This is a genomic window from Janthinobacterium sp. 1L-D-8-B-C4, from assembly GCF_057291295.1.
This window is the reverse complement of the sequence record NZ_JBXAVX010000004.1, coordinates 339,948-393,234: the sequence shown is the minus strand read 5'-3', so window position 1 is coordinate 393,234 and position 53,287 is coordinate 339,948. Positions and strand designations below refer to the sequence as shown.

51 protein-coding genes (1 of these 51 running past the window's edge) are annotated in these 53,287 nt (G+C 62.8%); 27 read left to right on the top strand and 24 right to left on the bottom strand.

The window, feature by feature from the left end; translation table 11 throughout:
* Positions 1–115: 115 nt before the first annotated feature.
* The 8 genes from AC0Z42_RS10530 to AC0Z42_RS10495 form a co-directional block, all read right to left on the bottom strand.
* Positions 116–1,330 carry a 6-phosphofructokinase gene (locus AC0Z42_RS10530; protein ID WP_485468164.1) on the bottom strand — a complete coding sequence of 405 codons (1,215 nt, stop codon included), beginning with the start codon at positions 1,328–1,330 and terminating at the stop codon, positions 116–118.
* Positions 1,331–1,363: 33 nt separating this feature from the next.
* Entirely contained in the window at positions 1,364–3,379 is a 2,016-nt protein-coding gene (locus AC0Z42_RS10525; RefSeq protein ID WP_485468163.1) for an alpha/beta hydrolase family protein, read from the bottom strand.
* A 7-nt stretch (positions 3,380–3,386) separates the two neighbouring features.
* Positions 3,387–5,417, bottom strand: coding sequence for an alpha/beta hydrolase family protein (locus AC0Z42_RS10520; RefSeq protein ID WP_485468162.1), 2,031 nt, complete (start codon positions 5,415–5,417; stop codon positions 3,387–3,389).
* A 72-nt stretch (positions 5,418–5,489) separates the two neighbouring features.
* Positions 5,490–7,523 carry a S9 family peptidase gene (locus AC0Z42_RS10515; RefSeq protein WP_485468161.1) on the bottom strand — a complete coding sequence of 678 codons (2,034 nt, stop codon included), beginning with the start codon at positions 7,521–7,523 and terminating at the stop codon, positions 5,490–5,492.
* Positions 7,524–7,622: 99 nt separating this feature from the next.
* The gene (locus AC0Z42_RS10510; RefSeq protein WP_485468160.1) at positions 7,623–9,671 is read right to left on the bottom strand and encodes a VC_2705 family sodium/solute symporter; all 2,049 of its coding nucleotides are present in this window, start codon (positions 9,669–9,671) and stop codon (positions 7,623–7,625) included.
* Complete coding sequence (locus AC0Z42_RS10505) at positions 9,668–9,967, bottom strand: DUF4212 domain-containing protein (protein WP_485468159.1); 300 nt, start codon at positions 9,965–9,967, stop codon at positions 9,668–9,670. The genes AC0Z42_RS10510 and AC0Z42_RS10505 overlap by 4 nt, the downstream gene beginning before the upstream one ends.
* Entirely contained in the window at positions 9,960–11,495 is a 1,536-nt protein-coding gene (locus tag AC0Z42_RS10500; RefSeq protein ID WP_485468158.1) for a sensor histidine kinase N-terminal domain-containing protein, read from the bottom strand. The genes AC0Z42_RS10505 and AC0Z42_RS10500 overlap by 8 nt, the downstream gene beginning before the upstream one ends.
* Positions 11,492–12,199, bottom strand: a complete 708-nt coding sequence (locus AC0Z42_RS10495) for a response regulator (RefSeq protein WP_485468157.1) — start codon at positions 12,197–12,199, stop codon at positions 11,492–11,494. Before AC0Z42_RS10495 ends, AC0Z42_RS10500 begins: the two co-directional genes overlap by 4 nt.
* A 218-nt stretch (positions 12,200–12,417) precedes the next feature.
* On the opposite strand from AC0Z42_RS10495, the gene recA reads away from it, so the two are divergent.
* The 7 genes from recA (at position 12,418) to AC0Z42_RS10460 (ending at position 19,386) form a co-directional block, all read left to right on the top strand.
* Positions 12,418–13,524: a recombinase RecA gene (gene recA, locus AC0Z42_RS10490; RefSeq protein WP_485468156.1), complete on the top strand. Its 1,107-nt coding sequence runs from the start codon at positions 12,418–12,420 to the stop codon at positions 13,522–13,524.
* Between the two features lie 114 nt (positions 13,525–13,638).
* A complete protein-coding gene (recX, locus tag AC0Z42_RS10485; protein WP_485468155.1) occupies positions 13,639–14,097 on the top strand; it encodes a recombination regulator RecX in 459 nt (152 codons plus the stop codon).
* Positions 14,098–14,187: 90 nt separating this feature from the next.
* Positions 14,188–15,726, top strand: a complete 1,539-nt coding sequence (locus tag AC0Z42_RS10480) for a methyltransferase regulatory domain-containing protein (protein ID WP_485468154.1) — start codon at positions 14,188–14,190, stop codon at positions 15,724–15,726.
* A gap of 280 nt (positions 15,727–16,006) precedes the next feature.
* Positions 16,007–16,567 (top strand): DUF2889 domain-containing protein, encoded by a 561-nt coding sequence (locus tag AC0Z42_RS10475; protein WP_485468153.1) that lies wholly within the window; start codon positions 16,007–16,009, stop codon positions 16,565–16,567.
* A gap of 72 nt (positions 16,568–16,639) precedes the next feature.
* A complete protein-coding gene (gene sucC / locus AC0Z42_RS10470) occupies positions 16,640–17,809 on the top strand; it encodes an ADP-forming succinate--CoA ligase subunit beta (protein ID WP_485468152.1) in 1,170 nt (389 codons plus the stop codon).
* 13 nt (positions 17,810–17,822) lie between these two features.
* Positions 17,823–18,704 (top strand): succinate--CoA ligase subunit alpha, encoded by an 882-nt coding sequence (gene sucD, locus AC0Z42_RS10465; protein ID WP_065306949.1) that lies wholly within the window; start codon positions 17,823–17,825, stop codon positions 18,702–18,704.
* Positions 18,705–18,921: 217 nt separating this feature from the next.
* Positions 18,922–19,386: a pilin gene (locus tag AC0Z42_RS10460; RefSeq protein ID WP_485468151.1), complete on the top strand. Its 465-nt coding sequence runs from the start codon at positions 18,922–18,924 to the stop codon at positions 19,384–19,386.
* Between the two features lie 12 nt (positions 19,387–19,398).
* On the opposite strand, the gene AC0Z42_RS10455 is transcribed toward AC0Z42_RS10460, so the two are convergent.
* Entirely contained in the window at positions 19,399–20,145 is a 747-nt protein-coding gene (locus AC0Z42_RS10455) for a flagellar brake protein (protein ID WP_485468150.1), read from the bottom strand.
* Between the two features lie 122 nt (positions 20,146–20,267).
* Between AC0Z42_RS10455 and AC0Z42_RS10450 the strand changes: the two genes are divergently transcribed.
* Positions 20,268–20,651, top strand: a complete 384-nt coding sequence (locus AC0Z42_RS10450; RefSeq protein WP_485468149.1) for a DUF6713 family protein — start codon at positions 20,268–20,270, stop codon at positions 20,649–20,651.
* On the opposite strand, the gene moaC is transcribed toward AC0Z42_RS10450, so the two are convergent.
* Positions 20,625–21,131, bottom strand: a complete 507-nt coding sequence (moaC, locus tag AC0Z42_RS10445) for a cyclic pyranopterin monophosphate synthase MoaC (protein WP_485468148.1) — start codon at positions 21,129–21,131, stop codon at positions 20,625–20,627. The two genes, AC0Z42_RS10450 and moaC, sit on opposite strands and share 27 nt — an antisense overlap.
* 85 nt (positions 21,132–21,216) lie before the next feature.
* Between moaC and AC0Z42_RS10440 the strand changes: the two genes are divergently transcribed.
* Positions 21,217–22,872 (top strand): beta-barrel assembly-enhancing protease, encoded by a 1,656-nt coding sequence (locus AC0Z42_RS10440; protein WP_485468147.1) that lies wholly within the window; start codon positions 21,217–21,219, stop codon positions 22,870–22,872.
* On the opposite strand, the gene AC0Z42_RS10435 is transcribed toward AC0Z42_RS10440, so the two are convergent.
* The 4 genes from AC0Z42_RS10435 to AC0Z42_RS10420 are packed head-to-tail and all read right to left on the bottom strand — an operon-like array spanning position 22,873 to position 25,112.
* Complete coding sequence (locus AC0Z42_RS10435) at positions 22,873–23,463, bottom strand: DUF2946 family protein (RefSeq protein WP_485468146.1); 591 nt, start codon at positions 23,461–23,463, stop codon at positions 22,873–22,875.
* Positions 23,456–24,457: a YheT family hydrolase gene (locus AC0Z42_RS10430; protein ID WP_485468145.1), complete on the bottom strand. Its 1,002-nt coding sequence runs from the start codon at positions 24,455–24,457 to the stop codon at positions 23,456–23,458. The genes AC0Z42_RS10435 and AC0Z42_RS10430 overlap by 8 nt, the downstream gene beginning before the upstream one ends.
* 6 nt (positions 24,458–24,463) lie before the next feature.
* Positions 24,464–24,889 (bottom strand): YybH family protein, encoded by a 426-nt coding sequence (locus tag AC0Z42_RS10425; protein ID WP_485468144.1) that lies wholly within the window; start codon positions 24,887–24,889, stop codon positions 24,464–24,466.
* A gap of 28 nt (positions 24,890–24,917) precedes the next feature.
* A complete protein-coding gene (locus AC0Z42_RS10420) occupies positions 24,918–25,112 on the bottom strand; it encodes a zinc-finger domain-containing protein (RefSeq protein ID WP_065306941.1) in 195 nt (64 codons plus the stop codon).
* 258 nt (positions 25,113–25,370) lie between these two features.
* On the opposite strand from AC0Z42_RS10420, the gene AC0Z42_RS10415 reads away from it, so the two are divergent.
* The 11 genes from AC0Z42_RS10415 (at position 25,371) to AC0Z42_RS10365 (ending at position 36,549) form a co-directional block, all read left to right on the top strand.
* Positions 25,371–26,084 (top strand): AzlC family ABC transporter permease, encoded by a 714-nt coding sequence (locus AC0Z42_RS10415; protein ID WP_485468143.1) that lies wholly within the window; start codon positions 25,371–25,373, stop codon positions 26,082–26,084.
* Positions 26,077–26,427 (top strand): AzlD domain-containing protein, encoded by a 351-nt coding sequence (locus AC0Z42_RS10410; protein WP_485468142.1) that lies wholly within the window; start codon positions 26,077–26,079, stop codon positions 26,425–26,427. Before AC0Z42_RS10415 ends, AC0Z42_RS10410 begins: the two co-directional genes overlap by 8 nt.
* Positions 26,428–26,504: 77 nt before the next feature.
* Positions 26,505–27,716 carry a phosphoglycerate kinase gene (locus tag AC0Z42_RS10405; RefSeq protein WP_485468141.1) on the top strand — a complete coding sequence of 404 codons (1,212 nt, stop codon included), beginning with the start codon at positions 26,505–26,507 and terminating at the stop codon, positions 27,714–27,716.
* A gap of 124 nt (positions 27,717–27,840) precedes the next feature.
* Positions 27,841–29,289 (top strand): pyruvate kinase, encoded by a 1,449-nt coding sequence (pyk, locus tag AC0Z42_RS10400; protein ID WP_485468140.1) that lies wholly within the window; start codon positions 27,841–27,843, stop codon positions 29,287–29,289.
* A gap of 83 nt (positions 29,290–29,372) precedes the next feature.
* Positions 29,373–30,437 carry a class II fructose-bisphosphate aldolase gene (gene fba / locus AC0Z42_RS10395; RefSeq protein WP_485468139.1) on the top strand — a complete coding sequence of 355 codons (1,065 nt, stop codon included), beginning with the start codon at positions 29,373–29,375 and terminating at the stop codon, positions 30,435–30,437.
* Positions 30,438–30,554: 117 nt separating this feature from the next.
* Positions 30,555–31,448, top strand: coding sequence for a phosphoribosylaminoimidazolesuccinocarboxamide synthase (locus tag AC0Z42_RS10390; RefSeq protein WP_485468138.1), 894 nt, complete (start codon positions 30,555–30,557; stop codon positions 31,446–31,448).
* Position 31,449: 1 nt separating this feature from the next.
* On the top strand, positions 31,450–31,950 hold the full coding sequence (purE, locus tag AC0Z42_RS10385) for a 5-(carboxyamino)imidazole ribonucleotide mutase (RefSeq protein WP_485468137.1): 501 nt from the start codon (positions 31,450–31,452) through the stop codon (positions 31,948–31,950).
* Positions 31,951–33,156: a 5-(carboxyamino)imidazole ribonucleotide synthase gene (locus AC0Z42_RS10380; protein WP_485468136.1), complete on the top strand. Its 1,206-nt coding sequence runs from the start codon at positions 31,951–31,953 to the stop codon at positions 33,154–33,156. It begins immediately after the preceding gene.
* Entirely contained in the window at positions 33,153–34,163 is a 1,011-nt protein-coding gene (locus AC0Z42_RS10375; protein WP_485468135.1) for an L-threonylcarbamoyladenylate synthase, read from the top strand. The genes AC0Z42_RS10380 and AC0Z42_RS10375 overlap by 4 nt, the downstream gene beginning before the upstream one ends.
* A gap of 244 nt (positions 34,164–34,407) precedes the next feature.
* Complete coding sequence (locus tag AC0Z42_RS10370) at positions 34,408–35,781, top strand: SGNH/GDSL hydrolase family protein (protein WP_485468134.1); 1,374 nt, start codon at positions 34,408–34,410, stop codon at positions 35,779–35,781.
* An 84-nt stretch (positions 35,782–35,865) separates the two neighbouring features.
* A complete protein-coding gene (locus AC0Z42_RS10365) occupies positions 35,866–36,549 on the top strand; it encodes an OmpW/AlkL family protein (RefSeq protein ID WP_485468133.1) in 684 nt (227 codons plus the stop codon).
* 52 nt (positions 36,550–36,601) lie between these two features.
* Here the strand turns inward: AC0Z42_RS10365 and AC0Z42_RS10360 are convergent, their stop codons facing one another.
* Positions 36,602–37,108 carry a flavin reductase family protein gene (locus tag AC0Z42_RS10360; RefSeq protein ID WP_485468132.1) on the bottom strand — a complete coding sequence of 169 codons (507 nt, stop codon included), beginning with the start codon at positions 37,106–37,108 and terminating at the stop codon, positions 36,602–36,604.
* A gap of 166 nt (positions 37,109–37,274) precedes the next feature.
* Here AC0Z42_RS10360 and msrA point away from each other — a divergent pair, with 166 nt between their 5' ends.
* The gene (msrA, locus tag AC0Z42_RS10355; RefSeq protein WP_485468131.1) at positions 37,275–37,814 is read left to right on the top strand and encodes a peptide-methionine (S)-S-oxide reductase MsrA; all 540 of its coding nucleotides are present in this window, start codon (positions 37,275–37,277) and stop codon (positions 37,812–37,814) included.
* On the opposite strand, the gene AC0Z42_RS10350 is transcribed toward msrA, so the two are convergent.
* The gene (locus AC0Z42_RS10350; RefSeq protein ID WP_485468130.1) at positions 37,811–39,058 is read right to left on the bottom strand and encodes a class I SAM-dependent methyltransferase; all 1,248 of its coding nucleotides are present in this window, start codon (positions 39,056–39,058) and stop codon (positions 37,811–37,813) included. The genes msrA and AC0Z42_RS10350 overlap by 4 nt on opposite strands.
* A gap of 112 nt (positions 39,059–39,170) precedes the next feature.
* Complete coding sequence (gene pdxH / locus AC0Z42_RS10345) at positions 39,171–40,370, bottom strand: pyridoxamine 5'-phosphate oxidase (RefSeq protein WP_485468129.1); 1,200 nt, start codon at positions 40,368–40,370, stop codon at positions 39,171–39,173.
* Positions 40,371–40,482: 112 nt separating this feature from the next.
* Here pdxH and AC0Z42_RS10340 point away from each other — a divergent pair, with 112 nt between their 5' ends.
* Positions 40,483–41,343 carry a tRNA threonylcarbamoyladenosine dehydratase gene (locus AC0Z42_RS10340; protein WP_485468128.1) on the top strand — a complete coding sequence of 287 codons (861 nt, stop codon included), beginning with the start codon at positions 40,483–40,485 and terminating at the stop codon, positions 41,341–41,343.
* On the opposite strand, the gene thpR is transcribed toward AC0Z42_RS10340, so the two are convergent.
* Positions 41,340–41,858 carry an RNA 2',3'-cyclic phosphodiesterase gene (gene thpR, locus AC0Z42_RS10335; RefSeq protein WP_485468127.1) on the bottom strand — a complete coding sequence of 173 codons (519 nt, stop codon included), beginning with the start codon at positions 41,856–41,858 and terminating at the stop codon, positions 41,340–41,342. The genes AC0Z42_RS10340 and thpR overlap by 4 nt on opposite strands.
* 88 nt (positions 41,859–41,946) lie before the next feature.
* Here thpR and AC0Z42_RS10330 point away from each other — a divergent pair, with 88 nt between their 5' ends.
* Together AC0Z42_RS10330 and cysK are read left to right on the top strand one after the other, a co-directional pair.
* Entirely contained in the window at positions 41,947–42,411 is a 465-nt protein-coding gene (locus AC0Z42_RS10330; RefSeq protein WP_485468126.1) for an FKBP-type peptidyl-prolyl cis-trans isomerase, read from the top strand.
* Between the two features lie 82 nt (positions 42,412–42,493).
* A complete protein-coding gene (cysK, locus tag AC0Z42_RS10325) occupies positions 42,494–43,426 on the top strand; it encodes a cysteine synthase A (protein WP_485468125.1) in 933 nt (310 codons plus the stop codon).
* On the opposite strand, the gene AC0Z42_RS10320 is transcribed toward cysK, so the two are convergent.
* Positions 43,423–44,667, bottom strand: coding sequence for an SGNH/GDSL hydrolase family protein (locus tag AC0Z42_RS10320; RefSeq protein WP_485468124.1), 1,245 nt, complete (start codon positions 44,665–44,667; stop codon positions 43,423–43,425). The two genes, cysK and AC0Z42_RS10320, sit on opposite strands and share 4 nt — an antisense overlap.
* 96 nt (positions 44,668–44,763) lie before the next feature.
* Here AC0Z42_RS10320 and AC0Z42_RS10315 point away from each other — a divergent pair, with 96 nt between their 5' ends.
* Both AC0Z42_RS10315 and AC0Z42_RS10310 read left to right on the top strand, forming a co-directional pair.
* A complete protein-coding gene (locus tag AC0Z42_RS10315) occupies positions 44,764–45,675 on the top strand; it encodes a LysR family transcriptional regulator (RefSeq protein WP_485468123.1) in 912 nt (303 codons plus the stop codon).
* Between the two features lie 80 nt (positions 45,676–45,755).
* Positions 45,756–46,157 carry a ribosomal maturation YjgA family protein gene (locus tag AC0Z42_RS10310; RefSeq protein WP_485468122.1) on the top strand — a complete coding sequence of 134 codons (402 nt, stop codon included), beginning with the start codon at positions 45,756–45,758 and terminating at the stop codon, positions 46,155–46,157.
* Positions 46,158–46,160: 3 nt separating this feature from the next.
* Here the strand turns inward: AC0Z42_RS10310 and AC0Z42_RS10305 are convergent, their stop codons facing one another.
* Genes AC0Z42_RS10305 through AC0Z42_RS10290 form a run of 4 tightly spaced genes read right to left on the bottom strand, consistent with a single transcriptional unit; the run spans position 46,161 to position 51,063 of the window.
* Positions 46,161–48,986, bottom strand: coding sequence for a M16 family metallopeptidase (locus AC0Z42_RS10305; protein WP_485468121.1), 2,826 nt, complete (start codon positions 48,984–48,986; stop codon positions 46,161–46,163).
* 36 nt (positions 48,987–49,022) lie between these two features.
* Positions 49,023–49,361 (bottom strand): hypothetical protein, encoded by a 339-nt coding sequence (locus AC0Z42_RS10300; RefSeq protein WP_485468120.1) that lies wholly within the window; start codon positions 49,359–49,361, stop codon positions 49,023–49,025.
* Positions 49,361–50,089: a P-loop NTPase family protein gene (locus tag AC0Z42_RS10295; RefSeq protein ID WP_485468119.1), complete on the bottom strand. Its 729-nt coding sequence runs from the start codon at positions 50,087–50,089 to the stop codon at positions 49,361–49,363. The genes AC0Z42_RS10300 and AC0Z42_RS10295 overlap by 1 nt, the downstream gene beginning before the upstream one ends.
* A gap of 53 nt (positions 50,090–50,142) precedes the next feature.
* Positions 50,143–51,063 (bottom strand): metallophosphoesterase family protein, encoded by a 921-nt coding sequence (locus tag AC0Z42_RS10290; protein WP_485468118.1) that lies wholly within the window; start codon positions 51,061–51,063, stop codon positions 50,143–50,145.
* A 224-nt stretch (positions 51,064–51,287) separates the two neighbouring features.
* Here AC0Z42_RS10290 and AC0Z42_RS10285 point away from each other — a divergent pair, with 224 nt between their 5' ends.
* Positions 51,288–53,060 (top strand): GGDEF domain-containing protein, encoded by a 1,773-nt coding sequence (locus AC0Z42_RS10285; protein WP_485468117.1) that lies wholly within the window; start codon positions 51,288–51,290, stop codon positions 53,058–53,060.
* On the opposite strand, the gene AC0Z42_RS10280 is transcribed toward AC0Z42_RS10285, so the two are convergent.
* Positions 53,050–53,287 carry the 3' portion of a CinA family protein gene (locus AC0Z42_RS10280; RefSeq protein ID WP_485468116.1) on the bottom strand. The gene runs 245 nt beyond the window's last position, so the window shows 238 of its 483 coding nt (coding positions 246–483); its start codon lies beyond the right edge, outside the window; its stop codon occupies positions 53,050–53,052. The genes AC0Z42_RS10285 and AC0Z42_RS10280 overlap by 11 nt on opposite strands.

The following is a 53,287-nucleotide window of genomic DNA, read 5'->3' as shown; positions in this document are numbered from 1 at the left end:
TAGACATTGCTGGATAACGTCCAGTTTGAATTGCATACTGTACTTTGCCATAAAAAACCCCGAAAGTTTGTGTCCAACTTTCGGGGGGCAGTTCACTTGCGCGCGCCTGCTTTTTTTACGGCTTGAGAATCTTCGCCACCTTGGCGCAGCGCAGCCGGAACGCATCGGGCATGCCCGACCCCAGCAGCGGGCGCAGATACAGCCGGAAGGCGTCCGTCACATCGGTGCCGCTGTCGCTGATAAAGGCGTCTTCCATGGTGCGCGTCTTGCCCGCCACCTCGGTGAGTGGCAGCAATTCATAGTCGACCGAGTAAAAGCCGGTGCGCTTGATGGCGACCGAGCCGTCACGCTCGCCCCACATCGCGTATTGCACGGCTTTTTCACCCACCTCGCGCGCTTCGCGCTGGTCGACGTCCGAGACGCAGCCGATAAACGAGCGCTGCAAATAGCCGAAGGTGTCGCCGCGCACGCGCTTGATGCCCAGTTTTTCCTTGATCTCGTCGCACAGCAGGTCGGCCAGCGCGCCGGTGCCCGACAACTGCACATTGCCGTGGTCATCGCGTTCCACCTCCTTGGCCAGCAGGCTGGCGATCGGCTCGCCAGACGCATCGTGGATGCCTTCCGAGACGGCGATCACGCAGCGGCCATGCTTTTCATACACCGCCTTCACGTCGGCAAGAAACTTTTCCAGCACGAAGGTGCGTTCCGGCACGTAGATCAGGTGCGGTCCGTCGTCGGGGAACTTTTTCCCCAGGGCGGAGGCGGCCGTCAGAAAGCCCGCGTGGCGGCCCATCACCACGCCCACATACACGCCGGGCAGGGCGGCGTTGTCGAGGTTGGCGCCGGCAAACGCCTGCGCCACGAAACGCGCGGCCGACGGAAAGCCGGGTGTATGGTCGCTGCCGACCAGGTCGTTGTCGATGGTTTTCGGAATATGGATGCAGCGCAGCGGGTAGCCGGCTTTCTGCGCTTCCTCGCTGACGATGCGCACCGTGTCGGACGAATCATTGCCGCCGATATAAAAGAAATGTTCGATCTCGTGTGCGCGCAGCACCTGGAAGATTTGCTGGCAGTAGGCAATATCGGGCTTGTCGCGCGTCGAGCCCAGCGCCGACGACGGCGTGGCCGCCACCAGTTCGAGGTTGTGGCTGGTTTCCTGCGTCAGGTCGACAAAGTCTTCATTGATAATGCCGCGCACGCCGTGCAGCGCGCCATACACGCGCGTGACGTGCTGGAAACGCCGCGATTCGAGCACCACGCCCACCAGCGACTGGTTGATGACGGCGGTCGGGCCACCACCTTGCGCAACAAGAATTTTTCCAGATGGCATGGCATTTCCTCGCGAGTTGTCCGGCCCTCCAGCCTACTCCTTTTTGGCCGCCGCGCTGTGTTTTCCGATGTGCTTGTCAAGGAATCGTTCGGCCCGGGTCCAGAAGTCGATGCGGTTCTTCGGCAGCGACCAGCCGTGCCCTTCTTCCTCGTAGACCACCCATTCCACCTGCTGATTATGTTCCTTGACTGCCGCATAGAACTGCTTGCCGTGGTACAGCGGCACGCGCTTGTCGAGCGCGCCATACGCCAGCAGCAGCGGCTGGGTGATGCGCGCGGCCTGGACGATCGGCGAGGTGGCCTTGAACTGCGCCGCATCCTTGACCGGGTCGCCGATCAGTTCCGGCATGCTGTACTGCTTGAGCTCGTCGCTGATATCCGAGGCAAAGCTCCAGTGGCCGGTGTACATCAGGCCGATATCGGTTACGCCCACCAGGTTGATGCCGCAGCGATACAAATCAGGGTCGTTGACCAGCCCCATCAGGGTGGCATAGCCGCCATAGCTGCCGCCGGCGATGCAGATGCGGCCGCTGTCCGCCACGCCCTGGGCAATCGCCCAGCGCGCGCCATCGGCGATATCGTCCTGCATTTTCAGGCCCCACTGCTTCCAGCCGGCGTGAAAATGCTTGCTGCCAAAGCCGGTGCTGCCGCGAAATTCCGGTTCCAGCACGGCGTAGCCGCGCGAGGCCAGGAACTGCACTTCGCTGTCCCATTGCCAGGATGAGCCGCGCACATACGGCCCGCCATGCACCAGCACCACCAGCGGCAGGTTCTTGCCGTCGCTGTTGACGGGCAGCGTCAGCCAGGCCGGGATCGCCAGGCCGTCGCGCGCCGGGTAATGCACAAGCTTTTGCTTGCCCATCTCCGTTGCCTTGATGCGTGGCAGGGAGGCGCCGATGGCGGTCAATTGCCCGGTCTCGCTGTTGAGCAGGGAAAAGGTCACCGGCTGCACGTCGGCATACGAGGCCACCACCATGAACGGCGTGGCCGCCCTGGGCGCGACCGAGAGCAGGTTGACGGTCTGCGGCAGCGCCGCATCGATGCCGGCCTGGGTGGTGGCCATGGACGGGTCGAACCAGCGCGTGCCGCGCCGCTCGGCCAGGTAGCGCAGGCCCAGCAGCTTGCCCTTGCCGACCATCAGGCTGCCGCTGAAATCGTAGCCCTCAAGCGCCATCACCGGCGTGGCGTCGACGCGGTTGGCGACCAGGTCCCAGGCATGCAGGTTCAGCGTGTCGCTGCCGAGGCGGGCGCTGACAAACAAGGTGCCGTCGGGGCCGAAGGCCAGCGGTGTGAAGGCGTCTTTCCCCTTCAGATAGGCGTCGAATTGCGCCAGTTGGCGCCAGGCGCCACTGGCCGGCTCGCGGTACAAAATCGTTTCGACATTGCGCTCCTTCGTGACTGCCAGGCGTGGCTCGCCATCCTGATCCAGCAGCCAGCGCCGCACCTTGCCCGGCGGCGCCACGGCGGTGCTGCGGCCGGTGACGGTGTCGAGCTTCAGCAGGGCCATGTAGTCGAGTTCGCGCGTGGCCGTGTAGACCGCGCTGCGCACATAGATGGCGCTGGTATCCTGCGCGCCGCGCTGGCCCGTCAGCCAGGTATGCCAGGGCAGCGGCTTGTAGATGGAAGTCGACAGGTTGGGTGCGAAACCGCGCTCGGCCAGCTGGCGAAAATCGCTGCCGTCGCGGTTGACAGCGTACAGGCCGGGCGCATAGCGCTGTTCGCCGGGAGTGCTCTGATAATCGCGCGTGGTCAGGACCAGGCGCTCGGGATTGACCCATTCCACCTGACCTACATCGACATCGTCGAACTGGGCCACCACCTTGATGCTGTTATCAAGCACGTTGACCACCGCCAGGCGCTCGCGCCCGTTCGGCCCCAGCACCAGCACGGCCAGGTGGCGCGCATCGGGCGACAGCTGCACCCCGCTGAACTCGGGGTTGGCAAAGAAGTCGGCAATCGGCGGCGGCTGGGCTGTCTCCTGCGCGCCGGCATGGAGCGTCAGCAAAAAGGTGGCCGCCAGGGATGCACGCAGGAAGTGAAGGAGTGTCATGTGTGCGTCAGTTGGTGGTGGTGCCGGGTGTGCCGATATGGCGCTGCAAGAACGCTTCCACCCGGCGCCAGTAGTCGAAGCGGTTGACGGGCAGGGCCCAGCCATGGCCTTCGGCGGCGTATTCGATCCATTCCACCTGCGGATTGGTTTTCCTGACGGCCTCGTAAAACTTGCGGCCATGCGGCAGCGGCACGCGCTGGTCGGCGCTGCCGTAGGCCAGCAGCAGCGGCTGGCGGATGCGCGCTGCCTGCTGCAGCGGCGAGGTGGCCTTGAACTGGGCCGCATCCTTGACGGGGTCGCCCACCAGCAGGGGCATGCCGTACTTGCGGTAGTCCTGCGAAATGTCCGAGTAGCCGCCCCAGCTGCCGTCGCGCAGCAGGTCGATGTCCGTCACGCCGGCCATGTCGATGCCGCAGCGGTACAAGTCCGGATCGTTGACCAGGCCCATCAGCGCCGCATAGCCGCCATAGCTGGCGCCGGCGATGCAGATGCGGCGCGGGTCGGCGATGCCCTGCTCGATCGCCCAGCGCGTGCCGTCGGCGATATCGTCCTGCATTTTCAGGCCCCATTGTTTCCAGCCGGCCTTGAAATGCTGCTGGCCGTAGCCCGTGCTGCCGCGAAATTCCGGCTCCAGCACCACATAGCCGCGCGAGGCGAGGAACTGGCTTTCGGCATTCCAGTCCCAGGTATTGCGCACCCACGGCCCGCCATGCACCAGCACCACCATCGGCCGCATTTTCGCTGGCCCCCTGGGCAAGGTCAGCCAGGCGGGAATGTCGAGGCCGTCGCGCGCCTTGTAATGGCGCAAGTCCTTGTTGGCCATTTGCGATGGCAGGATGGCGGGATGGGCGCCGCCCAGCACGCTCAAGTTGCCCGTTTCGCTGTTGAACAGGCGGTAGATGGTGGGCGTGGTGTCGGAAAAGCTGCGCACCAGGATGAACGGCGTGGTCGAACGCCACCCGGTAGACAGGCTGTTGACCGTCATCGGCAGCAGGGCGTTGACCTGCTTTTGCATGGCCTGCATTTTTTCATCGAGCCACTGCGTGGTTTGCGTATCGGCTTCATAGCGCAGGCCCAGCAGCCGGCCTTCGGTGCCCAGCATTTCCGCGCGCACGTCAAAGCCGGGCGCGGCGGCCAGGGGCGTGTCGTCGATGCGCTTGCCGGCCAGGTCGTAGCGGTACAGGGCCAGCTTGTCGCCGCCGCGCAGCGCATGCACGTACAGCGTGCCGTCGGGCGCGAAAAACGCCGGCTGGAAGATATCCTTGCCGCCGCCATAGGCGCTGAAGGTGGCCAGGGTCTGCCATGGCGCCGCTGCCTGGTCGCGATACAGGATGGTATCCTGGCCATTGATGCGTACCTGCACGATGCGCAGCTCGCCCGCCTTGTCGAACAGCCAGTTGCGCGTGCCTGCCGGCTGGGTCACGGTCTTGTAGGTGCCGGTGCTGGTATTGAGGCGCATCAAAGGCTCATCGACGACATTGCCCGGCTGGCTGAAATCCGGCTGCGTGACATAGACGTCGTCCGATTGCTGGTCGCCGATGCTCGACAATAAATAAGTGTTCCACGGCAGCATCAGCAAGGCCCGCTTGTTTTGCAGCATGTGGTTGCGCGTCACCAATTGCCGATAATTGCTTCCATCGACATTGACGGCGTACAGGCCAGACCCGTAGCGCTGCGCGCCCTGCGCCAGTTGCCGGTCTTCCAGGTCGAACACCAGGCGCTGGTCGTTGACCCAGTGGAAGGCGTCGACATCGGCATCGCTGAAATAGGCCACCACCTTGACTTGCATGCTGTCCAGTTCCAGCACGGCCAGGCGCACGCGCTGGCCCGGCGGCGCCACCCGCACGGCCAGGCGGCGGCCGTCCGGCGACAGGACGGCGCCGCTGAAGGACTGGTTTTCAAAAAAGTTTTCGACGGGAATCCGAGACGCTTGCACGGCCACGTTGGCTGGCGCATCCATGGTTTGCTGGGCCTGGAGCGGCGTCCATGCCAGGGTCAGACAGGCCAGCAGCGCGCCGCGTACGTTCTTGGTGAACATGTTTCCCTTTTTGATAATTATCGTAGGGAAACATATTATCATTCAGATAAATTTTTTTCTACTATTGCGGCGTCATTGCGCAAGCGGCTTGCCGATGCTGCGCTGTAGCAATTTCTCGGCGCGGGTCCAGAAATCGATATTGTTTTTCGGCAGCGCCCAGCCGTGTCCCTCTTCCTGGTAGACCACCCATTCGACATCGCGGTTGGTCTTGCTGACGGCGTCGCGCAAGGCGCGGCCGTGGCTGATCGGCACGCGTGTGTCGGCGCCGCCGTAGCCGAGCAGCAAGGGCTGCGTGATGCGAGCCGCCTGTTGCACTGGCGAGGTGGCTTTCAACTGGGCGGCATCGGCGATGCGGTCGCCCACCATGTCGTTCATGCCATATTTGGTGTAGGAATCGCTGAGGTCGGAGTCACCGGTCCAGTGGCCGTCGCGCATCATGTTGATGTCGGTCACGCCGACCCAGTTGATGCCGCACTTGAACAGCTCGGGATCGTTGACCAGGCCCATCAGGGTGGAGTAGCCGCCATAGCTGGCGCCGGCGATGCAGATGCGCTGCGGATCGGCATGGCCCTGGGCGATGGCCCAGCGCGCTCCGTCGGCGATATCGTCCTGCATCTTCAAGCCCCATTGCTTCCAGCCGGCCTTGTAATGCGCGTTGCCGTAGCCGGTGCTGCCGCGATAGTCGGGCTCCAGCACGGCATAGCCGCGCGAGGCGAGAAACTGCGTTTCGGCGTTCCAGTTCCAGTGGCCGCCGCGCACCCAGGGACCGCCATGCACCATCACCACCATCGGCAAATTCTTGCCGCCGTGGCCCTTGGGCAGGGTCAGGTAGGCGGGAATTTCCAGCCCATCGCGCGCCTTGTAGCGCACCAGGGTCTTGGGCGACATGCGCTGCGGATCGATGCCTGGCTGCCTGCTGCCCAGCGGCATCAGCACGCCGGTTTCCTTGTTGTAGACCAGCTCCACGCCCGGTTCCACATCGGACGAGGCGGCCACCAGCACGAACGGCGTTTCCCCGCGCGCGGCCACCGACAGGACGTTGATGGTATTGGGCAGCAGGGTATCGATTTTGGCCTGGATGGCATTCATTTCCTTGTCGTACCAGATGGTGCCCGCCGCATCGGTCTCGTAGCGCAGTCCCAGCAACTTCTTGTGGTTGTTGACCGGATTGCCATTGAAGTCATAGCCCGGCGTATCGGCCAGCGGCGTGTCCCTGATGGTGGCCGTCTTCAAGTCATACAAAAACAGCGCTTCCACGCCATGATGCGAGGCGCGGACATAGAAGTTGCCATTCGCATCGAAGAAGGCGGGCGAGAAATCGCCTTTGACGGCGTGGTACAGATCGCTTTCGTGCAGCTTGCGCCAGGGCGTCCCGGCATTCTCGCGATAGTGGATGGTCTCGGTCTTGTCGTCGGAGGTGATCGCGATGCGCACTTCGTCATGCTGGTCCATCAGCCAGTCTTCGGCGCCGTTCACGGAGGCGGCCAGCTTGCTGATGCCGGTCACCGTATTAAGGCGGTGCACGGTACTCGATGGCTTGCCGGCCGTGTTCCATTGCGTTTGCGTCACGAATACATCGTCGGAGCCGGCCACGCTGCTGGTGGCCAGCAGGCGCGTGTTCCAGTCCAGGGTGGCGCGACCGATATGCGAACCGGTGGCGGTCCTGTTGGTGGAAGTATTGCTGGCCAGCTGGCGGAAACTGCTGCCATCGAGATTGATCGCATACAGGCCGGGGCCGTGGCGCACCTCGCCCTGGGCGATATTGCGGTCGGCCACGCTGTAGACGATGCGCTGGTCGTTGACCCAGGCGATGCGGGCGATATCGGCATCCTCGAACGAGGTCAGGCCGCTCACTTTCATGCCGACCAGTTCCACCGTGTACAGCTGAACCCGTCCGCCCCTGGCGCTGACCAGCACGGCCAGGTGGCGCCCGTCGGGCGACATCACGGCGCCGCTGAAGGCCCGGTTGTTGAAAAAATCGGCGACCGGAATCGGGGCGCCGCTGGCGGGTTTGGCGGCGGTGTCGGCATGGGCCGGCAGGCTGGCGCAGGTGAGCATGAAAACGGTGCCGAGTGCTGCGGTGAAACGGGCCAGGCTGGACTGCATGAATACTCCTGTCGAGAATGTCAAATATGGTATCTATTTTTATACTGTTTCTCGCAGGCTAACATTTCAGCGTGCATTTGGCCAGCCCGGCCGGCGGTTTTATTCCGGCGCGCGGATATGGTCGACCAGCCCGGTGCTGCGCCGGCCCGGTGCCGGCGTCAGGAGGCTGACCAGCACAGTAGTGAGCATGCCGGCCGGCATGCCGAAAATGCCGGCGGCGATCGGCGCGATATGGAACCACTGACCGGCCGGGCCGCCACCGAGCATCGGGCTGGTCTGCAGCATGTAGTACAGGCAGACGCCAAAACCGGCCAGCATGCCGGCCACCGCGCCATGGTGATTGGCGCGTTTCCAGAACACCCCCAGCACCAGTGAGGGGAACAGGGTCGAGGCGGCCAGCGAAAAGGCGATGCCGACCAGCGACAGGATATCGGCCGGTTTTTGCGAGGCGGCGTAGGCGGCGATAAAGGCCACCGCCAGCAGCAGCAGTTTCGAGATCGTCACGCGCTTTTGCGTCGAGGCGGTCGGGTCGACCACCTTGTAATAGATATCGTGCGACAGGCCGTTGGAAATGGCCAGCAGCAAGCCGTCCGCCGTCGACAGGGCGGCGGCCAGGCCGCCAGCGGCCACCAGGCCCGAAATGACATACGGCAGGCCGGCGATCTCGGGCGTGGCCAGCACCAGCACGTCGGCGTCGATGGCGATCTCGGCCAGTTGCACCACGCCGTCGCGGTTGACGTCGACGATGCTGATCAAGGGGCTGAGCTTGTCGACATTGGCCCAGTACGAGACCCAGGTCGGCAAGTGCGCATATTGGGTACCGACCAGGGCCGAATAAATATCGTATTTGACCAGCACCGCCAGCGCAGGAATCGTCAGGTAAATCAGCAGGATGAAAAACAGGGTCCAGAATACCGACACGCGGGTTTCATGCACCGACGGCGTAGTGTAGGAGCGCATCAAAATATGCGGCAGGGCGGCCGTGCCCAGCATCATGCAGAAGACCAGGGCCAGGAAATTGTTGCGCTTGATATCGGACTGTGCGCGGTCGGGTGCGGGAAACGGCTGGGCATGCGGCGTGATCGGCTCGGCCCGCTTCAAATTCAAGGCCAGCGCCGCCTGCCAGGCGCTGCGCGCCTCTTCCGGGCTTTTCGGATAGGCGAGCAGGGCCCGCTCGGCGCTGCGGATATCGAACAGCGAGGCATTGCGCTTGCGCAGGATATCGAGCTGGCGCTGGGCCGCCAGCCGGCCTGCATCCCACGCGGCGGGCAAGCCATCGAGTTCGATCTGGTAGTTGCGCGCGCGCTGGGCGTAGATGTCGCGCACTTCCTGTTCCTTCGGGTCCTGGTCCAGTACCTGCTCGCGCGCGCTCAGCTGCGTAAGCACCTTGCCGTAGGCGATCTGCGGCACCGGATTGTCGGCATGCTTGACCGACAGCCACATGGCGGGTATCAGAAAGGCCACCACGATGATGATGTACTGCGCCACCTGGGTCCAGGTAATGGCGCGCATGCCGCCCAGGAAAGAACACACCAGAATGCTGGCAAGTCCAAGGAAAATGCCGACCGAAAAATCGACACCGGTAAAGCGCGAGGCGATCAGGCCGACCGCGTAGATCTGCGCCACCACATAGGTGAACGAGACCACGATGGTGGCGGCCACGGCCAATACGCGCACCGGCGCGCCCTTGTTGTCCGGCCCGCCGCCATAGCGCGCTGCCAGGAAATCGGGAATCGTGTACTGGCCGAACTTGCGCAAATAGGGCGCGATCAAGAGCGACACCAGGCAATAGCCGCCGGTCCAGCCCATGATGAAGGCCAGGCCATCGAAACCATTCAGGTACAGCCCGCCGGCCAGGCTGATGAAGCTGGCCGCCGAGATCCAGTCGGCGGCGGTGGCCATGCCATTGAACAGGGCCGGCACGCGCCGTCCGGCCACATAGTATTCGGTGACGTTCGAGGTGCGGCTGATGACGCCGATGGTGGCGTACAGGGTGATGGTGGCAAACATGAACAGATAGCCGATCCACACGCGCGACATGCCTTCCTGTTCCAGCACCGTCAAGGCCAGCAAAAAGGCCGCAAAGCCGGCCGAAAACAGCAGGTAGTAGCGCGACAGGCGCTTGAACAGGCTGCGTGGCGCGCTCATGGCAATGGCTCGGCCTGGAACTGCTGGTCGAGCCGGCGCATGCGCCAGGCATAGCAGCCGAGGATGGCCAGGTAGACCAGCGAGGCGCCCTGGGCCGCCATGTAGAACGGCAGCGGCCAGCCGAACAACTGCAGATGCAGCAGTTCGCGCGCGTAGAACACGGTCAGGAAACCCGTCAGCAGCCACACCAGCAGCAGCACCGCCGTCAGGCGCCGGGTGGCTTGCCAGTGCGCGGCGCGGCGCGCCAGCAGCGCGGGGCTGAGGTTGGGGTTGGGCGCCGGCTTGGGCTTATCCATACGTGATGTCGTCCTCGGGCGGGGTTTCCGGCGGCAGCAGGGCAATCGACAGGCGCAGCAGGGTGCCCGGCCATTTCGGCGTATGCGCGCGCGGATTGTGGAAGATGTCGACCTCGGCGCCGTGTTGCTGGGCAATTTCGCGCACGATGGCCAGGCCCAGGCCACTGCCATCGACATTACTGCCAAGAATGCGGTAAAAGCGTTCGAACACGTGCGCGCGCTCGGCCTGGGGAATGCCGGGGCCCGTGTCTTCCACTTCCAGGATGGCCAGCTCCTGGGTGCTGCGCACGCGCACCGTGACGCTGCCGCCGACCGGCGTATAGCGCAGTGCATTGTCGATCAGGTTGCCCAGCAACTCGCGCAGCATCATGGGATTGCCCGAGATCATCACCGGCTGCGCCGCTTGTTCAAAGCCCAGGTCGATGCGCTGGGCAAATGAGGCTTGCACCCAGTCATGCACCACGGTGCGCGCCAGCTCGCTCAGTTCCAGCGGTTCAAAGGCCGTGCCCGCCTGCGGCTGGTTTTCCGCGCGGGCCAGGGCCAGCAGCTGGTTTACCAGCCGCGTGGCCGCTTCCGAGCTTTTGGCCAGCTGCAGCAGCGAGCGGTGGATCTCGTCCTGGTCGGTCTGGCGCAAGGCCAGCTCGGACTGCATGCGCATGCCGGCCAGCGGCGTTTTCATCTGGTGCGCGGCGTCGGCGATAAAGCGCTTTTGCATGTCGATCGACAAGGACAGGCGCGACAGCATGTCGTTGAGCGAACCGACCAGTGGCGTGATTTCCTCGGGCACCTGGTTTGAATCGATCGGCGACAGGTCGTCGGGTGGCCGTGCGCGTATGCGTTCCTGCAGCTGCGCCAGCGGCGACAGGCCGCGCGACAGCGCAAACCACACCAGCGCCAGGATCACCGGCAAGATAATAAATTGCGGCAAGATCACGCCCTTGATGATTTCATTGGCCAGCTGGGCCCGCTTTTCCAGGGTTTCCGCCACCTGCACCAGCGCGCGCTCACCATCGTCGCCGCCGCCGTCGGGCGCGTCGATATACGAAAAGGCCACCCGCACCGGCGTGCCATGTACCGAGTCGTTGCGAAACAGCACCGTGCCGCTGCGATAGCGCTCGGCATCCTGCGGTGGCGGCAAGTCGCGGTCGCCGGCCAGGTAGCGGCCCTGCTGGTCGAGCATCAGGTAATACACGGCGTCGACATCGTCGCCGCGCAGCGCCTCGCGCGAGGCGCCGCCGGCCCGGCCGGGCAGCCGGCCAGGCTGCGCGCCGTCGGCCTGCCTGACCTGCTGAACCAGCATCGTCACATTGTCTGCCAGCGCATGGTCGAAGGGCTGGTTGGCGATGCCCTTGGCCACCAGATAGGTGATGGCGATACTCATCGGCCACAGCAGCAGCAGCGGCGCCAGCATCCAGTCGAGGATCTCGCCGAACAGCGAGTGCTGGATGGTTTCATCGTGCTCGCTGGTGGGCGGCTCGTACCAGTCGTCTTCGGCCAGTTCGTCTGCTGGCGCTACATGCGGCTTCACTTGCCGATGTCGCCGGCGTCCAGCGGCACGCGCGCTTCCGTATATTTTTCCAGGCAGTAACCCAGGCCGCGCACGGTGGCGATGCGCACGCCGCCCACCTCGATCTTTTTGCGCAGCCGGTGCACATACACTTCGATGGCGTTGTTCGACACCTCTTCACCCCATTCGCACAGGTGGTCGACCAGCTGCTCTTTGGAAACGAGACGGCCGGTGCGGCCCAGCAGGATTTCCAGTAGGCCCAGTTCGCGCGCCGACAAATCGATCATCTGTTCGTTGATATACGCGCTGCGGCCCACCTGGTCATAGCTGAGCGGCCCGTGCTTGATCACGGTGGCGCCGCCGCCGGCGCCGCGGCGGGTCAGGGCGCGCACTCTTGCCTCCAGTTCGGACAAGGCGAAGGGCTTGGCCATATAATCATCTGCACCGAGATCGAGGCCGTTGACTCGTTGCTCGATGGAATCGGCGGCCGTCAGTATCAGCACCGGCAGCAGGGAAGCGCGCGCGCGCAGGCGGCGCAGCACTTCCAACCCGCTCAATTTGGGCAGGCCCAGGTCGAGTATCAGCAGGTCGAATTCCTGGGTGGACAGGGCGGTATCGGCTTCCTGGCCATTCTTGACGCAGTCGATGGCATAACCGGACTGGCGCAGCGAACGGGTCAAGCCGTCGGCCAGCACGCTGTCATCTTCGGCAAGTAAAATACGCATGGCAGATTCCTAAGCTTGCGACATCAGAAGTGTGTATTGTGTTTCATTTTGCGCAAGGTGGCGAATATTTATGAAAAACCGGCCTTGTAATGATCTGTTTCAATTCAAATGCACGTTCCGCTTGCATTAAGCACTGTTTTTTTATACAGTAGTGTCTGTCATGTATTTTGTGCTGCAACCCTTTACACCTATGCGCCAGTTCGGGCTGAAAGAACATAATGGACGATAAAAGAGCTGTAATACCCGCTGCTGAAAAAGCCAAGGCGCTGGCCGCCGCGCTGGCACAGATCGAGAAGCAGTTTGGCAAAGGTTCGGTCATGCGCATGGATGCCAGCGCACCGATCGAAGAAGTGCAAGTCGTGTCGACCGGTTCGCTCGGCCTCGATATCGCGCTGGGCGTGGGCGGCTTGCCGCGCGGCCGCGTGGTGGAAATCTACGGTCCTGAATCGTCGGGTAAAACCACGCTGACCCTGCAAACCATCGCCGAAATGCAAAAACTGGGCGGTACCTGCGCCTTTATCGACGCCGAGCACGCGCTCGACGTCGGCTACGCGCAAAAGCTGGGCGTGAACCTGCACGAACTGCTGATCTCGCAACCGGACACGGGCGAACAGGCGCTGGAAATTTGCGACGCCCTCGTGCGTTCGGGCAGCGTCGACCTGGTGGTGATCGACTCGGTAGCGGCGCTGACGCCACGCGCCGAGATCGAAGGCGACATGGGTGATTCCTTGCCAGGTCTGCAGGCACGTTTGATGTCGCAGGCACTGCGCAAGCTGACCGGCTCGATCAACCGCACCAATACCCTGGTCATCTTCATCAACCAGATCCGCATGAAGATCGGCGTGATGTTCGGCAGCCCGGAAACCACCACCGGCGGCAATGCGCTGAAATTCTACGCTTCCGTGCGCCTGGATATCCGCCGCACCGGCTCGATCAAGTCGGGCGACGAAGTGATCGGCAACGAAACCAAGGTCAAGGTCGTCAAGAACAAGATCGCGCCACCGTTCAAGGAAGCGCACTTCGACATCCTGTACGGCGCAGGCACTTCGCGCGAAGGCGAGATCCTGGACCTCGGTTCGGATGCGAAGATCGTTGAAAAATCCGGTTCCTGGTACAGCTACAATGGCGAGCGCATCGGCCAGGGCAAGGACAACGCCCGCGCCTTCCTGCAAGAGCGTCCGGCGCTGGCGCGTGAAATCGAAAACAAGGTTCGCGCTTCGCTGGGCGTGCGTGAGTTGCCACCGCTGGCGGGTGAAAAGCCTGAAAAAGCCGACAAGGCTGCGGACAAGGCCGCCAAGGCAGCGGAAGCCAAGGCTGCTGAATAAAGTAGCTGACGCGGCTAGCCGCAAGGTGTGACCCTGATCGCCGTCCCGCGCTGTTGCGCCGGGCGGCGTTTGTGTTTGTGTGGTTTGATCGTGAAATGAAAGACAAGGTGGTGTATGGCCAGAGTGCAATTGAGCCTGAAGGGCAGGGCGCTACGCTTTCTGTCGATGCGCGAACACAGCCGCATGGAATTGCGCCGCAAGCTGCAGCGCCATGCCGAGGAAGGCGACGACGTGGAAGCCTTGCTCGACAGCCTTGAGCAGGCCAACTGGCTGTCGCAGGAGCGTTTTTCCGAGTCGCTGGTGCACCGCCGCTCGGCCCGCTTCGGCAACAGCCGCATCATGGCCGAGCTGCAAAGCCATGGCATACAGGGCGAGGCGCTGCAGGAACTGAAGGCGGGCCTGGCCGAGGGCGAGACCGAACGCGCCTGCGAAGTGTGGCGCCGCAAGTTTGGCGAGGTAGCGCAAGATGCCGAGCAGCGCAGCAAGCAGATGCGTTTCCTGATGCAGCGCGGCTTCTCGCAGCGCGCGATCCAGGTGGCGATCAAGGGCCTGGCCGACGAAGATAGTGATTAAAAAATATCAACAGGCTTGTCCGGATCAGTTATCCTGCCCACAGGCTGCGGCGCATGGTGCGCAGGCCATGACTGGTGAGATGGGATACTGATGAACGACTGGCATGCTGGCTATACTTCCGAAACCTCGTACACCTACGGTTATTACACGGAATTGAATCCCCTGCGGGTGCAGTTGATGCTGCTCAGTTATGGCTATATGCCGCCGAAGATCAGCACCGCCTGCGAACTGGGCTTCGGCCAGGGCATTACCGTCAATATTCATGCGGCCGCCTCTGGCGTGCGCTGGTACGGCACCGACTTCAACCCGGCCCAGACCGCGTTCGCGCAGGAACTGGCCGAGGTGGCGGACAATGGCGCCGTGCTGTCGGAGCAGTCATTCCGTGATTTCTGTGGACGCAGTGACTTGCCCGACTTCGATTTCATTGCCCTGCACGGTATCTGGAGCTGGATTTCGCCGGAAAACCAGGGCCATATCGTCGATTTCCTGGCGCGCAAGCTCAAACCGGGTGGCGTGCTGTACATCAGCTACAACACCCAGGCTGGCTGGGCGGCGATAGCGCCGCTCCGTGAACTGCTGGAGCAGCATAGCCGTGTCATGAGCGCGCCGGGCCAGGACATCCGCGCGCGCGTGGGCAGCGCCATGTCGTTTGTCAGCCGCATGATGGACACCAATCCGCGCTACCTGGCGGCCAATCCGACCGCCGCCCTGCGCCTGAAACAGCTCGGCGAACTCGATCCGAACTATCTGGCGCACGAATTTTTCAATCATTACTGGCAACCCCAGTCGTTTTCCAGCATCAGGCCGGCACTGAGCGCCGCCAAGCTCGATTTCGCCGGCTCGGCCGCATTTTCCGACCATGTCGACGTGCTGAACCTGACGCCCGAGCAGGTCGCATTCCTCAGCCAGATTCCAGACCCCACTTTCCGTGAAAACACGCGCGACTTCATGGTCAACCGGCAGTTCCGCCAGGATTACTGGGTCAAGGGCGGGCGCCAGCTCAACGGCTACGAACAGACCAATGCACTGCGCGCATTGCGCGTCATCCTGGTGGCGCCGCGCCAGCATATCGCGATGACGGTCATCGGCGTCACGGGCGAAGGCAATCTGGATCAGGCCGCTTATGATCCGCTGTTCGACCTGATGGCAGACTTCCAGCCGCACACCATCGGCGAACTTGAACATGGCTTGCAGGGCAAGGTGCAGGATCTGGGCGCCTTGCTGCAAATGCTGCTGGTACTGGCGCACAAGGCCTGCGTGTCGCTGGTGCAGGACGATGCCGCCATCGCGCTGGCGCGGCCGCACACCGACAAGCTGAACCGCCATTTGCTGCACCAGGCGCTGGGACGCAACGACATGGCCGCGCTGGCCAGTCCGGTCACTGGCGGCGGCGTGGGTGTGTTGCATCTGCAACAGTTATTCCTGCTCGGGCGACTCCAGGGCCACCACGGCACGCCAGCGTTGGCGATGTTTGTATGGGAAGCTTTCCAGCCGCTCAAACAGACCATGATGCGTGATGGCGTGTTGCTGACGAGCCAGGAAGACAACCTGGCGGAAATCGCCCTGCATGTGGACAGCTTCCTCATGAACGTGCTGCCCATCCTGCAAAGAATGGGCGTGGCCGACTGAGCAGGTAATGGTTGAGAGCCATGGGCGCAACATGATTTTTATGATATCAATTATTTCCATCATGAATGACTGCCGGTAAAATCGCATACTTTATTTATGATTTGAAGGCTTTTATCGATAGAAGTAAAAATTATGTTGCGGCGCAACCTGCGCGCGATGTGCTACACTTTTAGGGTTTTTGCGGCGCCGCAGGTGCGGTTGCTGTTCGTAGAAGCTGCGAACGGCGTGCTTTATGCACATGGCTGCTTACTAAATTACGCCGCGCAAGCGGCATCGGTCCATGCCCCTGTCAACTCCCGTATCCCGGCGCGCCTTACGGCACACCCGCGTTATCGACGTCCAAGCGTATCTGCGCGACGACGGCCTGTGGGATATCGACGCGCGCATCACCGACATCAAATCGTTCGACGCAAACCTGGCCTCCGGACCACGTCCCGCCGGCGCTCCCCTGCATGACCTCCATCTGCGCATTACCGTCGATCAGGCACTGACCATTGTCGAGGCCGAAGCCGCCTCCGAGGCCGTACCCTATCCCGGTTTTTGCGATACCATCGGCCCCGCTTACAAGGCGCTGATCGGTCTGAATTTATTGAAGAATTTCCGCCGCGACTTGAAAGAGCGCCTGGCGGGAATCGCCGGCTGTACCCATTTGACCGAACTGGCGCAAGTCTTGCCGACTGCGACGATTCAGGCATTTGCCGGCGATGTCTGGTCGACCCGTGACGGTGCGAATGCTGATTTGCCGCATGAAAAGCCGTTTCAACTCGACAAATGCCATGCCCTGCGCACCGATGGCGGGGCGGTTGCACAGTATTACCCGCGCTGGGTAGCCAAAGCGTGATCCCGGCGCTTTCCTGTTTTTTTTGCACCACTAACCGTATTTTTACAAATCAGTATCAGAAGGGAAGCCAGCATGAAAATCCATGAGTATCAAGCCAAAGAAATCCTCCGGCAATTCGGAGTGACGGTACCACGCGGTATTCCGTGCATGTCCGTCGACGAGGCAGTCAAGGCTGCGGAAACCCTGGGCGGCCCGGTATGGGTCGTCAAGGCACAGATCCACGCTGGTGGCCGCGGCAAGGGCGGCGGCGTGAAAGTGGCGAAATCGATCGAACAGGTCAAGGAATACGCCAACCAGATCATGGGCATGCAGCTGATCACGCACCAGACCAGCGCCGAAGGCCAGAAAGTGAACCGCCTGCTGGTAGAAGAAGGCGCCGACATCAAACAGGAACTGTACGTTTCGCTGGTCACCGACCGCGTTACCCAGAAGATCGTCCTGATGGCGTCGTCCGAAGGCGGCATGGACATCGAAGAAGTGGCCGAGAGCCATCCTGAGAAAATCCATCACGTCACCATCGAGCCAAGCGTCGGCCTGACCGATGCCCAGGCAGACGACATCGCCACCAAAATCGGCGTGCCTGCCGGTTCGATCGCCGATGCCCGCGTCAACCTGCAAGGCCTGTACAAAGCCTACTGGGAAACCGATTGCTCGCTGGCCGAAATCAACCCGCTGATCGTCACCGGCAGCGGCAAGGTCATCGCCCTGGACGCCAAGTTCAACTTCGACCCGAACGCCCTGTTCCGCCACCCTGAAATCATCGCCCTGCGCGACCTGGACGAAGAAGATCCAGCTGAAATCGAAGCGTCGAAATTCGACCTGGCCTACATTTCGCTCGACGGCAACATCGGCTGCCTGGTGAACGGCGCCGGCCTGGCCATGGCTACCATGGACACCATCAAGCTGTTCGGCGGCGAGCCAGCCAACTTCCTCGACGTCGGCGGCGGCGCCACGGCAGAAAAAGTGACCGAAGCGTTCAAGATCATGCTGAAAAACCCGGGCCTGAAAGCCATCCTGGTGAACATTTTCGGCGGCATCATGCGTTGCGACGTGATCGCCGAAGGCGTCATCGCCGCGGTGAAAGCTGTTTCGCTGAACGTGCCACTGGTGGTGCGCATGAAGGGCACCAACGAAGATCTGGGCAAAAAGATGCTGGCCGATTCCGGTCTGCCTATCATCGCAGCCGACACCATGGAAGATGCAGCCAAGAGCGTCGTTGCCGCTGCTGCCGGTCAAGCTTAATTAAGGAATCAACATGTCCATTCTGATCAATAAAGATACCAAAGTCGTTACCCAAGGGATCACCGGCAAGACCGGCCAGTTCCACACCCGCGGTTGCCGCGACTACGCGAACGGCAAAGCTGCCTTCGTGGCAGGCGTGAACCCGAAGAAAGCCGGCGAAGACTTCGAAGGCATTCCTATTTTCGCCAGCGTTACCGAAGCGAAAAAAGAAACCGGCGCCAACGTTTCCGTGATCTACGTGCCGCCAGCTGGCGCGGCCGCCGCGATCTGGGAAGCTGTCGAAGCTGAAATGGATCTGGCCATTTGCATCACCGAAGGCATTCCTGTGCGTGACATGATGGCCTTGAAAGACCGCATGGCCAAGTCGGGCAGCAAAACGCTGCTGCTGGGCCCAAACTGCCCAGGCCTGATCACGCCAGACGAAATCAAGATCGGCATCATGCCAGGTCACATCCATAAAAAGGGCCGCATCGGCGTGGTATCGCGTTCGGGTACCCTGACCTATGAAGCAGTCGGTCAATTGACCGCACTGGGCCTGGGCCAATCGTCGGCAGTCGGCATCGGTGGCGACCCGATCAACGGCCTGAAGCACATCGACATCATGAAGATGTTCAATGATGATCCGGATACCGACGCGGTCATCATGATCGGCGAAATCGGCGGTCCTGACGAAGCCAATGCTGCCTATTGGATCAAGGACAACATGAAAAAACCGGTGGTCGGCTTTATCGCTGGCGTCACCGCGCCTCCAGGCAAGCGCATGGGCCACGCCGGCGCGCTGATCTCGGGCGGCGCCGATACGGCACAAGCCAAGCTGGAAATCATGGAAGCATGCGGCATTACCGTCACCAAGAACCCGTCGGAAATGGCGCGTCTGCTGAAAGCCATGCTGTAATCACAGCCAGGTTGATGTAGTGAAAAAAAAAGGAGCTTCGGCTCCTTTTTTTATTGTCTGGCGGCCACGGCCATTCTGGTCGCGCAGCGACGGCGGCGGTCGCAAACGGACGCGCCGCGTCGCTTTTCTTGCCGCTGTACCTGACGCCGCCCGTGCGCGGCGCTGGCATGGCGCTTGCACTTTCTCCCTGATGAACATGTAAACACAGGAGAAAACCATGCGCGCGCAGTCCGGATTTACCCTGATAGAACTGATGATCGTGGTGGCAATTGCCGGCATCCTGGCGGCCGTGGCGATCCCGCAATACAGCGACTACACGATGCGGGCCAAGGTCAGCAATGTGCTGGCGGCGGCCGCGCCGTTGAAGACGGCGGTCGCCTTGTGCGTGCAGGAAAATGGCGGCGAGGCGGCCACGTGCAGCACCACCACCGAAGCGGTGCCCAGTCCGATTCCAAAATTTAGCCCCACGCGCGAAGTGGCCAGCGCCGGCGTGGCCGATGGCAATATCACCCTGACCCTGGCGGCCGACCTGGGCACCGGCATCGGTAGCCAGACCATTACCATGACGATGGAAGCTGGCAGCAGCAGCCTGACCTGGTTCAACAGCACCACCGTTACCAACGAAGCGGCCAAGCAAGCCATCCTGCGTAACAATATTGCCAGGGCGGTGGCCGCGCTGTAAGCGCTTGCGAGGTCAGACGATCTTTTGCCGGTCGCTGATAAGCGCTTCGTAAATCAGGTTCTGCAGCAAGGTATAGTGCGCCGATTCCAGGTCGATGAATTGCAGGCCATAGGTGTAGACATCGTCCTGCCCGCCGACGATGGTGGAAGTGGATTTACCCGTGCTGACATTCTGGATGCGGGCCCGCGTGGCGATGCGCAGCGGCTGCTGGTATGGCGGCGCCAGCAGGGTAAATACCAGGGTCACGCCGCTGTCGTCGGGCTTCAGCATGCCGGGCGACTCGATCAGCGCACCGGACACGCTGAGGTTGACGATGCACACCGGCACTTCGGGCTGGTCGCGGCACATCAGTTGCGCCAGCAGTTCCACCTTGACCCGCATTGCCCCGCGCAAGCTGGTGCCGGAGATGGTGTCGGGGAAACTCAGGTGAAGATAGTGCAGCGGCCGGCCAAACACGCGCAGCACGCTGCAGGCAAACGAACACACGCTGACACCGGAAAACACGCGGATGGTCAGCTTGTCGCCCTCGTCGAGCACGATGGCCTTGCCGTTTTCCTGCGGCGTCTTGACGATCAGGTATTCATCGCGCAGATAGCCGATCAAGGTAGAAAAATGCCGTACCGGCTTGATGGTGCGATGCGTGATGAACTGGATGCGGCCACCGACTTGCAGATGCATGGCGTCGAAGTCGAACTTTTCGGGCGCGGTTTCCTTGCCGCTATCTTTGTCACTACCCTTGTCACTACCCGTGTCTGTCATGCGCGCTTTCCTCATGATGATCCTGAGCGCAGTATGCATGAATCTTGCTGAAAAAGCATAGCTGCCAAAAAAACGCCGGCGGCCCGGCGCGCATGTTTTACAATCGAGTAATATTGTTCATCATGAAAGACTCCATGGCGCGCAGCTACTTCTGGACCATGTTATGCCTGATCCTGCATCAGATCGACGCCGCCTACTGGCGAGAGTGGGAAATGTTTTACTTGCCCGGCGGGGTGCAGGGCTTCCTGATATTCAACCTGGCGGCCATCGCCGTGGTGTTGGCCGGCTACCGGCAAGTGCTGCTGGCACTGCCACGCGCGCGCCTGTACGCCGGCATCTGCGCCACCCTGGGCCTGGCCACCTTCGTCATCCACGCCGGCTTTGCGCTGGCGGGGCTGGAACAGTTTCATTTGCCGCTGTCGATGGCGGTCATCGTGCTATGCCTGGGGGGTGCGCTATGGTTGCTGAATGACTTGCGCTTACACCGCCGCCGTCCAGTCGCCTGACTTGCCGCCATGCTTTTCCAGCACCCGCACATTGGTCATCACCATGCCGCGGTCGACCGCCTTGCACATGTCGTAGATGGTCAGCAAGCCGATCTGCACCGAGGTCAGCGCTTCCATTTCCACGCCAGTTTTTCCTGTCGTGTCGACCTGGGCGCGGCAGTGGACGCTGCTGGCCGTTTCGTCGATCTCGAAGTCGACCGTCACGCGCGTGATCGCCAGCGGGTGGCACAGCGGAATCAAATCGCTGGTGCGCTTGGCGCCCATGATGGCGGCGATGCGGGCGATGCCCAGCACGTCGCCTTTCTTGGCGTCGCCTTTGATAATGATGGCCAGGGTGGCCGGCTGCATGCGGATGGTGCCGGCCGCCACGGCGCTGCGGCGCGTGTCGTCCTTGCCGCCGACGTCGACCATATGGGCCTGGCCGGTGGCGTCGAAGTGGGTCAGTGCGCCGGCGGGGGCGTCTTGCTCTGGTGTGGTCATGGTGTGCGGTCGATTTTCTGGCGGTTATTCTTGCCATCATTATAGGGTGCGCCAGGCGCGTGGAAAATGCCGCCGCTTACAGGTTATGATAGCAGCCGTGAAATCCAAACTTATTTCCCCCATTTTTCCGCTCAAAGCCGGCGCTCTGGCGGCCCTGCTGCTGGCCACGCCTTTGGTGCTCGCGCAAGCGCCGCAGCCTGGCGTGTATGGTGCAGCCCCTGCGGCGCCAGTCACGCCAGCGAAACCGGAGAGCAAGTGGACGCCGCTGCCGCTGGCGCCCGTGCCGAACCTGCCGACCCTGGGCGACGCATCGCGCGAAGACCTGTCGCCGGCGATGGAACGCAAGGTTGGCGAGGAGATTATCCGCAGCATCCGCGGCGACCGCGATTACCTCGATGACGCGCCGTTGCTGGAATATATCAATACTTTTGGCAATGCGCTGGTGGCGGCGCGCCCTAGCGTGCGCGGCGAAACCAGTTACGATTATTTCTTTTTTGTCGTGCGCGATCCGCAACTCAATGCGTTTGCCTTGCCGGGCGGCTTTATCGGCGTGCATTCGGCGCTGCTGCTGGCGGCGCAGACCGAGGCCGAACTCGCTTCCGTGCTGTCGCACGAGATCGGCCATGTGGCGCAGCGCCATATTGCGCGCATGCTGGGCCAGCAGCGTCAGGATGCGCTGCTGCCGCTGGCGGCGATCCTGCTGGCGGCGCTGGCGTCGCGCGCCGGTGGCGACGTGGCGATGGGCGTGTTTGCCGCCGGCCAGGGCCTGGCGATCCAGCGCCAGCTCAATTTTGGCCGCGACGCCGAGCGCGAGGCCGACCGCATCGGTTTCCAGATCATGGGCGAGGCCGGTTTCGATACCACCGGCATGGTGGCCTTCTTTGGCCGCATGCAGGCGGCCAGCCGCTCGTACAGCGATCTGATGCCGGCGTATTTGCAGACTCACCCTCTGACCACCGAGCGCATCGCCGACATCCAGGCGCGCATCCGCGAACAGCCCTACAAGCAGCGGCCCGACAGCCTGAACTTCCACCTGGCGCGCGCGCGGGCCCGCGTGCTGCAGGATGAAAGCATGCAGGGTTTGCTGAACGCGAAAGCAACGTTCAAAACCCAGCTGGAACAGCAAAGCCGTTTCCAGGTGACGGCGGCCCACTACGGCCTGGCGTTTGTCGCCATCAAGCAGGGCAAGACGGTCGAAGCGCAGGCCGAACTCGACGCGGCCAACGCAGCCTTGCACCAGCCGGCCGGGCCGAACGTGTTTACCTCGGGCGGCACGCAAGGCCCCAATTCGCTGCTGGCGGCGATGGCGCTGGAAGTGCTGCTGATGCCGGCGCAAAAGCCGGAAGTAGCGCCGCAGGCAGTGAAAGCAGCCGATGCCGCGCGCCAGCAGTTTCCGCTGTCGCGCGGAATTGCCTATCAGTATGCCGAAGCGCTGATCGCCGACAAGCAGCTCGATAAAGCCACGCTCTACCTGCGCGACCAGGTGCAGCTGTACAAGGAAGAGCCGGAACTGTATGACTTGCTGGCAAAGGCCTATTCAACCCAGGGCAAGCTGACCTTGCAGCATATCGCGCTGGCCGAATCGTATGTGCTGCAGGGTGCGACCATGGCCGCGCTGGACCAGCTGACAATCGCCCGCAAGTCGACCGACGCCACCTTTTATGACCACGCCGTGATCGATGCGCGCGAACGCGAGCTGCAGGAAAAGCGGCGCGAACAGCTGAAAGACCAGAAATCGTAGTTATGCCGCTTGCGGCAAGCGCTGAAAGCCGAAATGCCGTGGTACTTCGGCAGACGCCAGCGCTTGCACCGGGATGGCCTGGCCGCCATGCTGCAACGTGAGATTGCCGCTGGCCTGCTCCAGCCACGCCAGCAACGCCTCGTCAGCCAGCGGCTGCCCGTCGAGCCGTAACGTACCCATCACCTGGGCCATGTCGCGGTCGTCGACCTGCGCCACGATGTCGCCATGCTGCAGGATCAGCGCGCCGTTGTCGCATAAAAATGCCTGCTCGATCGTCGCCAGCGCTGCGCCCGTTTGCAGCACAAAGCCGTGCTGCGGGTCGCTGCGCGCAATGAAGGGCGTCGCTTCCAGGTTCAGGTAGACGCGCTGCGGGCCGTTCTGGAAAAACCAGCAGCCGCGCTCGTCATGATCAATATTGCGGTTGATAAAGCCGATCAGGGCCGCATGGGCCAACTTGTCGCCGGGCAGCTGCAACTGCTGGGCACGCTCGTCGCGCATGCGCCAGTTGCCGCGCGCGTCCAGGCCCAGCCAGCCGTAGCAGTGCGGCACGTTCGGCCATTTGGCCATCGCCTGTTTGACCATTTCATCCATGTTCAGCAACTTCCACAAGAGCGGTAATGGCGCCAGCCTGACAGCTTTGCGGCAACGGTGTCGCCGCGCTGCCTTGCTCGAAGAACTGCAGCAGGCGCCGCGGCAGCCAGTCCAGGCTGCTGTTGCTGAAGCCGACATGGCCGCCATGGCGCGGATACTCCAGGGTCACGGCCGGCGAGGCCAGGCGAGGCAGATGCTGGCCGGGAAGAAAAGGGTCGTTCAGGGCGTTCAGCACCAGGGTCGGCACGGTGATGTCCTGCAGCACATGCCTGGCGCTGGCGCGGTGCCAGTAATCGTCGGCGTCGCGGTAGCCGTGCAGCGGCGCCGTCACCGCATTGTCAAACGCGTGCAGGTCGCGCGCGGCCAGCATGGCTTCGCGTTCGAACAGGCCGGGAAACTGCTCGAGCTTGGCCAGGCACTTCGGTTTCAAGGTATTGAGAAACATGCGCGTATATAAACGGTTCGCGCCGGAAGACAGCGCCTTGCCCCCTTGCGCCAGGTCCAGCGGGGCCGAGATGGCGGCAGCGGCGTCGACGAAATCGGCACCATGCTGCGACTGCCCCAGCCAGCACAGCAGGGCGTTGCCGCCCAGCGAAACGCCGGCCGCATAGAACTTGCCCGTGGCGCGCGGGCGCAAACGGCGCAACACCCACTCCACTTCCTCGGCGTCGCCCGAATGATAGAAGCGTGGCGCAATATTGGCCTCGCCGGAGCAGCCGCGAAAATGCGGCACCGCGCCCGACCAGCCGCGCGCGGCCACTTGCGCCATCAGGGCGCGCGCATAGTGACTGTTGGACGAGCCTTCCAGCCCGTGGAACAGCACCACGAAGGGCTGCCCGGGCTGGCCGTCGACCAGGTCGACATCGACGAAATCACCGTCGGGCGCCTGCCAGCGTTCACGCCGGAACGCCACCGCCGGCCTGGCGAGGCAAGTGGCCGGCACGATGGTTTGCAGATGGCCACCGGGCAGCCAGAAAGGCGCGCTGTAATTCATGAGGCCTTAATGCAGGATCTGCGCTCCGGCCGCGTCCGACGGTGCGCCGCCGGGGGCGATCGACACATGGTGCAGCACGATGCGCCAGCCACGCGGGGTTTTCACGTAGACATTGGTGGCCAGCAAATGCGCAGGCGTGCCTTCGCTGGCCGTGCCGCCTTCGACCACCGTATGAACCGAACTCATCAGGTTATGCGTTTCATGCAGCTGGGTCGGCCGGATATGCAGGCCGCCCCCTGCCAGCACGGTTTCCCACGAGGCGCGGATGGCGGCATGGCCGATCAGGCGCGCGCCGCCCGGGTGGATGCAGACGATTTCTTCGTCGTCGGCCCACAGCGCCATCAGCGCATCGAGGTCGGCGCGGTTGAGGGCATCATAGAAAGCCGCTTCGACTTCGGCGGCGCTGCCATTCAATTCCTTCACACTTTTCATGACGACTCCGGTCTGGGCGGCTTGGGGATTAATGGTGACCGGCGCTGGCGCCTGGCTTCAATTTGTAGGCGGTGCCGCAGTACGGGCACTTGGCCGTGCCATGGTTGTCAAATTCCAGGAACACGCGCGGATGCGACGACCACAGCGGCATGGCCGGGTTAGGGCAGTGGGCTGGCAGGTCTTTACCGTCGAGTTCGACCGCTGGCTGGGTGGTGTTTGTCATCTTGTCATGCTCCGTGAGGCTAAAGTTGGTGGGTAAGGCGTCTGCGAAAACCACGATTTTAACGGATTCGCGCAGGCAGTAAAATTCATCCGTAGAATGGCGGCTTGATCCGCTAGCGCAAGCCGCCGTTTTCACCCGAAAAGCGGGCGTGCATGCCGCCACCATGAACCCTGATACCGTCTTTTCATCGCCGCGCGCGATGCCCTTGGCCTGCACCATCGTTGTGCAAATACTACACTTTACTGCCCGGAGCGCCGTTTGAGCACCACCGTGCAACGCCAGTCGTTTCGCGAAGGCCTGCTGCTGGGCGCGCCGACCCTGGTCGGCATTGCCGCCTGGGGCATGGTGGTTGGCATCGCGATGGTGAAAAGCGGCCTGACTGTCACGCAGGCCAGCGTGATGACCTTGCTGGTGTTTGCCGGTTCGGCCCAGCTGGCCTCGCTGCCGCTGCTGGCCGCGCACGCGCCGATCTGGGTGATTTTTGCCACCGCGCTGGTGGTCAACCTGCGCTTCGTGATCTTTTCGGCCCTGCTGGCACCGCATTTTGCCCACCTGCCGTGGCGCCAGCGTCTTGCGCTTGGCTATATTTCCGGCGATATCGCCGTTGGCCTGTTCCTGCAGCGCTATCCGCTGGAAACGCCTGACCCGGGCAAGGTGCCGTTTCTGAAAGGCCTGATTTACCCGAACTGGACCGCTTGGCAGGTGGGCTCGCTGGCAGGCATTTTCCTGGGCGCGGCCGTTCCCGCCGAATGGGGCCTGGGCTTTGCGGGCACCCTGGCCATCATCTGCGTGACGGTGCCGCTGGTGCTGGGACGCGCGGCACTGTGCGGCGTGCTGGTGTCGGGCGCAGTGGCGGTGGTGGCGTTTCGCCTGCCCTACAAACTGGGTTTACTGGTGGCGGTGCTGGCCGGCATGGTCACCGCCATGGCGGTGGAAGAACTGACGCAGAAATGGAAGAAAAAACATGGCTGATGCAATCAACATGGACAGCTTTGACGTCTGGGCCACCGTCGTGGTGCTGGTGCTGGCCACGGCTGCCACCCGCAGCACTTTCTGGCTGGTGGGCCATCACATCACGATTCCACGCCGCGTGAACGAGATGCTGCGCTTTGCGCCGGCCTGCGCGCTGGCGGCGATTATCGCGCCCGACCTGCTGATGGACAGCGCCCAGCTGCAGCTTGACCTGCTCAACCCCAAACTGCTGTCCGGGATTGCCGCGACGATTTTTTATTTGATACGCCGCAATATGCTGCAAACCATTGTGTTTGGCATGCTGGTTTTCACCGGATTGCGTTTGTTGCATGTTTTTCAGTAAAGCGGGACAAATCAGCGAATTGCGCTGGTGCTTGCGGTAAAATAGCGCACTTCCTTCCACTCGTCATCTGGATCGCCATGTCAGCTGTTCTCAACTTCATCCGTCTGCAAGATTTGATCGACCAAAACGCCCTGCAAGGCAAGCGCGTATTCATCCGCGCCGACCTGAACGTGCCGCAAGATGACAGTGGCAAGATCACTGAAGACACCCGCATCCGCGCCTCGGTGCCGGCGATTCGCGCCGCTTTGGACGCTGGCGCTGCCGTTATGGTGACGTCGCACCTGGGCCGTCCGACCGAAGGCGAATTCAAGCCGGCCGACAGTCTGGCACCGGTTGCGGCCCGCTTGTCCGAGTTGCTGGGCCAGGAAGTGGTATTGAAACAGGACTGGATCGATGGCGCCGGCTTGGAGTCGTTGGCCGCCGGCCAGGTGGTGCTGCTGGAAAACGTGCGCGTGAACAAGGGCGAGAAGAAAAACAGCGATGAACTGGCGCAAAAAATGGCCAGGCTGTGCGATATCTATGTGAACGACGCGTTCGGCACCGCCCACCGCGCCGAAGCCTCGACCCACGGCATCGCCAAGTTTGCCCCGGTCGCCTGCGCCGGCCCGTTGCTGGCCGCCGAACTGGACGCCCTGGGCAAGGCACTGCACGCGCCGGCCAGGCCGTTGCTGGCCATCGTTGCCGGCTCAAAGGTATCGAGCAAGTTGACCATTCTCAAGGCCCTGTCCGACAAGGTCGATAACCTGATCGTCGGCGGCGGTATCGCCAACACCTTCATGAAGGCAGTCGGCTTGAATGTTGGCAAGTCGCTGGTGGAAGCGGAACTGGTCGAGGAAGCCAAGGCGATCATCGAGATCATGGCCCAGCGCGGCGCACAAGTACCGATTCCGGTCGACGTCGTCTGCGCCAAGGAATTTTCGCCCACCGCCGCCGCCACCGTCAAGGACGTGGCCGATGTGGCGGACGACGACATGATCCTCGATATCGGCCCGAAAACGGCAGCCCTGCTGGCGCAGCAGATCGCCGCTGCCGGCACCATCGTCTGGAACGGCCCGGTTGGCGTGTTTGAATTCGACCAGTTCGGCCACGGCACCAAGACCCTGGCGCTGGCCATTGCCGAGTCGAAAGCGTTTTCGATCGCCGGTGGCGGCGACACGCTGGCGGCGATTGCAAAATATGACATTACCGATAAAATCAGCTATATCTCGACCGGCGGCGGCGCTTTCCTGGAATTCCTGGAAGGCAAAACGTTGCCCGCAGTCGAGATCCTGATGCAGCGCGCCAGCTAAGGCCGGCCAACTGTAAAGTATGTATGCACCAAGCGCAGCCTGACCGCTGCGCTTTTACCTTGCCGGGCCGCGCAAGCGCCCGGTCGAACTGCTCCAAATCTCTTGCTCTCGCACAAGGAATCCTATGCCACGCGGTACAAAAATCGTAGCAACCATCGGCCCTGCCTCCACCGACCTGGCGATCCTGGTCAAGATGATACGGGCCGGTGTCGACGTGGTGCGTTTGAATTTTTCGCATGGCAAGGCACAGGACCATATCGACCGCGCGGCGCTGGTGCGCCAGGCAGCGGCCGAATGCGGCCGCGAAGTGGCCATCATGGCTGACATGCAGGGTCCCAAAATTCGCGTTGGCAAGTTTGAAAACAACCGCATCCAGCTCGAAGCGGGCGACAAGTTCATCCTGGACTCGAAATGGGGCGAAAATGGCGAACTGGGCAACCAGGAACGCGTCGGCCTTGACTACAAGGCCCTGCCGCGTGACCTGAACAAGGACGACGTATTGCTGCTGAATGACGGCCTGATCGTGCTGATCGTCGAGCGCATCGTCGTCAACGAAATCCACACGGTCGTCAAGATCGGTGGCGAATTGTCGAACAACAAGGGCATCAACCGCCAGGGCGGCGGCCTGACTGCGCCGGCGCTGACAGCCAAGGACATGGAAGACATCAAGACGGCGATGAGCTTCCAGGCCGACTACCTGGCCATTTCGTTCCCGAAAAACGCGACCGACATGGAAATGGCGCGCACCCTGGCCAATATCGCTGGCGAGCCCTACCACCACAAGCCGATGATGATCGCCAAGATCGAGCGCGCCGAAGCGATTCCGGTGCTGCAGGAAATTCTCGATGCCTCCGACGGCATCATGGTGGCGCGCGGCGACCTGGCGGTGGAAGTAGGCAATGCGGCCGTGCCGGCCCTGCAAAAGCGCATGATCAAGATGGCGCGCGCCTCGAACAAGCTGGCCATTACCGCCACGCAGATGATGGAATCGATGATCGTCAACGCCGTGCCGACCCGCGCCGAGGTTTCCGACGTGGCCAATGCGGTACTGGACGGCACCGACGCCGTGATGACCTCGGCCGAGACGGCTTCGGGCAAATACCCGATCGAGACGGTGGAAATGATGGCCGCCATCTGCGTCGAAGCGGAGCAATCCGAATACAACAAGCTCGACGCGGATTTCCTGAACGTCACGTTTACCCGCATCGATCAGTCGATCGCCTATGGCGCGCTGTTTACCGCCCACCATTTGCGCGTGAAAGCCATCGTGGCGATGACCGAGTCCGGTTCAACCCCGCTGTGGATGAGCCGCCACAGCATCGACACGCCGATTTTTGCCCTGACGCCAAGCGTGACCACGCAGCGCAAGGCCGCCCTGTACCGCAACGTGCGCGCCTACCACCTGCTGCAAAACGGCAGCAGCGCGCAAGTGCTGAAACAGGCCGAAGATTTGCTGGTCGCCAATGGCATCGTCAAAAAGGGCGACATGATCGTCGTCACCTGGGGCTCGCCGATGGGCCAGGCCGGCGGCACCAATGCATTGAAGATTGTTCGCGTGGGCGAGTACGACTAAGCCACGTGTAGGTTCGGGACGCCGGCGCGGTCACCACACCGCGAAGCGTCGCCACAGTTTCTATTGTTATCTGGAGTATTACCATGTCTCTCGTATCCATGCGTCAATTGCTGGACCATGCCGCCGAAAACGGTTATGGCATCCCGGCCTTCAACGTCAACAACCTGGAACAGGTGCAGGCCATCATGGCTGCCGCCGATGCGCTCAATTCGCCGGTGATCATGCAGGCCTCCGCTGGCGCGCGCAAGTACGCCGGTGAAGCGTTCCTGCGCCACCTGATCGACGCCGCCATCGAAGCCTATCCGCATATTCCGGTCGTGATGCACCAGGATCACGGCCAGTCGCCGGCGATCTGCATGGCCGCCATCCGCTCCGGCTTCTCGTCGGTGATGATGGACGGTTCGCTCGAAGCGGACGGCAAGTCGGTCGCTTCCTATGAGTACAACGTCGAAGTGTCGCGCGAAGTGGTGAAGTTCTCGCACGCCATCGGCGTCACGGTGGAAGCCGAACTGGGCGTGCTCGGTTCGCTGGAAACCATGAAGGGCGACAAGGAAGACGGTCACGGCGCCGAAGGCACCATGACGCGCGAGCAACTGCTGACGGACGTGGCGCAAGCGGCCGACTTCGTGCAGCGCACCCAGTGCGATGCGCTGGCGATCGCGATCGGCACCTCGCACGGTGCCTACAAATTCACGCGCAAGCCGACCGGCGAGATCCTGGCGATCGACCGCATCAAGGAAATCCACGCACGCATCCCGAACACCCACCTGGTGATGCACGGCTCCTCGTCGGTGCCGCAGGAATTGCTGGCCATCATCCGTGAATTCGGCGGCGACATGAAGGAAACCTATGGCGTGCCAGTCGAAGAGATCCAGGAAGGCATCCGTCACGGCGTGCGCAAGATCAATATCGATACCGATATCCGCCTGGCGATGACGGCCGCGATTCGCCAGTTCATGTTCCAGAACCCGTCGAAGTTCGATCCGCGCGATTACCTGAAACCAGCCCGCCTGGCTGCCGAGCAGATCGTGCGCGCGCGCATGCAGCAGTTCGGTTGCGAAGGCCAGGCGTCGAAAATCAAGCAGATTTCGCTGGAAAAAATGGCCGAACGCTACAAGGCCGGCGAGTTGCAACAGATTGTGAAGTAAAATCTTGCCTGGAGCGGGCCGGCTTTCTTGCCGGCCCCTTGTTCCCGACCGGCGGGCGATTGTCCTGCACGCCGGTTTCGCATCATGTTTCGTTTCATTCAAACCATTCCCTCCGCTATGAACAGCCTCTATCAGACCTCCATCCATTCCCTGCCACTGCTGGGCCACGGCAAGGTGCGCGACAATTACGCCGTCGGCGACGACAAGATTTTGATCGTCACCACCGACCGCCTGTCGGCCTTCGACGTCGTCATGAACGAGCCGATTCCCGGCAAGGGCAAGGTCCTCAATCAGATGAGCGATTTCTGGTTCGAAAAGCTGGGCCATATCGTGCCGAACCACCTGACGGGCGTGGCGCCTGAATCGGTGGTGGCGCCAGAGGAAGTGGAGCAGGTACAAGGCCGTGCGGTGGTGGCCAAGCGCCTCAAACCCATCATGGTCGAGGCGGTAGTGCGCGGTTACATCATCGGTTCGGGCTGGAAAGATTACCAGGACACGGGCAGCATCTGCGGCATCAAGCTGCCAGAGGGCCTGAAACAGGCTGAAAAGCTGCCGGAACCGTTGTTCACGCCAGCGGCCAAGGCCGAGCTGGGCGAGCACGACGAGAACATCAGCTTTGCTGAAATGGAACAGCGCATCGGCGCGGAACTGGCTGCAAAAATGCGCGACGTCAGCATTCAGTTATACAAGGCGGCAGCCGACTACGCCGCCACGCGCGGCATTATCATTGCCGACACCAAGTTCGAATTCGGCCTGGACGACGATGGCGTGATGCACCTGATGGACGAAGTGCTGACGGCCGACTCGTCGCGCTTCTGGCCGGCGGACTCGTACCAGCCCGGCATGTCGCCGCCATCGTTCGACAAGCAGTTCGTGCGCGACTACCTGGAAACATTGAGCTGGGGCAAGACGGCTCCCGCACCGGCACTGCCGGCCGAGGTGATCGACAAGACCCAGGCCAAGTACTTCGAAGCCATCGAACGCCTGACCGGCGAAAAGCTGAAGGCCTGAGATGACTGATCAACCAACACCACTGGTCGGCGTGATCATGGGCTCGTCTTCGGACTGGGACGTGATGCAGCACGCCGTGGCGATCCTGAAACAGTTCGGCGTGCCGTTCGAAGCGCAGGTCATTTCCGCGCACCGCATGCCCGACGAAATGTACGCGTATGCAAAAAGCGCGCGCGCGCGCGGCTTGCGCGCGATTATCGCCGGCGCCGGTGGCGCGGCCCACCTGCCGGGCATGGTGGCCGCGATGACCATCGTGCCGGTGCTGGGCGTGCCCGTGCCGTCGAAATACCTGCGCGGCGAAGACTCGATGCTGTCGATCCTGCAAATGCCCAAGGGCGTGCCGGTGGCCACTTTTGCCATTGGCGAAGCGGGCGCCGCGAATGCCGCGCTGACGGCGGTGGCCATGATCGCCGCCAACGACGACGCGCTGGCCGCCCAGCTCGAAGCTTTCCGTGTCACGCAAACCGACGCCGCCAAGGCGATGACTTTACCGCTGGAATAAATGAGCAATTCTTACGATCCGCAGTCCTCTCCCTTCTTGCCCACCGCCAATCCGCCAGCCTGGCTGGGCGTGATGGGCGGCGGCCAGCTGGGCCGCATGTTCGCCCAGGCGGCCCAGAGCATGGGCTACCAGGTGGCGGTGTTGGAACCGTCCGACGACTGCCCTGCCGGCCAGGTCGCGCAGCGCCTGGTCAATGCCGGCTACGATGACGCCGCCGGCCTCGACGCTCTGGCCACGCAATGCCTGGCGGTGACCACCGAATTTGAAAATGTGCCGGCCGACAGCCTGTCGCGCCTGGCCGGCAGCGTGTTTGTTGCGCCGAACGCCCATGGCGTGTCGGTGGCGCAGGACCGCATCGCCGAAAAGCGTTTCTTTGTCGACTGCGCGGCCAAGTCCGGCGTGCTGCCGGCGCCGCACCAGGTGATCGCCAGCGAGGACGATATCGCGGCCATTCCTGACGATTTACTGCCCGGCATTTTGAAAACCGTGCGCATGGGCTATGACGGCAAAGGTCAGGTCCGCGTGCGTTCGCGCGACGAGGTGCGCACCGCGTTTGCCGAGATGGGCCAGGTCACCTGCCTGCTGGAAAAAATGCTGCCGCTGGCCTATGAAGTGTCGGTGCTGACCGCGCGTGGTGCGGATGGCGCTTCGGTGGTGTACCCGATCGCCGAAAACTTGCACCGCGACGGCATCCTGTTTACCACCACCGTGCCGGGCCCGAACGTCTCGGATGATTGCGCGGCAAAAGCGCAGCGCGCGGCGCAGGCCATGGTGGCCGAGCTTGGCTACGTGGGCGTGCTGTGCATCGAGTTTTTCGTGCTGGCCGACGGTTCCCTGGTGGTTAATGAAATGGCGCCACGGCCGCATAACAGCGGCCACTACACGATGGATGCCTGCGTCACCAGCCAGTTCGCACAGCAGGTGCGTGCCATGGCGCGCTTGCCGCTGGGCGACACGCGCCAGCACTCGCCGGCGGTGATGCTCAATATCCTCGGCGACGCCTGGTTTGCAGACGACAGCGATGCCACGCGTGAACCGGCCTGGGACCAGGTGCTGGCGCTGCCGGGTGCCTGCCTGCATCTGTATGGCAAGGATGATCCGCGCCGTGGCCGCAAGATGGGCCACCTGACACTGGTCGCGGCGACCTTGCCGGAAGCGCAGGCACGCTTGCATGACGCCTGCCTGATCCTGGGAATTGCGCCGTGAGCGATGCTATTACTGCCGCCGCCGCCTTGCTTGAAGCGGGCGCGCTGGTGGCCTTTCCCACCGAGACCGTGTACGGCCTGGGCGCGGATGCGGAAAACCCGGCTGCTGTCGCGCGCATCTACCAGGCCAAGGGCCGGCCGTCCGACCACCCGGTGATCGTGCACGTGGCGCCGGGCGCCGATCTGGCGCACTGGTGCGATGAGCTGCCGCTCGAAGCGACGCAACTGGTGGCCGCTTTCTGGCCCGGTCCGCTGACCCTGATCGTCAAGCGCGCCGCGCAGATACCCGACGCGGTGTCCGGCGGGCAGGATACGGTTGGCCTGCGCTGTCCTGCGCACCCAGTCGCTATCGCCTTGCTAGCCGCTTTCAAGGGTGGCAAGGGTGGACTGGCGGCGCCGTCGGCGAACAAATTCGGTAATGTCAGCCCGACCACCGCGCAGCATGTGCGCGATGAATTCCAGGCCGAACTCGATAGCGGCCTGCTGGGCGCGGTGCTCGACGGCGGCCAGAGCGAAGTGGGCATCGAGTCGACCATCGTCGACCTGTCGCGCCTGGCCACGCATGGCCCGGTACTGCTGCGGCCCGGCCATATCAGCGGCGAACAGATTGCGGCGGTGATCGGCCAGCTGCCGGCCTTGCCCGACGCGGCCGCACCGCGCGCCTCCGGCACGCTCGATTCGCACTATGCGCCGCATACGCCTGTTGCGATGCAGCACGGCGATCTGCTCGGTGCAACCCTGAACCAGCTGCTCAACGCCGGGCGCCGCGTGGCGCTGATCCATTATTCGGAGATGCCGCCGGCGCCGGCCAGCGTGCGCCTGGCTGCCGAGCCCGCATCGTACGCACACGCGCTGTACGCCTCGCTGCGCGCGATGGACCAGGTCGGCGCCGAGCTGATCCTGGTGGAAGCACCGCCCACTGGCCAGGCCTGGCTGGGCGTCAATGACCGCCTGCGGCGCGCCGCATTCGGCTCGACCGGCATCCTGCAACAATTTCTCAGCGTTTGAAACCAGCCCCGCAAGGGGCTTTTTCTTGATGCAACGCAATACAACTCATTGCCACGAATCATGACTCTTGCGCCATAATTGGCCGCATGGCCCTGTCTTGCAGGTAGGGAAAGAGGTGTTGTAATTTGGCTGTTTTTTCAAGCGTAATTTCTATACAAGCGTACGGAACGATGGCATATTAGTTGGGTAGCGAATAGCACGCCCGTTCGTTTGTAAAACCAAAAAAAGACCATTAGGAGACAAAATGCAATACACCAAATTCGCGCTTGCCGCGCTGACAGCGGCTGTCCTGGCCGGTTGCGGCGGCTCCGGCGGCGGCGACCAGACCCTGAAAGTCAAATACACGGCACAAGTGTCGTTCGGCGACAGCCTGTCCGACGTGGGTTCCTATGCGGTCGGTACGGTCGCAGCCCTGAAAGGCGGCAAATTCACCATCAATGGCGACAATACCGCCATCAATCCCGAGCTGACCGGCAAGAACTGGACCGAGCACCTGGCCGCGCAATTCGGCCTGCCAGCACCATGCGCCGCCGAAACCGGACTCGAAGGCAATGCCGCACAAGGCTTTTCGGTGGCCCGCGTCAAGAAGGCCGGCTGCTACGGCTACGCCATGGGCGGCTCGCGCGTGACTAACCCGGTCGGCCCGAACAACAGATTGACGGGCAGTGCGCTGGGCGCCCTGACCGTGCCGGTGGCCACCCAGATCGCCAATCACCTGGCCCTGTCGGGCGGCAAATTCAGCGGCACCGAAGTGGTGTTCGTGATGGCCGGCGGGAATGATGCGCTGTTCCAGTTGGGTGCGCTGCAAGCGGCCGCCACTGCCGCTGGCACTGCTGCCGGCAGCGCCGCGTTTGCTCCCAACCTGATCCCGCTGCTGGCCGCTGGCGCCACCAATCCTGCCACCGCTGCTGCCGCCATTACGGCAGCCGTGCGCACGGCCAGCGCAGCGCCAGGCGCCACCACCACCACCATCGTGCAGGCTGCCGTTGGCGCCGCCGCTGTCCAGCCAGGCAATTCGGCTGTTGCTTCGGCCGCCGTGTATGGTCCGATGGTCGCTACTGCACAGGCGGCAGCCAGTGCCGCTGGCGCCAAGGCTGGCGCCGACTATGCTGCTGCCAATGGCCCGGCACTGGTAACGGCCATGGGCACGGCCGGTGCGGAACTGGTGGCGCTGGTGAAAGACCAGATCGTTGCCAAGGGCGCCACCCATGTGGTCGTCAATAATCTGCCAGACATTGCCAATACGCCATCGGGCCTGAGCAAGGACGCTTCCACCCGTACCCTGATCAACGCCATGGTCAGCGCTTTCAATACGCAGATCAAGAACGGCTTGTCTGCCAATGACAAGGTGCTGATCGTCGACGTATTCGCCGTCAGCAATGACCAGAGCACCAACCCCGGCCCGTATGGCCTGACCAACGTCAAGGAGCCAGCGTGCAACCTGACCGATGCGGCCAAGAATCCGCTGGGCAGTTCGCTGGTGTGCAACGGCAGCAACCTGATTGCCGGCGACGTCAGCCATTACTCCTATGCCGACGATGTGCATCCTTCGCCGTTCAACAACCTGTTGCTGGCGCGTTATGTTGCCAAAGACATGGTGACGCGCGGCTGGCTGTAATCGGGCAGCGCCCCGGCCATGCCGGGGCGCGTGAAGGGATGACCGGATAGTGCGCTATCCGCACATGATGAATCAGGAGACAATATGAAAAAACGTTTCAATAGCGCCGCGCAGTTGCTGGCTGCCATCGCGGCCATGACGCTGGCTTCGGCCGCTTCGGCGCAAAGCGCTGGTACTTTTACCGCCAAGGTCGGCCTCAACAAGATCACCCCGCATGTCACCAGCGGCGACATGACGGCGCCGGCCTTGCCGAACACCAAGGCCGATGTCGAGTCCGACACCAAGCCGATTTTGACCCTGGCGTATATGGTCACCGACAATATTTCGGCCGAGCTGCACCTGGGCGTGCCGTACAAGCACGACCTGGTGGGCGATGGCGCGATCAAGGGTACGGGCAAGCTGGGTACCTCGGAAGTTCTGCCGCCGACCTTTCTGATGCAGTACCGCTTCTTCCAGGCCAACAGCATGATCCGTCCTTACGTGGGCGCCGGTTTGACGTATGCCTACTTCCAGAAGGAACGCGGTTCGGGCGCGATGACGGCCCTGCTCGATCCGGGTGGACCTCCATCGACCTACAGCCTGAAAAACAAGCTGGCCGGCAGCATCCAGCTGGGCGCCACCCTGGCCTTCAACGAGCGCTGGTTCGCCGACGTGGGCGTGATCAAGACTTATCTGAAGACCAGCGCCAAATTCTCGACCGGCCAGACGCAGGCGATCAAGCTGGACCCGACCGCCGTCAGCGTCGGTATCGGCTACAAGTTTTTCTAAGTTCTGCGCAGTCGAAAAAAATCCGCCAGCTGGCGGATTTTTTTTCGTCCCGTCATTCGGGCAGGGTACTGAACTTGCCGTGATGGAAAACCAGCGGCGGTTGGGACGTGTACTCGCATTGCTCGACTTCGCCGACAAAGATCACATGGTCGCCTTCCGGATAGCGGCTGCGGTTATGGCATTCGAACCAGGCCGAAGCGCCTTTCAGGATCGGCTGGCCGGTGCGCGACAGTTCAAATTCGACCTCGTCGAAGGGGTTCGGCGTACGGCGCGAAAAACGCTGCGCCAGTTCGGCCTGGCCGGCGCCCAGCACATTGATCACATAATGCGAGTTGCCGCTGAAAATGGGCATGCTGTTGGCCGCCTCGCCCAGGCTCCACAGTACCAGCGGCGGCGACAGCGAGACGGAGTTGAAGGAACTGGCCGTCAGTCCGCGAAAGCTGCCGTCGGCCAGGCGCGTGGTGATCACCGTTACGCCGGTGGCAAATTGCGACAATGCCTGTCGGAAATGAGGTGTATCGAATGCTTGCGCCGGCGCGCGGGGAGAGAGTGTGTTCATGGGAGACCTGTCTATTTGCAGCCATTATGCCAAAAAATGACTGATACGGCGCAAGCGTGGCCGGAAAGGCAAGCTGCACGCTGGCGGCAGGCGGCGCGGGTTTGCGCTACAGTGGTGGAACAAGCAAGATTGTCATGGCGAACAATGAACCAGCGGGGAGCACGAGATGAGCGAGCAGATGGAGGTGGCGGTACTGGGGGGTGGGTGTTTCTGGTGCCTGGACGCGGTCTACCGCCAGGTGCGCGGCGTGGTTAGCGTCGAGACCGGCTATATGGGCGGGCAGGTCGCGCAGCCGACGCATGAACAGGTGGCGGCAGGTGACACCGGCCACGCTCACGTGGTACGACTGCAATTCGATCCGGCCATCGTCAGCTACCACGACGTGCTGGAAGTGTTTTTCACCAGCCACGATCCGACCACCGCTGACCGGCAAGGCAATGACGTGGGCCCGCAGTTCCGCTCGGTCATTTTCACGCAATCGGACGGGCAGGCAGCGGTGGCGCGCCAGGTCATCGCCGAGATGGCCGCGGTGTGGGACGCGCCCATCGTCACGCAGGTATTGCCGGCGCAGCCTTGGTACCGGGCGCAGGACGAACACCAGGATTATGTGGCGCGCCACCCATTGCTCAGCTATTGCGCGCTGGTGGCGGCGCCAAAGGTCGACCAGTTTCGCGCCATGCATGCCGGCTTGGCCAAAACAGGCTAGTGGGCCAGCACCGGCGCCTGTGGCGGCAGCGCGATCGGTTTCGCGTCGTACATGTAGTTGCGCGACCACGACAGGGTGGTTGAACGCCGGCCCGCCTTGACGCAGACGATCTGGTACAGGCTGATCAGGTCTTGCTCGAAGGCATAGCTGCAGCCGGCCAGGTAGACGTGCCAGATGCGAAAGCGCCGCTCGCCCGCCAGCGGCCGGATCTGCTCGGCATGCGCCTCGAAGTTTTCCGTCCACAGCGCGCAGGTGCGCGCATAGTGGCGGCGCAGGTTTTCCACGTCCAGCACTTCCAGTCCGCCTTGCTGCATGGTTTTCAGCACATTGCCGATATGCGCCAGCTCGCCATGCGGAAACACGTATTTTTCGATGAACTCGCCGCCGCCGTACGGCGTTTCGCCATTGTCCGGATCGGTGGACGTGATGCCGTGGTTCATCGCCATGCCCTCCGGCGCCAGCAGCTTGTTGATGATGGCAAAATAATCGGGCAAGTGCTTCAGGCCCACGTGCTCGAACATGCCGACGCTGGTGATGCGGTCGAACTGGCCCGTCACGTCACGGTAGTCCTGCAGGCGAATCTCGACCAGGTGTTCCAGGCCCGCCTCGGCCACGCGCGCACGGGCCAGTTCGTACTGGTTTTCCGACAGGGTCACGCCGACGCAGCGTGCGCCATATTGCTGCGCGGCGCGGATTGCCAGCGCGCCCCAGCCACAGCCGATATCGAGCAGCGTTTGCCCTGGCTGCAACTGGATTTTTTTCAGGATATGGTCGATTTTCTTCACTTGCGCCTGCGCCAGGGTTTCATCGCCGTGCTCGAAATAGGCGCAGGAATACACCAGGGCCGGGTCGAGAAACTGCTCGTAGAAGGCATTCGACACATCGTAGTGATAGCGTATCGCTTCGGCATCCTTGCTCTTGTCGTGCGTAAAGCTGCGCACGATGCGGGCCAGCTTGCCTTCCGGCTTGAGGGTATTGCGCGCCAGCGCATTGCAGATGGAAATCATGTCCTGGGCCGTGCCCTTGACTTCGATATTGCCTTCCACATAGGCCGAGCCCAGATTGGCCAGCGAAGGGTTGAGCAGATAGCGCGCCGAGGCGACCGTCGGCAGGCGGATGGTGACGCGCGGCGCTTCGCTCGACAGATCGACGTGCTGGCCGTTCCATAATTCGATGCGCAGCGGCAGGGAAGCCTTGGCACGCATGCCGGCTATCCAGGACTTGAGTTGGTTTTGAACAAACAAGATGGCCTCCAATGAAGCGGCCGCGTTGGCGGCCGTTAATTGAACAACAATATTATTCAGATCCTACCCTGATAGCCTACACCGATATTGCACGGTTTGCTCTGCGCCTGCACTAAGGTTGCAGGCGCTCCATGCTCCAGCTGCCGTCGGCGCCACGGGTAAACACGATGCGGTCGTGGAAGCGCGAACGGCGGCCTTGCCAGAACTCGATGCGTTCCGGTTGCAAACGATAGCCGCCCCAGTGTTCGGGCCGCGCCGGCGTCTCGCCGGCGATGGCCGCCACGGCCTCGTAGTTGGCTTCGAGTTCGGCACGGCTGCCGATCGGTGCGCTCTGCTGCGAGGCGATCGCCGACAGGCGGCTCAGCAAGGGCCGCACATTGAAATACTCGTCGCTTTCGGCCGCCGAGGTTTTCACCACCGTGCCTTCGATGCGCACCTGGCGTTCCAGTTCGCGCCAGAAAAACAGCAGTGACGCCTGCGGGTTCTGCGCCAGCTGCTGGCCTTTTTCGCTGTTGTAATTGGTGTACCAGGTAAAGCCGCGTGCATCGAACTGCTTGATCAGCACGATGCGCGAGCTGGGCTTGCCCTGCGGGCTGACGGTGGACAAGGTCATGGCATTCGGTTCGCCGACCTGGGCCTTGAGCGCTTCACCGAACCATTTCTGGAACTGCGCGATCGGGTCGGCCAGCACATCGGCTTCGGACAGGCTCGAATGCAGGTAGTCGGTGCGCATGGCAGCCAGCACGGCGGCGGGGTCGCCTGCGGCCGGCGTTTCTTCTGACGCAATGCCGCGCCGGCGCTGCATGGCCGTACCCAATTGTTCCATTTGCTGCGCGCTGAACAGGCGCTTGGCCATTGGCGCCAGTTGCCCTTCTTCCTTGCTCATGTGCGCGTGATACGCGTCGACATAGGCGTTTACGCCTTCAAACGACAGCTCGGTGCTGGCGCCGGCGGCAACCGCATCGAGTTGCGGGCGCAGCGTGGACCAGGCCTGATCCATGCGCTGATGGTCGGCCAGGATTTCCGGCACCAGGGTGGCCAGCAGGGCGGCATCGGCGCCGGTGGCGGTCGCCTGCAGCATCGGCATCAGGTCCTGTTCTTCGTCGTCGTGGTGCAGATGGGCGGCTTTATTGAAATATTGCAACACTGCCTTGGCCGCCTGCTGGGCTGCGATCGTATTGCCTTGCTGCGGCAGGTAGGCCAGCAGGTTTTGCAGGGTGGTCAGTTGCTTGCGGATCTTGTCGTGGCAATGCTTGAGCACGGCAATCGGCTGGTCAAAGCCGGGAACGGAGTCGAACAGCGGGACGGTCATGGTTGCTTTCCTGTTAAACAGTGTTGGAGTGTGGCGACAGTTGCGGCATGCCAACCACCAGTGTCAGTCATTTTAGAATATCCACCAGTGCCGCGTCCGTTAAAATGGCGCCATGCATACCTCCACCCATGAACTTATTTCCCCGGACTTGACCGAGATCGATTTTGAACGCCGTTTCGGCGGCATTGCCCGCCTGTATGGCGCACCGGCGCTGGCGCGCTTTCGCGCCGCCCATGTGTGTGTGATCGGCGTTGGCGGCGTCGGTTCCTGGATTGTCGAAGCGCTGGCGCGCAGCGCGGTCGGCCACCTGACCCTGATCGACCTCGATAACGTCGCCGAATCGAACATCAACCGCCAGATCCAGGCCATGAGCGACACCATCGGCAAGGCCAAGATCACGGCGCTGGCCGAACGCATCAGCCTGATCAACCCGTTTTGCCAGGTCACGCAAGTCGAAGATTTCATTGCCCCCGATAACCTGGAGCAATTGCTGGGTGGCCAGGATTTTGATTACCTGGTCGACGCCATCGACAATGCCCGCTCGAAAGCGGCGCTGATCGCCTGGTGCCGCGGCCGCGACCTGCCGATGCTGACCATCGGCAGCGCCGGCGGGCAGACCGACCCGACCCTGATCGCCGTGCGCGATCTTTCGAAAACCGAGCAGGAGCCGCTGCTCAAGCGCGTGCGCAAGCATTTGCGCACCGACTACGGTTTTCCCCGTGGCGTGAAAAACAAGTTCAATGTCGACGCCGTGTTTTCGATGGAGCCTTTAACGACGCCGACGCCGACGCCGACGCCCGAGACCGGTGACGCCTGCGAGATCGGTGACACCGCCGCTGGCGTGACGGGCCTGAACTGCGCCGGTTTCGGTTCCAGCGTGGTGGTGACGGCCAGCTTCGGCATGGTGGCCGCCGCGCATGCGCTGAAAAGCCTGCGCCAGCCGGTAGCGCTGGCCTTGCCCGACGCCGCCTAGGCCAGCTTCCGGCTGGCGAGAATATGGTAGTCGCCGCTGCTCTTGAGCGACTCCACCAGCACCAGTTCGCTGGCCTGCCAGGTAATCGGCGCGTATGGTGCGGCTGGTGGTGGACCCGCCTTGCGCGCCAGGGTGACGTGCGGCGTAAAGCGGTCGTGCTCGAAGGCGGGCGCCAGGCCTGCGCAAGCGAGCTGTTGCATCAGCGCGGCGCGCAGCGCCAGCAGTGCCGGCGGCGTCTCGCGCAGCGCGGCCCAGCTCAGCCCGGCGTTGGGAAAGTGACCGTAATGGTCGAAACACAAGCGCATGGCCTGCGCTGGCAACTGTTCCAGGATGGTGTTCAGCAGCGGCAAAGTGTGTGCTTCGCGCTGGCCCAGGAAGGCCAGGGTCAGGTGCAGCTTGTCGGCGCGCGAGGGCGTGCCGCCGACGGCCGGCTGCAGCGCAGCGAAGGCGCCGCGCGTGGCCGCGTCAGGCCACAGTCCATAGAACAGGCGTGGCTGTGGTGACAAGTTTTTCATATCGCTCCCGTGGTTTGCTATTATTGTCGCGCATCCTGCCCATTGCTCGTGGCAGGGATCCAATTGAAACTCAATGAAAGTAACCATCATGAAGCGTAGCTCCGTATTGTTTGCCCTGATCTGCTCCGTTGCCGCATCGCTGGCGCAGGCGCAAGTGCCCGCTCCCGTACCGGCCTCGGCCGTATCGATGAGCCCAGGCCCGGCGGCCGACAAGCTGATCATTATCGACAACAAGGTTGGCGCAGGCAAGGAAGCGGCGGCCGGCAATACTGTCAGCGTGCATTACACGGGCTGGCTGTATCGTCCGCTGGCGAAAAACTCGCGCGGCAAGCAGTTCGACAGCTCGGTCGGCCGCGGCCCGTTTGATTTCCCGCTGGGCAAGGGCATGGTCATCAAGGGCTGGGACCAGGGCGTGGCCGGCATGAAAGTGGGCGGCAAGCGCACCCTGATCATTCCTGGCGAACTGGCCTATGGTCCGCGCGGCGCCGGCAATGGCGACATTCCGCCGAACTCGGCGCTGATCTTCGATGTTGAATTGCTCGATGTGAAGTAATTGATTATTTGACAGCAACGCCCTCGCGCGTTGCTGTCAAAGGCGGTAGACTGGGGCTTCCTGCAACCGTGGAGACTCCCCCATGAATATCGCCAACGACGTCACTGAACTGATCGGTAATACACCGCTGGTGCGCATCAACCGCATCGCTGCCGGCAGTGTGGCCACCATCCTGGCCAAACTCGAATTCTACAATCCCGCCCACAGCGTCAAGGACCGTATCGGCCTGGCCATGATTGCTGCCGCCGAAAGCGCCGGCCTGATCCATCCCGACACCGTCATCGTCGAGCCCACCAGCGGCAATACCGGCATCGCGCTGGCGATGGTGTGCGCCGCGCGCGGCTACCGCTGCACCCTGGTCATGCCCGACACCATGAGCCGCGAACGGCGCATCCTGCTGCGCGCCTACGGCGCCGAACTGGTGCTGACGCCGGGCAGCGAAGGCATGCTGGGCGCGATCCGCAAGGCCGAAGAGCTGGTGGCGGCCGACCCGCGCTATTTGATGCTGCAGCAATTCAATAACCCGGCCAATCCCGCCATTCACCGCCAGACCACGGCCGAGGAAATCTGGCGCGATACCGATGGCCAGGTCGACATCGTGATTGCCGGCGTCGGCACCGGCGGCACGATTACCGGCATCGGCGAAGTGCTGAAGGAACGCAAGAGCGGCGTGCAGATCATCGCGGTGGAGCCGGAAGCATCGCCGATGCTGTCGAAAGGCACCAAGGGACCGCACCCGATCCAGGGCATCGGCGCCGGCTTCGTGCCGCAAATCCTGAACACCGCCATCTACGATGAAGTCATCTGCGTCAAGAGCGACGACGCGTTTGCCACCGCGCGCCTGGCCGCCAGCGATGAAGGCCTGCTGGTGGGTATCTCGTCGGGCGCGGCGCTGTGGGCCGCCTTGCAGGTGGCAAAGCGGCCGGAAAACGCCGGCAAGACCATCGTCACCATTATCCCGTCGTTTGGCGAGCGCTACCTGAGCACGGCGCTGTATGCGGGGCTGGGCGACTAGGGTGACTCTGGCAGCAAGCGCAAGTCGAGCGCTTCGGCCAGTGCGCGGTTGCCGGCGTCGCCCGGGTGCAGATGGTCGCCCGAGTCGTAGGCCGGCAGCAGGTGCTGCGGCTGGGCCGGGTCGCGCAGCAGGGCATCGGCATCGAGCACGCCGTCAAAGCTGCCGCAGCTTCTGATCCACGCGTTGAGTTGTTGGCGCAGCACCTCTTTTTCTGGCTGAAAATAGTTATCCAGCGGCGTGCCGGGCAGGGCGCCTTCGAATGGCGTCAGGGTGGCGACTATCACGCGCACGCCACGGCTGCGCGCCTGCGCGAGCAACTGGCGGTAGCCGGCAGTCAATGCTTCCAGTGCCGGGCGCCGGCCATGCGGATCGAAGGCCGTGCCGGGCCAGCTGATATCGTTAATTCCCAAGAACACGATCACCGTGCGCACTCCCGGCTGCGCCAGCACGTCGCGTTCAAACCGCGCCAGCGCATTGCTGCCCATGCCGTCGGCCAGCAGGCGCGCCCCGGAAATGCCGGCATTGATGACCGCCACCCCATGCGGCGCCAGCCGTTCGGCCAGCACATCGGGCCAGCGCGTATCGCGCCCCAGGCTGGCGCCAGCGCCATCGCTGATCGAGTCGCCCAGCACCGCCACCGCTTGCGTGGCCGCAGTTGCCTCTACCTCAATACTGCTGAGCAGCAAGCGCGCGGTGGTAGTGATGGAGCGTGTTTCATCGATCTTGCTGGCATCGGTCTGCTGGCCCGGCGCGATCCACGCCGTCTCGCGGCCATCCCAATGGAAAGTCGTGATCGCCGTGTCCTGCGGCAAATGGATGCTGACCGCCAGGCGCGCCAGGTCGGGCACGGCAAGCGTGATCGGGTCGCTGAGCAGCGGTGCACCGGGCATGATGGTGGCGCCACTTTGCCCGCCAAATGTGATGCTACGCAAGCTGCCCGGCACGATGGCTGATCCGCCCGCCGAGAGTGCCACGGTGGTGGCGCCAATCCGCAGGGGCATGCCGCCATGGGCATTCGACAACACGATGCGCACGCGCTGGCCGCCCACGCTGACGCGCGCCACCTGCCGTACGGTCTGCTCATGCAGGCGCGCCGGCACATTGGCCGGCAGGATGAAGTCGCTGCTCCAGACGGCTTGCGGGCTGGCGCTCCAGCTGGCCAGCCAGGCAGTATCGGCGCCGGCGGCGGGCGCGGCGATGCAGGCGGTAAAGAACAAGGAAAGAAAAGCGGGCAATTTCATGATGATGGCTTCAAGGCAGGAAAGGCCTGATGATGCAGCCAGGCGCATTCATGTACTAGACTATGTGAACGAAGAACATTTATGAGCTGAATTCACATGGGAAGACTCGACGTCAACCGTTCGGGCGAGCTGGAAGTATTCGTGCGCGTGATCGAACTGGGCGGTTTTTCGGCGGCCGCGCGCGCGTGCGGCATGACGCCGTCGGCCGTCAGCAAGCTGGTGTCGCGGCTGGAGCAGCGCCTCGGCGCGCGCCTGCTGAACCGCTCCACGCGCCAGTTGCAGCTGACGGCAGAAGGCGGCGGCTTATATGAGCGGGGCCTGCGCGTGCTGGCGGCGCTGGACGAAGCCGAGCGCTGCGCCGGGCTGCAGGACACGCCGCGCGGGCGCGTGCGCATCAATGCCAATGTACCGTTTGGCCACCATTTCCTGCTGCCGCTGGCGCCCGCCTTTCTGGCGCGCTATCCCGATATCACGCTCGACATCGTGCTGACCGATGCCGTGGTCGATATCCTCGAGCAGCGCACCGACGTGGCCGTGCGCGCCGGCCCGCTGAAAAGTTCGACCCTGATGGCGCGCAAGCTGGGCCAGACTCGCATGGTGATCGTTGCCTCGCCGGCCTACCTGGCGCGCTGCGGCCTGCCTGCCACGCCAGGCGAACTGGCCGGTCATAACCTGCTTGATGCGAACTATGCGCGCGCCAGCACCGGCTGGCCGCTGCGCCACGACGGCGGCGACCTTATCGTGCCGGTGCTGGGCAATGTGCAGGCCAGCGATGGCGAAGCCTTGCGCCAGCTGGCGCTGGCCGGCGTGGGCCTGGCGCGCCTGGCGGCCTTCCAGGTGCGCGATGACCTGGCAGCCGGCCGCTTGCAGGCGGTGCTGGAAGAATGCAATCCGGGCGACAGCGAAGAAGTGCACGCCGTGTATGTGGGGCAAGGCGGCCATGTACCGCTGCGCGTACGCGCCGTGCTTGATTTCCTGGCCGGGAATGTCAGCTTGTCGCCCAGATAGCCGCCAGCTCGGTGTTGCTGCGCAGTACAATACGGCACAGGCCGCATTGGTGCGGCCCGTCACCTGTCTTGAATGGAAATATGTTCCTGGTAAAACCTGAACGCCGCCGCCTGTTGCAGCTCGCTGCCACCGTGGTGGTCATTGCGCTGGGCCTGGCCTCGCGCGCCTTTCCCCAGTGGCTGCCCGACGCGCTCGGCAAGTATCCGGGCGACGCCCTGTGGGCCATGATGATCGTGTTTGGATTGGGCTTCTTTGCTACCCGCATGCGCACCTGGCAGCTGGCGCTGTGGGCCTTGCTGGTCTGCTTTGCGGTCGAGTTCAGCCAGCTCTACCAGGCGCCGTGGATCGTCGAGATCCGTGGCCACACGCTGGGCCACCTGGTGCTGGGATCGTTCTTCGGCTGGGCTGACCTGATCGCCTACACGGCCGGGGTGGCCGTGGCGGCGATCGTGGACAAGGCGGCGCTGTTCAAGCGCCGCTAGGTTTTACTTCAGATTCCCTTCCGCGTCGCGCACTTCCACCGGCGCCAGTTTCAACTTCGACAGTTGCGGCGCTATTTTTGTTTGGTCGCCGACGCCGATCACGATCAGCTTTTCAGGCTGCAGGTATTTTTTTGCCACCTGCTGCACCTGCTTGTCCGTCACGCTGGCAAAGCGCTGCGGCAGCAGGGTGTAGTAGTCCAGCCCCAGGTTGTAGACATAGGTGTTGGCCATGCTGGCGCTGACGCTGGCGTTGGTGTCGAACTGGCCCGGCAGCGACAGCACCTGCGAATTGCGTGCGTTCGACAACTCCTTGGCGCTCAGGGGTTTGGCGATCATGGCACGCAATTCCTTCACCGTTTCCGACACGGCCGCGCCCGTCACGTCGGTACGCACGCTGGCGGCGATCGAGAACGGGCCGGGCAGGCTGCGGTACTGGAACTGCGAGCGCACGCCGTAGGTGTAGCCCTTTTCTTCGCGCAAATTGGTGTTCAGACGGCTGGTAAACAAGCCGCCCAGGGCCGCGTTCATCACTTGCAGCGGCGCGTAGTCGGGCGTCTTGCGGTCGACCGCGATATTCGACAGGCGCAGCGCGGTTTGCGGCGCGCCAGGCTTGTCGACCAGAATCAATCTTGCCTTGCTGGTGGCAGGCAGGGCCGCCACCGATGGTGCGACGTCACCGGCTTTCCAAGCGCCGAACTTCGCTTCGGCCAGCGCCTTCAGTTCGCTTTCGGTAATATCGCCGGAGACGATCAGCGCCGCATTGTTCGGCACGTAATGCTGCTGCCAGAAACGCTGCAGGTCGGCGCGGGTGGTCGCCTTCAGGGCGGCCTCGGTGCCCAGCTGGATATAGCCGTAAGGATGTTGCGGACCGTACAGGGCCGCCGCTTCCACGCGGGCGGCAACGGCGCCGGCGTTCTCGCGCTGCTGCGCCAGGTTGCCGATGCGGCTGGCGCGCTGGCGTTCCACTTCCTCTTGCGGGAACTGCGGGTGCTGCACCACGTCGGCCAGGAGGTCCAGCGCTTGCGCGAAGGTGCTCTTCAGGGACGTCATCTGCGCGAACGAACTGTCGGCGCCGGAACCGGTGCCCAGGAAAGCGCCCAGTTGCGCCACTTCATCGGCAATCTGCGGCGCGCTGCGCGTGTCCGTGCCTTCCTGCAGCAATTGCGCCGTAAAGCTCGACAGGCCGGGCTGGCTCAACGGATTGGCGCCCGAGCCGCTTTTCACCACCAACTGGCTGGCCACCAGCGGCACGGCCGGATTGTAGTTGTGGATCACCGTCAGGCCATTGGCCAGCGTGAATGATTTGCCTTGCGGCAGCTTGATCGCCGGTGCCGGGCCGGCGCCTGGTACCTTGTTGCGCCATGGCTCGTCGGCATTGATGGCCGTGCCGGGCTGTGCCTTGACCTTGCCCGGTGCTGGAGTGGCCACTTCCGGGCCCAGGTCGGGTTTGCCGGGCACGCCGTAGACCACCACGCGGGCCTGGGTTTTCAGGTAGGTGTCGACCGCGCGTTTGACGCCGGCCACCGTCACCTGGCGGTAGCGTTCGATATCTTTGGCCAGGTATCCAGGGTCGCCCGTGTACTGGTTGTATTCGTTGAGCAAGTTGGCCACGCCATGGCCACCCATTTTTTCCACCTGGCTCAGCATGATGGTTTCGATGCCGTTGCGGGCGCGCTCGATTTCCTTCTCGGTCGGGCCTTCGACGCGCAGCTTTTCCAGTTCGGCGTCCAGCGCCTGTTCGATTTCCTCGGGCTTGTGGCCGGGGCGGGCCGTCGCATCGATGGTAAACATCGAGGTCAACGCGGCCGAACCCTGGTCGGCGCCCACGTCCTGGGCGATCTGCTTGTCATAGACCAGCGACTTGTACAGGCGACTCGATTTGCCGCCGGCCAGGATTTGCGCGGCAATTTTGAGTTCCGCATCGTCTTTCGTGTAAGCCGATGGCGTGAGCCAGCCGAAATAGACGCGAGGCAACTCCACCCGGTCCTGCACCACCACCCGGCGTTCGCTGGTAATCGCTGGCGTCACCACCTTCGGTTTTTCCACCGCCGGGCCGCTCTTGAAGCTGCCGAAGTATTTGGTGACCAGTTCTTTCGTTTTGGCCTTGTCGATATCGCCGGCGATCACCAGGCTGGCATTGTTCGGACCATAGTATTTGGTGAAGAATTCCTTGATGTCATCGAGTTTCGCGTTCTGGATGTCGGCGTGCGAGCCGATCACGCTGGCGTAATACGGGTGGTTCTTCGGAAACAGCTGATGGAACAGCGCTTCTTGCACGATGCCGTAGGGCGCGTTTTCCACGCTCTGGCGGCGCTCGTTGCGCACTACGTCCTGCTGGTTGGTCAGCGCCGTCTGGTCGAGCACGTCGAGCAGGTAGCCCATGCGGTCGGAGTGGGTCCACAGCGCCAGCTCCAGCTGGTTCGACGGTACCGTATCGAAATAATTGGTGCGGTCGAAATCGGTGCTGCCGTTCGAATCGGTGGCGCCCGCGCCTTCGAGCAACTGGTCGGCCAGGCCGCGCGGCACGTGCTTGGTGGCGGCGAACATCATGTGTTCGAACAAATGGGCAAAACCGGTCAGGCCCGGCGCTTCATTGGCCGGCCCCACGTGGTACCAGATATTGACGGCGGTGACGGGCAGCTTGTGGTCTTCGACCAGAATCACTTCCAGGCCGTTGGGCAGCGTATATTTTTCGTAGGCGATATTCGGCACGGCGGTGGCGCCGGCGGGTGCCGCTACGGCTGCTTCGGCAGCGTGGGCCAGCGTCAGCGGGGCGCCGTACAGCGACAGCATCAGGGCCGGTATGGCCAGCAGTTTGATCGGTTTCATGCGTGCTTCCAGTGAGGGGTGATAGAAAATGCAGGATCAGTGCCACAGCAGCGCTGCGCCGCCCAGCACCAGCAGGGAAGAGGCCAGCGAGACGATGGCGGCGGCGCCCAGCAAACGCCATTCGCGCGCTGTAAACCACTGGGCGGCGGCAGGTGTTGCCGGTGTCAATGGCGTTGCCAGCGGCGGCAAGCCACCGGCCGCGCAGGCCTGCGCCGCCAGCGCTTCGGTGGCGGCATTGAGCATGGCCAGCTGGCGCTCGATGGTCTCGGCCAGCACCGCTTCGTTCAGTGCAACGAGCGCAAAGATCGGGTCATCGGTATCGACCTTGATGCCGGTCTTGTCGAATACATGGCTGCGCAGTTTGTGTTGGTCCACTACCATTGCACCTTGTCGAGTTGTTCGAAAATATCGCGGTAGACCACCTTGATGCGCTGTTTTTCCATAATGTTGAACTTGTCGTTCTGCAGCACTTCCTGCATCGTCAGGCGCGCCGTGTTCATTTTTTTCACGTCGGCGCCAAAGGTGTCCGGGTTACGCTGCGACAAGGTGATGCTGCCCTTGACGCGCGCGCGGTGGTCGGCGTACGACTGCGATTCCATGAACTGCTTGCCCGAGGCCGATTGCAGCAGGCCGAAGTGTTCGTTCTGCCACAGCACCAGCGGTACACGGGTTGCCTGCGCCGTGGCAACAAAGCCGGTGGCCGTGTCGTGCAGGGTGTCGCCGCCGCCGACGATGGTGTGGATATACACTTTGCGGCCCGATTCTTCCAGCAGCGCAAAACAGTCGTTTTCCAGCAGATAGCCCATCAGCGGCGAAAAGGTATTGGCGCCGTTGTCGACCACGCAGTTGCCGTCTTCTTCGAGGATGTCGATCATCAGTGCGTCAAAACGCTTCGGGTCGATCATGCGTCCCTCCGTCATCACCGGCACGTGCTTGACGTTCATCGCCTTGTAGCGAGAGAAGGTGGCGTTTTCCTGGTCGGTGTCGTAGCAGCGCAGCGCCGTGTCGTCCTTGCCGCCCATCCATTGCGCCAGCAGGGTCGATACCAGCGTCTTGCCGATGCCGCCTTTGCCCTGCAGGATGAAATGTACCGTGTTTTGCATTGCGACTACTCCAAGTGATTGCGTCTGTAACTGGTGAAAAAGGTGAATCAGGGTCAATGGCAGGGTGCTGCGCCGCTGTCGGGAGCCGGCCGCGCGACCGTGCCGTCGTCGGGCACGGCCAGGTATTGCCAGCTGTAGCCGGCCTCGTGCAGCTGCAGCTTGAGCACGCCATGGCTGCTGTTGTCGCGCTTCTCGCTGTGCGGCATGAAATAAAAGAATGGCGTCAGGAACGCGCCGCCGGTGCCGATCACGAACTGGCGCAGGCCGCGTTCCTGGTCGACATTGCCATTGGCGTCCTGCGGCGCGAAGCGCTCATAGTCGTGGTCGTGGCCCGACAGCACCAGTTCGGCGCCCGCTTCGTGCAGCGCCTGCCAGGCCGGCTGCATGGTCTTCGGCGCCCGGTGGCCTCCCGAACTGAACAAAGGCGCATGCCAGTAGGCCAGGGTGCAGCGCGTCGGGTGGCGCGCCAGGTCGTCCTTCAGCCAGGCCAGTTGTTCGTCCAGCCGCGCGGCCGGCAAATGGCTGTTAAGGGAAATGACATGCCAGCTGCCCAGGGTAAAGCTGTAGTAGTCGGGCCGGCCAAAATAATCGAAATAGCCGCTGGCTGCCTTCGAACCATAGTATTCATGGTTGCCGGGTGTGGGGTAGGTGCGCTCCTTGAAGCGGCCCCAGGTGGGAGCATAGCAATCGCGAAACTCGGCCGCCAGGCCCACCGGATACGTATGGTCGCCCAAGCTCAGCACGCCAGCATCGGGCTTGCCGGCCAGTTCGCCGGCGATCAGCTCGGCCGTCAGCGCAGCGCCCGTGTACTGCCAGCCGCGCTGGCGGCAATCGGCGATATCGCCGGCCGCGTAGACGGTGTAGGCCGGGCCGCCCAGGTAGGCAGGGGCGGCGGTGGGCGCGGACGGCGCGCCGGCGCAGCCCGACAACAGCAGCAGGGACAGGCAGGCGGGGAGCGGGGAAGACAGGGTCATGGACGGGGTGGCGGCTGGCGATTGTTGAGAATAGTGCTTTTTCGTTGCGCAAGCAACCGTAGAGGCAGCGGCTGGCCATCAATGCGCACTGGTGTTTTTACCACAAACGTTTGCAAACATACCATCTGCAAAGGCAAATCTGGTTATGATGAAGGGTAAAGAATACCATTGATACAAAGCAATTTTTGTGTGAAGAATCCACCTCAGAGTGTGAAAAGGTTGCCGTGCCACTATCTAACCTCGATAAAGCCGATATTGATCGTCTCAATTTGCAGGGCCTGTCCTGCGTGGTGGGCAACCGCCGCCAGGCCAGGCGCCTGGTGCAACTGGCGCTGGCCGCTGCCGAGCGCCAGCAGTATGCGCGTGGTCGGGCGTATGCCGAACTCAATCAGTGCTGGCTGGCTTATTATGGCGGTGAAGCGGAGTCGTCCAGCGCCACGCTGCAGCAATATTTTCATCAGTGCTATGACCTGGAAGGCGGCATGGAAGTGGCCGCGCTGCAGGGCGCCTACGCCAGCCGGCGCGGCGAATTTGCCGAAGCGGAACAGTTATTCTTCCTGGCGCGCAAGCTGGCTGCGCAGATTCCCGATTCGCTGCATAAATTCATGCTGTATGCGCGCCTGGGCGTCGATGCCCTGAACCGTGGCGACACGCAGGAGGGGCCGCGCAACTTCCTGCTGGCGCTCGATATCGCCGAGCGCTTCGGCACGCCCGCGCACCGTGTCAACAGCCTGTCGAACCTGGCCTCGTCGCAGCATGACCTGGGCAATGACGAAGATGCGATACCGCTGCTGTACGAGGCGCTCGACATTATCGGCACGCAAAAGCTGCGTTACCAGCACACGATTGTCTCGGCCAACCTGGCCATGTGCCTGCTGGCCACCGGCAAGCCGGCCGAGGCGCTGGCGCTGGTAGAACCATTTTATGAGTGGCCCGAAGACGACCTGGCGATCCGCGCCTTTTTGTTCTGCATCGCCGCCCATGCCGCCATTTCACTGCAGCAAGCGGCAACCGCGCTGGAACTGCTGCAGCGCGCCGAGCAATATGCGAACCAGGCGCAGGACCTGGAAGAACAGATGCATGTGTGGCTGGTGCGCGGCAAGCTCGACCTGCACGCGGGCAACCCGGCCACCGCGCTGGTGTCGTTGACGCAGGCGCACAGCCTGCTCAGCTGGACGCGCAACCCGTTTCACCAGCAGCAAATATTGCGCGGCCTGTCCGACATCAATGCGCAGCTGGGCAACTGGCAGGACGCGTATGGCTTTTTGCAGCAGTATCATGCTGCCTTCGAGGCGAGCAGCAAGTCGGCGCGCGCTTCGCGCGTGCTGATGCGTAACCTGGAAAAAGAAATGCGCGATCTCAAGGCCGAGCGCGACAAGGCGCTCGAGCTGCAGGCCGCGCGCGAATCGGAAAACCTCAAGCTCGAGCACCTGAACCGCGAACTGGCGCACCAGATCATGCATGTCAACTCCTTGCAGGACAGCCTGAAGGAGCAGGCCATGCGCGACCACCTGACGGGCCTGTACAACCGCCGCCATTTCGAAACCTGCCTGAACGCCATCCTGCACGAAGCCAATGCCGATGAGCCGGTGGCCATCATCATCATCGACCTTGATTTTTTCAAGCGCATCAACGATACCTATGGACACAACTTCGGCGACGAAGTGCTGATCCAGTTTGCGCGCCTGGTCGAAGGCCAGCTGCGCGGCAGCGACATGGTCTGCCGTTATGGCGGCGAGGAATTCTGTTTGCTGCTGCGCCAGGCCGACAGCCTGGTGGCGGCGCACAAGATCGACGGTATCGCCGCGCGCTATCGCCAGTTGCTGATCAAACAGGCGCCGCATAGCGTGTCCGGCTGCACTTTTTCGGCCGGCATCGCCGAATACCCGCTGCACGGCGCCGGCCGCCACGAGCTGCTGCTGCGCGCCGACAGCGCCCTGTATGCGGCCAAGCAGGCCGGCCGCGACCGCTCGATGATCGCCAGGACTACGCCGTAAACTTCAGCAAACCTTGCAAGGCATATGCCACCGCCTGCGCGCGCACGGCCTGGCGGTCGCCGGCAAATACCTGGCGCGCCGTCTGCACGGCGCCGGCGCTGGCCCAGCCGAAACACACGGTGCCGACCGGCTTGCCGGGTACGGCGCCGCCGGGGCCGGCAATGCCGGTGGTGGCAACGGCCACTTGCGCACCGCTGTGCGCCAGCGCGCCTTGCGCCATGGCGGCG

What these genes read in the sequence shown, in the direction of transcription:
- AC0Z42_RS10530 (WP_485468164.1), bottom strand. Translation starts at nt 1,330, where the DNA reads ATGCCATCTGGAAAAATTCTTGTTGCGCAAGGTGGTGGCCCGACCGCC.
- AC0Z42_RS10525 (WP_485468163.1), bottom strand. Translation starts at nt 3,379, where the DNA reads ATGACACTCCTTCACTTCCTGCGTGCATCCCTGGCGGCCACCTTTTTG.
- AC0Z42_RS10520 (WP_485468162.1), bottom strand. Translation starts at nt 5,417, where the DNA reads ATGTTCACCAAGAACGTACGCGGCGCGCTGCTGGCCTGTCTGACCCTG.
- AC0Z42_RS10515 (WP_485468161.1), bottom strand. Translation starts at nt 7,523, where the DNA reads ATGCAGTCCAGCCTGGCCCGTTTCACCGCAGCACTCGGCACCGTTTTC.
- AC0Z42_RS10510 (WP_485468160.1), bottom strand. Translation starts at nt 9,671, where the DNA reads ATGAGCGCGCCACGCAGCCTGTTCAAGCGCCTGTCGCGCTACTACCTG.
- AC0Z42_RS10505 (WP_485468159.1), bottom strand. Translation starts at nt 9,967, where the DNA reads ATGGATAAGCCCAAGCCGGCGCCCAACCCCAACCTCAGCCCCGCGCTG.
- AC0Z42_RS10495 (WP_485468157.1), bottom strand. Translation starts at nt 12,199, where the DNA reads ATGCGTATTTTACTTGCCGAAGATGACAGCGTGCTGGCCGACGGCTTG.
- recA (WP_485468156.1), top strand. Translation starts at nt 12,418, where the DNA reads ATGGACGATAAAAGAGCTGTAATACCCGCTGCTGAAAAAGCCAAGGCG.
- recX (WP_485468155.1), top strand. Translation starts at nt 13,639, where the DNA reads ATGGCCAGAGTGCAATTGAGCCTGAAGGGCAGGGCGCTACGCTTTCTG.
- AC0Z42_RS10480 (WP_485468154.1), top strand. Translation starts at nt 14,188, where the DNA reads ATGAACGACTGGCATGCTGGCTATACTTCCGAAACCTCGTACACCTAC.
- AC0Z42_RS10475 (WP_485468153.1), top strand. Translation starts at nt 16,007, where the DNA reads ATGCCCCTGTCAACTCCCGTATCCCGGCGCGCCTTACGGCACACCCGC.
- sucC (WP_485468152.1), top strand. Translation starts at nt 16,640, where the DNA reads ATGAAAATCCATGAGTATCAAGCCAAAGAAATCCTCCGGCAATTCGGA.
- sucD (WP_065306949.1), top strand. Translation starts at nt 17,823, where the DNA reads ATGTCCATTCTGATCAATAAAGATACCAAAGTCGTTACCCAAGGGATC.
- AC0Z42_RS10460 (WP_485468151.1), top strand. Translation starts at nt 18,922, where the DNA reads ATGCGCGCGCAGTCCGGATTTACCCTGATAGAACTGATGATCGTGGTG.
- AC0Z42_RS10455 (WP_485468150.1), bottom strand. Translation starts at nt 20,145, where the DNA reads ATGACAGACACGGGTAGTGACAAGGGTAGTGACAAAGATAGCGGCAAG.
- AC0Z42_RS10450 (WP_485468149.1), top strand. Translation starts at nt 20,268, where the DNA reads ATGAAAGACTCCATGGCGCGCAGCTACTTCTGGACCATGTTATGCCTG.
- moaC (WP_485468148.1), bottom strand. Translation starts at nt 21,131, where the DNA reads ATGACCACACCAGAGCAAGACGCCCCCGCCGGCGCACTGACCCACTTC.
- AC0Z42_RS10440 (WP_485468147.1), top strand. Translation starts at nt 21,217, where the DNA reads ATGATAGCAGCCGTGAAATCCAAACTTATTTCCCCCATTTTTCCGCTC.
- AC0Z42_RS10435 (WP_485468146.1), bottom strand. Translation starts at nt 23,463, where the DNA reads ATGGATGAAATGGTCAAACAGGCGATGGCCAAATGGCCGAACGTGCCG.
- AC0Z42_RS10430 (WP_485468145.1), bottom strand. Translation starts at nt 24,457, where the DNA reads ATGAATTACAGCGCGCCTTTCTGGCTGCCCGGTGGCCATCTGCAAACC.
- AC0Z42_RS10425 (WP_485468144.1), bottom strand. Translation starts at nt 24,889, where the DNA reads ATGAAAAGTGTGAAGGAATTGAATGGCAGCGCCGCCGAAGTCGAAGCG.
- AC0Z42_RS10420 (WP_065306941.1), bottom strand. Translation starts at nt 25,112, where the DNA reads ATGACAAACACCACCCAGCCAGCGGTCGAACTCGACGGTAAAGACCTG.
- AC0Z42_RS10410 (WP_485468142.1), top strand. Translation starts at nt 26,077, where the DNA reads ATGGCTGATGCAATCAACATGGACAGCTTTGACGTCTGGGCCACCGTC.
- AC0Z42_RS10405 (WP_485468141.1), top strand. Translation starts at nt 26,505, where the DNA reads ATGTCAGCTGTTCTCAACTTCATCCGTCTGCAAGATTTGATCGACCAA.
- pyk (WP_485468140.1), top strand. Translation starts at nt 27,841, where the DNA reads ATGCCACGCGGTACAAAAATCGTAGCAACCATCGGCCCTGCCTCCACC.
- fba (WP_485468139.1), top strand. Translation starts at nt 29,373, where the DNA reads ATGTCTCTCGTATCCATGCGTCAATTGCTGGACCATGCCGCCGAAAAC.
- AC0Z42_RS10390 (WP_485468138.1), top strand. Translation starts at nt 30,555, where the DNA reads ATGAACAGCCTCTATCAGACCTCCATCCATTCCCTGCCACTGCTGGGC.
- purE (WP_485468137.1), top strand. Translation starts at nt 31,450, where the DNA reads ATGACTGATCAACCAACACCACTGGTCGGCGTGATCATGGGCTCGTCT.
- AC0Z42_RS10380 (WP_485468136.1), top strand. Translation starts at nt 31,951, where the DNA reads ATGAGCAATTCTTACGATCCGCAGTCCTCTCCCTTCTTGCCCACCGCC.
- AC0Z42_RS10370 (WP_485468134.1), top strand. Translation starts at nt 34,408, where the DNA reads ATGCAATACACCAAATTCGCGCTTGCCGCGCTGACAGCGGCTGTCCTG.
- AC0Z42_RS10365 (WP_485468133.1), top strand. Translation starts at nt 35,866, where the DNA reads ATGAAAAAACGTTTCAATAGCGCCGCGCAGTTGCTGGCTGCCATCGCG.
- AC0Z42_RS10360 (WP_485468132.1), bottom strand. Translation starts at nt 37,108, where the DNA reads ATGAACACACTCTCTCCCCGCGCGCCGGCGCAAGCATTCGATACACCT.
- msrA (WP_485468131.1), top strand. Translation starts at nt 37,275, where the DNA reads ATGAGCGAGCAGATGGAGGTGGCGGTACTGGGGGGTGGGTGTTTCTGG.
- pdxH (WP_485468129.1), bottom strand. Translation starts at nt 40,370, where the DNA reads ATGACCGTCCCGCTGTTCGACTCCGTTCCCGGCTTTGACCAGCCGATT.
- AC0Z42_RS10340 (WP_485468128.1), top strand. Translation starts at nt 40,483, where the DNA reads ATGCATACCTCCACCCATGAACTTATTTCCCCGGACTTGACCGAGATC.
- thpR (WP_485468127.1), bottom strand. Translation starts at nt 41,858, where the DNA reads ATGAAAAACTTGTCACCACAGCCACGCCTGTTCTATGGACTGTGGCCT.
- AC0Z42_RS10330 (WP_485468126.1), top strand. Translation starts at nt 41,947, where the DNA reads ATGAAGCGTAGCTCCGTATTGTTTGCCCTGATCTGCTCCGTTGCCGCA.
- cysK (WP_485468125.1), top strand. Translation starts at nt 42,494, where the DNA reads ATGAATATCGCCAACGACGTCACTGAACTGATCGGTAATACACCGCTG.
- AC0Z42_RS10320 (WP_485468124.1), bottom strand. Translation starts at nt 44,667, where the DNA reads ATGAAATTGCCCGCTTTTCTTTCCTTGTTCTTTACCGCCTGCATCGCC.
- AC0Z42_RS10315 (WP_485468123.1), top strand. Translation starts at nt 44,764, where the DNA reads ATGGGAAGACTCGACGTCAACCGTTCGGGCGAGCTGGAAGTATTCGTG.
- AC0Z42_RS10310 (WP_485468122.1), top strand. Translation starts at nt 45,756, where the DNA reads ATGTTCCTGGTAAAACCTGAACGCCGCCGCCTGTTGCAGCTCGCTGCC.
- AC0Z42_RS10305 (WP_485468121.1), bottom strand. Translation starts at nt 48,986, where the DNA reads ATGAAACCGATCAAACTGCTGGCCATACCGGCCCTGATGCTGTCGCTG.
- AC0Z42_RS10295 (WP_485468119.1), bottom strand. Translation starts at nt 50,089, where the DNA reads ATGCAAAACACGGTACATTTCATCCTGCAGGGCAAAGGCGGCATCGGC.
- AC0Z42_RS10290 (WP_485468118.1), bottom strand. Translation starts at nt 51,063, where the DNA reads ATGACCCTGTCTTCCCCGCTCCCCGCCTGCCTGTCCCTGCTGCTGTTG.